The following is a 57,671-nucleotide window of genomic DNA, read 5'->3' on the forward strand; positions in this document are numbered from 1 at the left end:
TTTGTTCATTTTTTGTTAAAAATAATCAATCACTTTATTTACAGCATTTTAAATTTTTACACTTATGCTTCAGTATCAAAAAATAGCCACAAATTTGATAGTGTTTGACCGGTTTTTGATAGTGGTTTGCTTTCTTTTGACCTACCTTTGCCACCGAAAATTAATCGAAAAAAACATACCAATATGATGAGTAGAAAAATAAACAAACGTATTTTACTATCGCTTTTGCTCTGTAACTTTTCGGGTGCTCTTTTTGCCCAAGAGGTAAAAGGAGTGGTAAAAGCAAAAGCCGATAACAGCCCTATGATGGGTGTAACGGTGATGGTGAAAAACAAAACAGTAGGAGCATCTACTGATTTTGACGGGAATTATACCCTTCATCCCGTCGCTGCCACCGATAGTTTGGTCTTTTCATATATTGGCTACAAAACCCAAACTGTAGCTGTGAAAGGACGAAAGAATATAAGTGTGACCTTAGAAGAAGAAGTAACTGCCTTAGAAGGTGTTACCATATCGGTAGGGTATCGCGCTGAACGCAAAACCGACCTTACAGGGGCAGTATCGGTAGTAAAGGTAAACGAAATGATGTCTACCTCCGAAAACAACCCTATGAAAGCCCTACAAGGTCGTGTAGCAGGGATGCAAGTAACCGATAACGGTGGTCCTGCAGGGAAAGCAACCATTCGCATTCGCGGTATCGGTACGCTCAACAACAACGACCCTCTTTATATTATTGACGGAGTACCTACCCAAGGCGGTATGCACGAGCTCAACTCTAACGATATTGAGAGCATACAAGTGTTGCGAGATGCTTCGGCTGCTAGTATCTACGGGTCGCGTGCTGCCAATGGGGTGATTGTTATTACCACTAAAAAAGGTAAGAAAGGTGTGCTAAAAGTGGATTTCGACCATTATACTACCATATCGATGTTTCACTCACGTATGAAAATGCTCAATTCCAACGAGTACGCACAAGTGCTTTGGAAAGCGGCGGTGAATCGAGGCAACAACCCTAACCAAAACCCATTGGGCATTCACTATGATTACACTACCGATGCCAATGGACACGCTACCCTCAACAATTTGTACTACCCACGCGAGTATTTTGATAAAACAGGTAGCCCTATGTTACCTTCTAATACCGATTGGTTCAAAGAAATCACCCGTATGGGGGTAACCGAATCGTACAACCTTTCAGTTACTAATGGTACTGAAAAAGGGAATTACTTCCTCTCTTTGGGCTATTACAACAACGACGGTATGGTAAAGAATACTGATTTCTCTCGTCTTTCAGCTCGTATCAATACTGATTACAAGCTCTTTGGCGATGTGGTAACCATAGGTGAAAATTTCACCGTAAATCGTACCAGTGAGGTAGAACAACCGCACCAAATCACCGAATCGGCAATGATAGCGGTACCTTTTATTCCAGTACGCACTACCGATGGCAAACACTGGGGAGGACCTGTAAACGGATTGCCCGACCGTCAGAACCCTGCACGCCTTGTAGCCGATAATAAGGATAATCGCTACAACTATTGGCGTATGTTTGGGAATGCTTTTGTGAATATCCAGCCTATCAAAGGATTGAATGTGCGTTCTAACTTTGGTATAGACTATGGCAACTTCTACAAACGTGTGCTCAACCGTTCGTATGTTTCAGGATTTATGGAAGAAGGCAAAGAAAAAACTTTCTCTCAACTCGAGCAAGCCCACTGGACAAAATGGAACTGGGCTAATACTGCTACCTACGACTTTGAGCTCGGCAAGAGTCGTTTTGAAACCCTTGCAGGGATGGAGATGTACTCACAGAACGACCTTAATTTTGCTATCAAAGGGAATAACCTCGCGGTAGAAACACCTGAATATATGTGGCCTTCATTGGCAACTGGGGGTGTGAGTGGTAGTGGTTCAACTACGGGCTACAAGTTGCTTTCTTTCTTTGGAAAAATCAACTACGCTTTCGATAATAAATACCTCGCTTCAGTAACCCTCCGCCACGATGGTTCTTCACGTTTTGCCAAAGATAATCGCTGGGGTACTTTCCCTGCGTTCAACTTAGGATGGCGCATCTCTCAAGAGTCCTTTATGGAGAAAATCAACCATACTGTTTCCGACCTCAAATTGCGTTTCGGTTGGGGACAAAACGGTAACCAAGATATCAACAACTACGCTATCTACGACATCTTCGACCCTTACTATGGGGTAACAGGCGACTTTATATGGAATGGTATCTGGAAAACCTCTTATGACCTCGACGGTAAGGGCTCAGGACAATTGGCTTCAGGTTTCCGTCGTACACGTCTTGGTAACAAAAATCTCAAATGGGAAACCACTACCCAAACTAACTTTGGTATCGATTTCGGTTTCTTCGATAATAGCTTGTATGGCTCAGCCGAATACTATATCAAGAAAACTAAAGACATCTTAGTAGAACCTCCTTATGCAGGTATCAAAGGAGAAGGCGCTTACCAATGGGTAAATGGTGCTGCTGTTGAGAATAAAGGTTTAGAAGTATCAGTAGGTTATCGCAATGAAACTAAAGGCGGACTCAAATACGATATCAACGCCAATGTCGCTACTAATAAGAATAAAATCACAGAGCTTCCTACTTCAGTAATCAACTCTTATGGTGGTAATGGTAAATGGGACAATGGTTTAGGTCGCCCTATAGGCTCTAACAACTTCTATGGCTATGTAGCCGATGGCATTTTTAAAACTCAAGAAGAAGTAGATCATCATCCTATACAAAACGGTAAAGGTATCGGTCGTATCCGCTACCGCGATTTGAACAACGATGGCAAAATCGATGAAGACGACCGCACTTGGATAGGCAATCCACAACCCGATTTTATCTATGGTCTTAACCTCAATTTAGAGTATAAAAACTTCGATTTCACTGCTTTCTTCCAAGGCGTACAGAATGTAGATGTGGTGTCTAACGTAAAACGCCACACCGATTTCTGGAGTGTACAAGATACGTATGGTAACAAAGGTCGCCGTTTGCTCGATGCTTTCGACCCCGTTACCAACCCTGATTCTGATATTCCAAGTGTGTCAAGCGTAGACGACAACAACGAAGGACGTATGTCTACTTACTATGTAGAAAATGGTTCATACCTCAAACTTCGCAACGTACAATTGGGCTATACCTTGCCTAAAGAACTATCTGAAAAGATAAAACTCAGCAAGTTGCGCTTGTATGTAAGCGGTCAGAACCTATGGACACTCAAAAGCAAATCGTTCACCGGTAAAGACCCTGAAAATCCTAACTACGGCTATCCTATCCCAATCACCTTTACGATGGGACTCAATGCTAGTTTTTAGCCTACTAAAAATAACAGACAAATGAAAAAGATAATATATACCACCGCGATATGTGCAGCGCTTTTTACAACAAGCTGCAGTTTTTTAGACGATAATCCACAAGGGATTATGAGTGAAAAAGAGGCAATCTCTAAAGCCGATGGACTTGCAACCGCTGCCTATGCTGCTTTAGGTAACGACCACTACGATACACCTTTTAGCCTTTGGATATATGGCAACGTACGCGCCGATGATGCCTATAAAGGCGGTCAGGATGTGAGTGACATTCAGGTATTTCACTTCTACGAGATAGCTCAAAATATCGACCCTACTTATGCGGAAGCTGATAAGTTCTGGTTTATGTGTTACCAAGCTGTTTCGCGTACCAATACCGCATTGAAAGCACTACAACAAGCATCGGATACCGAAGTGCCTAACCGCCAATCACGCATAGGCGAAATGTACTTTTTGCGCGGACACTTCTACTTTATTCTTAAAACCATTTTTGGGCATATACCTTTCGTAGACGAAAACACTCCTGATAGTGCCTACGAAACAACGCCTAACACCTTGCCAAACGATGAACAATGGCAAAAGATAGCTGCCGATTTTAAGAAAGCTTACGACCTATTGCCTGTCACTCAAGCACAAAAAGGTAGAGCAACCAAAGGGGCAGCAGCGGCTTACCTCGCTAAAACTTACTTGTACAAGGCCTATCGCCAAAGTGAAAACAACAGCGTAACTAGTATCAACAGCCAAGATTTACAAGAAGTGCTCACCTATACCAGCGCTGTGTTAGGCTCTACTTACGGTTTGGAAGACGACTTTGCCTTCAACTTCCTTCCTGGGGGCTATGAAAATGGTAAAGAGTCGCTCTTTGCTGTGCAATACTCAGTAGACGATGGTACTCAATACGGAAGTCTCAACTGGGGTGATGTACTCTCTACGCCACAAAAGTTAGGCTGCTGTGACTTCCACAAACCGAGTCAGAATTTGGTAAACGCCTTCAAAACAGTGAATGGATTGCCCGATTTTGATAACTTCAACAATAACGATTACAATGCGGCTAACGATAAAGCCGACCCTCGTTTGTTCCACACCGTTGCCTTACCTGGCTTGCCTTATAAGTACAACACCGAGTTGATTTACAAGAACGACTGGAATCGCAATAGCAATGTGTACGGCTTCTATGCCTCCCTCAAAGAGAATGTAGACCCTTCTTGCTCTTGCTTCCGCAATATCAACCCTTTCCGCGGTAATTCTAAGAACCGTATCGTAATACGTTATGCCGATGTACTCCTAATGCGTGCCGAAGCCCTTATCGAGCTCAACCGTAGCAACGAAGCCTTGCCACTTATCAATCAAGTGCGCCAACGCGCAAAACAAAGTACTTCTATGATTCCTTACGCTACCAATGCTGATATCGCCTTATACCAAGATGGCGTAAATATCACTTGGAATCAAGAAAACGCACGCAAAGCACTCCGTTGGGAACGCCGTTTAGAGTTTGCTATGGAAGGCAGTCGCTTCTTCGACCTTGTACGCTGGGGTATCGCCGACCAAGTGCTTAACGACTATTTTACTAAAGAGAAAACACGTCGCCCAGCAATATTTAGCAGTGCTTATTTCACTAAAAACAAGAATGAGTACATCCCTATTCCACAAAACCAAATAGGGTACGTAAAAGGTATTTACAAACAAAATGCAGGATTCTAATATGAAAACAACAATACACAAACTCGCCCTCGGTATGGCAGCTTTGCTCGGCTTGTTTAGCTGCGACGAGAAACACGAAGGCGAACTTATCAATGATAAAGAGGCTAAAATCAATGCCTTTCAAGCCAATGGTATCGATGGAATCATCGACGAGGAGAAACAAACCATTACTGTTTACGCTCCTTGGTCGGCTACGCTTACCAATATGTCCACCTCCCTTAGCTTGCCCGAGGGAGCTACCTCAGTGCCTAAAGGTGCTACAGGAGTAGATTTGAGTAAAGGTGTCAAGTATCGCATCTTTAATGGTAACCTCTATTGGGATTATACCGTTACCGCTCAGTACCCTAAGATAGAGAACTTTGTAATCGGGAAATACAAAGCTACTATCGACCACAGTACAGGTAAAATAAGTGTGAAATATCCCAAAGGAGAAGCAGTAACTGCGCTAACTCCTACTTTTAGCACTACCCCTAACGCTACCGTAAGCCCTGCTTCGGGAGTTGCCCAAAACTTCACTCAAAGCGTTACTTACACTATGAATTACCGCGGTGAGAGTTTTGCGTATAACGTAGAGATTATACCTACAAACTTTGCGCCTATTGCCTTTGTAGGTACAGCTAAGAGTGCTTCTGCTATCGCCAATGAAGACGAGAAAGCTGCCTACACTTGGCTTGCTGAAAATTACGACACCGCCAAATACATTTCATTTAGTGACATTAAGGACGGCAAAGTTAATCTTACCGACTACAAAGTGATTTGGTGGCATTGGGATAACAACAAAGAGTTGCCTGCTGAAGCCAAAGCAGATGCCGTTGTAAACAAGATGAAACAATTCTATGCTGCTGGAGGCTCGTTCTTATTGTCTTCTTGGGCTGTACAGTACGTAGTCGATTTAGGTATCGCCTTAGACGGCAAAGTGGTAAACAATATGTGGGGAGAAGGCAACAGTCCATTTGCAATTGGTGATGACTGGGGTATTTGCTATAAAGGCAACGAAAGCCATCCACTTTTCAAAGGATTGACTAAGAAAACAGGTACTAACGATGTCGCCTTCTTACTCTCTAGAGGGGTAAAAGCCAAAGCACATAACGCCTTATGGAACTTTGAGTGGGGTGATTATGCCAATAATGTAGCAGGCTGGCAAACTGCCAGTGGTGCTAAGTTATTAGCAAGTTTCCACTGGAATGATGCTATGAACCGAGCAGCGATTTTTGAATATACCAAACGTGGCAATGCAGGTCGCACCATTTGTATAGGCATTGAAGGCTACGACTGGTATAACGAAGATAATTCACCCGCTAATACCTACAAAAGCAATATTGAATTGCTTACTGCCAACGCTTTAGAATATTTAGCAAATTAATAGAAACATAAAATACCTCTTTTCATACGTATATGTGTAACCGTCCTTTCTTCCCCCTTTTTAAGGGGGAATAGGAGGAGGTTAAATAATAAAAATAAATTAATAAACAATGAAAAAGACACTTACATTAGCGCTTTGCGCTACCGCCCTAATAGCTTGTGAAAAAAAAGAATATTGTAGTAACGACCCTAATGCAGCTCCTGATGCCGCTACTTGTTATGCCGTACAAGATTACGGTCGTACTTATAAACATTTCTTCCAGCCCAAAAATGCGTGGGTAGGCGACCCTATGCCGTTCTACGATAATGGTAGATTTCATATTTTCTACCTTTATGACCAACGTCCCGCACCTGCAACCTTCCACCCTTGGTATAGTGCCACCACTACTGATTTAGTGAATTATACCGATAATGGTGAAGCAATTGCTTGTGGTGCTGATGGTTCACACGAAGATGCCCTCGGTACAGGTTCAGTATTCAAAGATGGGAATACCTATTACGCTTTCTACACAGGGCATAACGGCGATTTAGACCCCAAAGAAATCATCTATTGGGCTACTTCTACCGATTTGAAAACGTGGACAAAGGATACACAACACTCCTTCCGAGCTCCTGATAAGTACGATGCCAATGAGTTCCGCGACCCTATTGTATTTAAAGAAGGAAATGCCTATAAGATGCTCGTCAGCACCCGTGCCGATATAGGAAGCGGTGTGTGGAAAGCTGTTGTAGCCCAATTCACCTCTACCGACCTTAAGAACTGGACAAAAGACCCGAATACTCCCTTCTTTTATACTGACCCTTCTGCCTTTATGGTAGAATGCCCCGATGTGTTTACACAAGGAAACTACCAATATTTGATATTCTCTAACATTGAGGAAAGCGTGCGCCGTGTGCAATACAGATACCGCCGTGTAGGAAGCACCGATTGGATTACTCCTGCACAACAAGACTTAGACGACCGCGTGTTCTATGCCGGAAAAACCGCTACCGACGGCACTCACCGCTATATATGGGGGTGGAATCCGTCACGTATCAACTACGAAGATAACGCCGCCTACCACTGGGGAGGTTCATTGGCAGTACACGAGCTCACTCAAAACGCTGACGGTACCCTCAATGTGAAGATGCCTACCGCTTTTGATAGCAAGCAAGCCATATCCGCTTCACTTGGCAATATAGCCTTAGACAACAATAACCGTGTGTTCGACCGCCTTGGAACTGGGTTTAACAAGATAGTTGCCAAAATAAAAGCCAATACAGCCACCGAGTTCGGGGTGATGTTTGGTGCTTGTGGTAACCTTTATGAAACCTACCGTGTAACGATTAATCTCAACAAAGGAGAGTTGCAACTCAACCGCGTGATTAGAGACGGAGGCACTACTACCATCAATAGCATAAAACTCCCCACGAACGCCAACAAGGAATACACTGTGAAAATAGTGCAAGAAGGCTCAGCAGCAGCAATCTATGTGAACGATGTAGTAGCCCTTTCTATCCGTTGCTACAAGATGAACCAAAACCCTTGGGGCATCTTTGCTAACGGAACAGCCAACTTCCAATTCTAAGAATTGAAGAATTCGCAACGTTTTCTAAAATTCGTTGTTAATTTCTTAAGTATTGATTAAGTGGACACTATGTGGTTATTAAGTGGTGCTAAGCAATAGAAAACCCATTGAAAAAAACGCAATATTTTATCTAAAACATTGCGAAAAACGCAAAAAGAATTATTCTTTCATTACTTTATAAATTGTGGTATACATAAACTTTGTCAAAGTCTATGGACTTTGACGAACTATGTTAATATGCAAATTTTTTAGTAACTTTTTTTTCTAAAAAGGAATTTCTTTTAGTTCGCCTACGGCGAAAGTAGTGACTCATATAGCTGTTTGCATTGGTGCAGATAAAGTAGGAATGTGTCCGTCTATGTAAGCAACTCCTGACTTAATAACTGCAAAAGCTTGCCTAATAAGCTTGTTACAGACCGCTATCTGTGCTAATTTCCAAGGTTTTCCTTCCTCTCTAAGCCTTTCAAAAAGAGCCTTACAAGAGGAATTATACTTAGTTGCTGACCACGATGCTATAAACAACTGACCGCGTAAGGTGCTATGTCCATTTCTATTAATATGTCCGTTGTAATTCAACGATTTACCCGACTGTTGGTAGGTAGGACAAATACCTATATAACGAGATAATTGCTTAGGATTTTCAAAGAAAGAAAAACCATTAGTAATAATCACTAAAGTAGTAGCAACTTTTTTGCCTATTCCTTTAATGGAAGTAAGTAGTTGAACTTGTTTTTCAAACTCTTCCTCAGTGATAGAAACAATGTCTTTTTCTAGATTATCGATGAGTTTATCTAAGTTGTCTATGTTGTTTTTGAGCATATCAATAGCTAAATTATCTTTTTTATTGAGTAACTCTAAAGATTTTAGCTGATTTTTACTTGCTGTACGTTGCTTTATTAAGTGAGTAAGTACTGTTTGTTTCTGTTTAAGGAGAATAATCTTATCTGAAGGCATTTTATAAACTTCAGGATTTATTTTTTCTCCATATTCTACTAACAAACGAGCATCTTTATTGTCAGTTTTAGCAGTAGATAGTTTCATTTTTGAAAGGAAATTACTTTGCTTAGGGTTAATTAAACTAACCTTTATTTCTTGTTCACAAAGGTGATAAAGTAGATTAACACCATAGTTACCAGTAGCTTCCATCACACAATGATGTTGCTCTTTATCAAGGGTATTTATAAATTTTTCAATACCTTTGTCGTCGTTTTGATAAGTGATAGTTTTACTTTTAGAAGCAGAAGAGAAAGCTACTACAAAGCTATCCTTGCTAATATCAATACCTACATAACTCATAATGAATAAATTAAAAAGATTAAAAATAACTTTGTTTAAATAACATCTGATAATCTATCGTCGTAAACACAGGCTTAAAACCTAACGAACTATCCAGTTTTACAGATGTGAAAGCACGGGGACTGAACGTCAAAGGCAGTTTTTCACTAACAAAGTCTCGGTCTTTCTCCGTGCTTATTTAAATGTAAAATTACAATTTATTTTTCAAGATGCAAACGTACGACAAAGTCTATACCCCATAAATTTGTAAAAACTAAATAAAATAACTACATTTGTCACACCAAAAAAATAGAATAAACAAAAACCCCATCACCTTTTTAGCTTGCCCCTCTCCTTGGGAGTAGTCTCTGAATACTTGCAAGAGAGTATGTGATGAACGGGGTGAGGATTTAAATAAAAGTATATGAATAACAAACTAATAGCAGGATTAGGAGTCTTAACGCTCACTGCCTGCCAGCAAAACACTGATGACCTCATTATCGAGGACTTCGAGTCGGGCACTTATGCCAATTGGACGGTAGAAGGCGATGCCTTTGGTGCGACTCCCGCCACGGGTAGCTATACCGGTCAGCAGCCCGTAACAGATTTTGAAGGGAAGCACCTTGCCAATAGCTTCAACAATGGCGACGACTCTCGCGGAGCGCTTACCTCTAAAGAGTTCACCATTGAGCGCGATTACATCAATTTCCTCATAGGAGGAGGCACTCACGCCGATACCTATATTGAACTTTTAGTTGAAGGTAAAAGTGTACTACAATCGCGTTCTCTCTACGAATCGGAGACCCTACAATGGCTCACTTGGGACGTAAAACCCTATGAAAACAAGAAAGCCACTATCCGAATTGTCGATAACCAACGTGGCGGATGGGGGCATATCCTCATCGACCAAATCGAACAAGGCAACAAACAAAAAAGCGTTTTTATGACTGATTACACCCGTACCTTTGAAGCTAAAGACAAGTACCTGCTCATTCCTGTGGAAGACCAAGCCGTTGAAAACAGCGTGCAACTATCGGTAGATGGTACTCCTATAGGCGAGCCAATGACCATTCGCATTGCCCAAAACAAAATAGACTACTGGGTGCCTATCGCTATCGAGGCGTACAAAGGCAAAAAAGTAACCCTTACTTTTGCAGTAGCCAAAACTACCAATATAGGCTTAGCCGAAATCAAACAGTCGGCTGAATATAACTTCAACTACAACGAAAAATACCGTCCGCTATACCACTTCACCCCTCAATATGGCTGGATGAACGACCCTAACGGAATGGTATACCTCGACGGAGTATTCCACCTCTTCTACCAATACAACCCTTACGGAGCGCGCTGGGGCAATATGCACTGGGGGCACACCGTTTCCAAAGACTTGGTGAATTGGGAATATAAGCCTTTTGTATTAGCCCCTGATAAGTTAGGAGCAATTTTCTCAGGCAGTGCTGTGATTGACCACGATAACACAGCCGGCTTTGGTAAAGGCGCTATGGTAGCAATTTTCACTTCAGCAGGCGAACGCCAAACACAATCTATCGCTTATAGTCTCGATGGCGGAAAAACCTTCACCAAATACGAAGGCAACCCCGTACTCACCGATGCCAATATTATCGACTTTCGCGACCCGAAAGTATTCTGGCACGCACCCTCTAAACAATGGGTGATGAGCCTTGCTACTACCCAAACGATTACCTTCTATGGCTCTAAGAACCTCAAAGAATGGACACGCCTCAGTGAATTTGGCGAAGGCTTAGGCGGACACGGCGGAGTGTGGGAATGCCCCGATCTCTTCCCGCTTACTTATGAAGGAAAAACCAAATGGGTGCTCTTCGTGAGTATCAACCCAGGCGGACCTAACGGCGGAAGTGCTACTCAGTACTTTATCGGTAATTTCGATGGCAAAACCTTCACCCCCGATACTATGAACTATCCGCTCTGGTTAGACTACGGACGCGATAATTATGCAGGTGTAACGTGGAGTAATATCCCCGCTACCGATGGTCGCCGTCTCTTCATAGGCTGGATGAGCAACTGGGATTACGCCAATGAAACCCCTACTGAAAACTTCCGTAGCGCGATGACCGTTGCCCGCGTTTTGCGTTTGGTGCATAATGGCGAGCATTTGGTAGTAGCCAGTGAGCCCGTAAAAGAGTTGGAGAGTTTGCGTCGTGAAGCGGTACTTTTAGGTGATAAAACACGTACCAACACCTCCGATGCTATAACGTTCGAAAACTTCTTGCCCAATAATCAAGGAGCTTATGAACTCACTTTCACGGTAACCCCTAACGAAACCGATACTTTTTCATTCGCCCTTGAGAATGCCAAAGGTGAAACTATTAAATATCTATTCGACGGAGCTAATAAAACCCTATCGGTAGACCGCAGTAAGAGCAGTGTAGCTTTCAATGCCAACTTCGCCGAAACGCTTATCAAAGCACCAATGGTAGCTAAGAAAAGCTATACCGTACGCTTATTGGTAGATAAAGCCTCAACCGAACTCTTTGTGAACAATGGCGAAGTAGTACAAACCAATGCGGTATTTCCTACCGAAGTGTACAATACTCTCCGCTTCAACACTAGCAAAGGTACCCTCACCCTTAAAAATGTAACTGTCTATAAATTGAAATAATAATCCTCTCCCTTTGCCCTCTCCCAAGGAGAGGGGAGTGTGTGAGACTAATAATACATTCATAGTATGCAACAGAATAACAACTATCTAAAATATTTATTGCCCGTACTCCTATCATTCTTCTGTATGGGCTTCGTAGACCTTGTAGGCGCCGCCTCTAACTTTGTAAAAGACGATTTTGGCTTGACCGAAACCACCGCTAAAGCTCTCCCTGCAATGGTATTCTTTTGGTTTCTACTTTTCTCAGTGCCCACAGGCGTACTGATGAGCAAAATAGGTCGTCGTAAAACCGTACTCCTCAGCTTGGTGATTACCATCTTAGCAATGGTAGTGCCCTTTATCAGCTACAATTATACCACTATGCTGGTAGCTTTCTCCTTGCTTGGTATTGGTAACACACTAATGCAAGTATCGTTAAACCCACTAATGTCAGTCATCGTAAAAGGCGACAAACTCGCGAGTTCACTCACTTTTGGTCAGTTTATCAAGGCAATAGCCTCGTTTTCTGCCCCCTTGCTGATGAGTTTCTGCTTTGATAAATTCAATGATTGGCGACTTTTCTTCCTGCTCTTTGTCGCTATCTCGGTAGTAACTCTCTTGTGGCTGGGTGCTACTCATATTGAAGAAGAAAAAAACGACAGTAAGAACGCCACCTTTACCGAGTGTTTTGCACTGCTTGCCAACCCTTATGTACTCTTGTGCTTCATTGGTATTATGTGCCACGTAGGAATAGACGTAGGAGTTAATGCCTCAGCACCTACAATCTTTATGGAACGTTTAGGGCTTACTACTACCCAAGCCTCTTTTGCCACTAGCTGGTATTTCTTATTCCGTACCATAGGATGTTTGTCAGGAGCTTATATTCTCACCAAAGTATCTCCTAAGAGTTTCTTTACCCTCAGTGTGCTTTGTATGGTAGCCTCAATGGCGATACTTTTCTTTTTCAGTGATAAGACAATGCTCTACACTGCTATTGCTTTGGTAGGATTTGGCAACTCTAATGTATTCTCAATCATCTTCTCGCAAGCCCTCTTGCAGAACCCTACTAAGAAAAACGAAGTATCAGGCTTGATGATTATGGGACTCTTTGGCGGTACTATCTTCCCTTTTGCAATGGGCTTAGCCTCCGATGCAATGAACGGCTCACAGATAGGCGCCCTTATTGTCCTTAGCATAGGAGTATTATATCTGTTGCTAATGAGCACTCGACTCAAAGCAAATGCTAACAATTAGTCGTTAGAGAGTCCTACAAATTGTATAAGTCGGATTAGTCAGAAAGATCTGACGACTGATAGTATTTATTATTAGTAGTAGGAAATCTCAAAAAGAATTTATAACTTTGTACGCTGAAAAAGAATTAACAATAACACTCTCGCCTCCTTCCCCCAAGGGGAAGACAGAGGAGAGGATAACATATAATACGATGAAAAATACAGTAGTAGGATTGGGAGAAATCCTTTGGGATGTCTTCCCTGAAAGAAAAGTGTTAGGCGGTGCGCCCGCTAATTTCGCTTACCACGTGTCGCAATTTGGTTTCAACGGCTATGCTGTGAGTGCCATTGGAGGCGACCTACTCGGTAAAGAAATACTAAAAAGTTTAGAAGAAAAAGAACTCAACTACATCATTGAGAAGACTGATTTTCCCACAGGTACCGTAAAAGTACAGTTAGACGGTCGTGGGGTGCCTACCTATGAGATTAGCGAAAATGTAGCGTGGGACAATATTCCATTCTCTTCGCGAATTGAGAACTTAGCAAAGAACACTAATACCGTGTGCTTCGGGTCATTAGCACAGCGCAGTGAAATATCGCGTGCCACTATCCATAAGTTCTTAGATTTAATGCCTGCCGAGAGTTTAAAAGTATTCGATATCAACCTCCGCTTGAAATATTTCAGCAAAGAGGTAATCGCCGATTCGTTAGACAAGGCAACCGCATTAAAAATCAACGATGAGGAGATAGTGAAAGTGGCTGAAATGTTCAATTTGCAAGGAACTGATGAGGAGGTATGTAAGCGCCTATTGGAGAAATACAATCTCAAATTCCTCATCTTAACGCAAGGTACAAGAGGTAGCTATGTGTTCACGCCTAATGAAAAATCGTTCTTAGGGACACCTAATGTTACCATCGCTGATACGGTAGGAGCTGGCGACTCGTTCACGGCTGCCTTTGTAGCCTCTTACCTCAATGGTCGCAGTATAGCCCAATCGCATCAATTGGCGGTAGAAGTATCGGCTTACGTATGTCAGCAACACGGTGCGATGCCTCGCCTCGCCGATGCTCATTTGGAGTTGTTTAGATAAAATGACTTTTAGGAAGTATCATATACTTTTTTTATATTTCGCTCTCTTTGCTTGCCTTGCTTGCCAAAGGGAGCGAAACCCCCGTTATGTGATAGGGGTGTCGCAGTGCAGTGAAGACCTTTGGCGACAAACGATGAACGAGGAGTTAAAACGCGAAGTAGCCCTTTACCAAGCCAATACTGAGCTACTGATTCGCAGTGTGAAAGACGATACTCCTAAGCAAATTGCCGATATAGAGTGGTTCATAGAACAAAAGGTAGATGTGCTCGTTGTTTCGCCTAACGAGTCGGAAGCGTGTACACCAGTTATTGAAAAGGCTTACCAGCAGGGTATTCCTGTGATTTTGGTAGATAGGAAAATCGCTACTGAGAGTTATACTGCCTATGTGGGAGCTAATAATTACCAAATAGGTAAAGAAGCGGGACACTATGCGATAGGTATTCTCAAAGGCAAAGGCAATATAGCTGAAGTGCGTGGTACCAAAGGCTCAACCTCCGATGCGGAACGCCATAAAGGCTTTGTAGATGCCCTTAAGAATGCTCCTGAGGTGCGAATAGTAGCCGAGACCTGGGGGAACTTCCTCAAAGCAGATGCCAAAGTGCAAATGCAACAACTTTTTCAGCAACACCCCAATATCGACCTTGTGTTTGCGATGAACGACCCAATGGCAGCGGGTACTCACGAAGCAGCGATGCAATTCAACGGTAAAATACCCTTTATCATAGGGGTAGATGCACTACAACAAGAAGGAATTAGCAATATAGAGAACAATGTGCAAGACGCTTCGTTTATCTATCCTACGGGAGGAGAAAAGGTTATTGACCTTGCAATGAAAATACTCCATAAACAACCTTTTGAGCGCGAGAATATTCTCAATACCGCTGTGGTGGACAAGAGCAATGTACGTATTTTACAGTTGCAAACAGAGCAAATTGCTCAGAAACAAGCTAAGATAGAGGATATCAATCAGCAGCTGAGTGAGAGCCTTATTCAGCATACTACTCAGCGCACACTCTTCTACATTTCTATTACTGCCATTGGTTTGATTACTATATTTTTGGCAATAGCTATCAGAGCATATCGCACCAAGAGTCGTGCAAATAATCTGTTAGAAAAACAAAACGAAGAAATCAAACGTCAGGCTACCGAATTGCAACAACAGAAAGAACGCTTAGAGGAAATTTCGACGCAATTAGAAGAGGCTACCCAAGCCAAATTACTCTTCTTTACCAATATTTCTCACGAGTTCAAAACGCCGTTGTCGCTTATCTTAGGTCCTGTGCAGACGCTTTTGGCTCACAATTCACTCCCCAAAGAAGAACAAGACTTGTTATTTCTCATCAAAAAGAACAGCAACCGACTTTTGCATCTCATTTCCGAAGTAATTGAGTTCCGCAGTTATGAGAATGGCAAGATGCAAATGTACTTCACTAAGGGCAACCTGAAACGGTTTCTTACTGAACTCAATTCTTTTTTTAGTGACCGTATCAAACAAAAGAAACTCAACTTTCAGTTTCTTGCCGAAGATACTTCTTTTGAAATGGCTTTCGATAAGGAAAAAGTAGAGAAAATCTACTTCAACCTGCTTTCTAATGCACTGAAATTTACACCTCAAGGAGGAAGTATCACCGTGTCGTTAGAAAAAGAAGACCTTCCCCTAACCCCCTCCAAAGGAGGAGTAGCTGTGCTGCGTGTGTTCAACAGCGGTTCATATATTCCGAAAGACAAACAAAGTGAGGTGTTTGAGCACTTCTACAAAATAAACCCCGATAGCGAAGGTTCGGGTATTGGTTTGGCTTTGGTACAAGCCTTAGTCGCCTCACACAACGGTACCATCAGCGTAGAGAGTACAGAAGGGGAGGGGACAACCTTCGTCATTCGCCTGCCTTTCACTCAAGAACAAGTATCGGTAAAAGCGGTATACGACAGCAATTACATAGAAACCCATCTCGACTTATTGCCTTCGTTGCCCGCACCTACCGAGAAACTCAAACTACCTACGGCTTCTCCAACGGCTTCAGAGAAACCTACTGTACTGATTGTGGAAGACAACGAGGATATGCGTCAGTTTATTCGATATATCCTCAGTGATGACTATAACCTTATCGAAGCTGAAAACGGTGAAGAAGGCTTTGAAGTAGCTAAAAAGCACCTCCCCGATGTAGTAATCAGCGATGTGATGATGCCTAAGACTGATGGCTTCGATTTATGTCAGTTGATAAAAACTAACGTGGCTACTAATCATATTCCCGTGATTTTGCTCACTGCTTATGCGTTAGACGAGCAAAAGCAAGTAGGTTTTGAGAGTGGTGCCGATGCCTATATTGCGAAACCTTTCAACATAAAATTACTGAAAACACGGGTGCGCAAGCTCATAGAAAACCGTAAGAAGATACGTGAGAGTTTTAGTAATTTCCTCTTGAACGAAACTAAACAAGAGACTTTAGGTAAGGTAGAACAGCAGTTTATCACTGATTTTACGCATTACGTAGAGAACTCTATCGCCAATCCTGAACTGAATATAGACGAAATAGCCGATGCCTTAGGTTTGTCGCGCTCTAACCTATATCGCAAAATCAAATCCCTCACCGACTATTCGCCCAACGAACTTATTCGCACCATACGAGTAAAATACGCCAAACAATTGCTCAACAGCAAAGCCAAGAGCATTTCCGAAGTCGCTTATGAAGTAGGTTTTTCCTCACCATCCTATTTTGCCAAATGCTTTAAAGATTTTTACAACGAGAGTCCGACAGAGTACTTGGAACGGATTAGATAATAACTTTTATATTAAATTCGTTTAATCCAAAAAAATGTTTTCTTTACAGAAATTTAAACGCATTTATAAAAATATTTCCCATATTTTCTTGCACTTTTCATTTCTTATTCCTACCTTTGTGCCGATTATTACCAAACTTACTAAACAATGTTAAAGTATCTTCTCTTCTTTTTTGGTACTTTAAGTATCTACGCTCAAAAAGAGTACTGTTTTCAGTACGATAGCGCTGGCAACCAGCGCCGAGCGCTCTTGTGTCTCAATGCAACCGATGAAGCTACTGATGAAGAAATTTTTGATGAACTCCCTGATAATCTCAAATCTTCAAATAGCGATAACTCAAAAGTACAGCTATATGGTGTGCCTAACCCCGCTACCGACCAGATAGGAGTCTATTGGCAACACAGCGAAAATGGAACACTCACGCATTTAGCAATCTTCACCCTCAACGGACAGTTAATGCAACAAATTGATAACCTCCCACCTACAGAACCTTACCATATCAATATCTCCACTTGGTCAGCAGGCTATTACTTTATGGTGGCTACATTCTCGGATGGTAGCAAGAAAATCTTCAAAATTGTAAAAAAATAACAAAACCTATATTACTATGAAACGCTTCCTACTCCTCATATTATTTTTATACTCTCTTAGCCCTACAGCCCAAGAAGTTTATCCTTTACAACCTATTGAGCGTACTTCGTTTTATGCTGAACCTTTAGATGAACCTATTGATACCGAACTACCCTCAGGGAGTATTACGGCACGAGAAAGTGGAGCAAATACGATTGGTTTGACTACAGGTGAATTGAGTGTATCGGGTAGTGGTGCAGCAGTCTATACAGTACCTATTGCCGTACCTAAAGGTATTGGAGGAGTAGCACCTACCTTAGCACTTACCTATAATAGCCAAAGTGGTAATGGGATAGCAGGCTATGGCTGGCATCTCGCAGGCTTATCAGTAATAAGTCGTGTAGGTAGTACAATGTACCACAACGGCAAGATTACTGAGGTAAACCTTACTAATACCGACCAGTTTGCGTTGGACGGACAGCGATTGATGCTTAAAGAAGGTATCCACGGTGAGAGTGGAGCGGTCTACGAAACAGAGACTTTTTCACAATTGCGTATCAAAGCGGTAGGTAGAAGCAAAAATCCAGCTTTTGGACCTGATTACTTCGAGGTGCTCTATCCCGATGGCTCTAAAGCTTATTATGGCAAAGATAACAACAGCCAGTCGCCTATGGAATATGCCATAAGCTACTGGGAGAATGCGCAAGGAGTGAGCATACGATATTTTTATACTATAGAAAATAATCACCTTCGCATTGAACATATTGAATATGGCTACAATACAAAAATTGAGTTTAAATATGATAATCGTACACGTCCTGAAGTTGCCTACATAGGAGGTATGGAATTTACAAATGGGAAAATACTATCACAGATTAATGTAATAGATAATAATCTTCCTTATAGAAACTATAAACTTAGTTATAATACTAATAGTTTGGAGTATAACCGATTAACTTCAATACAAGAAAAAGTAGGAGAAGAAGAATACTCCCCCATAGAGTTTAAATATTGGGATACAAAAGGCTCTGATCCTAACAAGAAAATCTTAAATCGTATTTCTACCATAGAAACTTCTTTTGGAAAAGTAAATGCTCTAAATACAGCTACTATTCCTATAGATCTCAATGCAGATAACTTCACTGATTTTATTTTATATCCTACTATAAAAGAAAAAAATAGAAAAGAACTTATTTTCTTTGATAACTTTAGGCAAGATACTATAAGTACTATAGCACAAACGACTACAGTTCCTAAATTTGATAATATTTTTCCAGTAAAAATGCTTACCAAAGATGGACATTTGTATAAAGCACAAGGGTTTGTAATGGCCACTCAAGATTTTAAAAAAATTATCCTAAAAGTTTGTAAACGAGGAGCTAATTCTATTATTGTTGAAGATACTAAAGAGTGGAATTTGCCTACTTATTGGGATGAAAGAGCTTATTATCAAGGAATATTAGACAATAGAGAGGCTTCATTACCTAATCCTCCTGAAAAACAATACAGAGAAAATCCGAACTATCAATTATTCTCAGGAGATTTTGATGGTGATGGTCTTACTGAATTGTTAGGAGTTGAGTTTGCTTTTGCTTATGAGAAATGCCATATAATGAAACGTGAATGTTTATGCGAATTACAGGAAAAAGGGAAAGGTATTTATCTCATAGATTTAGATAGGCGTAAAGAGAAAAACTACATTTATGGTATTGGTTATATAGGAGATCTTTTGAGAACTGATTTACTTTGGACGATGGATGTGAACGGCAATGGTAAAACAGACCTTGTACGTGTTACCAAAGGAGCTATTTACATTTATGAAATGAATGATAATAAAGAATTGAAACTTATCAACGAACATCGTAGCTCCAATATTTATATAGATGAAATGCATCCTATAGCAGGAGACTTCAACGGTGATGGTAAAATAGATTTTTTACTTCCTACCGAAAATAAAAGTAATAAGTTTGAAGTATTGCTTAATGCTGGTATTCGTTTTTTATCTATTGACCAACATTTTACATTTAACTTTAAAAAACAAAATGAAGAAATGATTCCTATTAGGGGAAAATTTCCGATTCTCTATCAGAAAGTTATCAATAATTATAGTTTTATTCCTATAGATTTCAACAATGATGGAAAAACAGATATTGTACAATTTAACTCTGTAATAGCGAAAAATAAATACGATATTACCAATGGTGTAGAGAATAGTCGTAAGATAGTAGTATTTACTAATATCCAAAAAGGTAGGGAGATAACCTTTAGTGAAGGCGAGGTGAAAATTTTAGAAGAAGGAAATACCCCTCATATTATATTTTCATCTCCTGATGAGCGGGATAGAGTAACTGATATTTCTCTATTTTCAGGAGATAAAATACAAACACTTTCTTTACGAGAAAACAATAGGGAAGATGTATTGGTTAGAAATGTAATCAATGGTGGTGTTAGGCAGACTATTGCTTATAAAAATATGGCAACTTTGCTGAACTTAGATAGAGAAAAGGGAACTTACTATTGGGTTTCTACTTATCCTGATGAGTTATATCCATACACTACACTTCCTAATATGCAATCTGTGCGGCTGGTTTCTCAGTTAGAACGTGAAGGCATAGGAGTACCTAAGGCAATCCAGCGTTATGTTTATTACAATGCTATCACTCATACACAAGGATTAGGCTTTCTTGGATTTAAAGCGATAGGAAAAACCAATTGGTTTGAACTTAATAAGGAGTATGACCAAGTACTTTTTTCTTTTAAAGAAATGAACCCTCTACTTAGAGGAGCTTTAATCAATGAGTATATTGTAGATAAACAATGGTTTCTACCTACCTATATCATTCGTAATATACCTTTCCAAAAAACCTCCTACCAATACACCCATACCCTCAGTCCCAATAAAGTCTTTAAACTACAGCTTGCTCAACAAACCTCCGAAGATAAACTTTCAGGACTGACGACTACCAATAATTTTACTTATGATAGTGACGGTAACCTTACCGAACAACGTACCCAAACCGACGGTTATAGCCAAAGTACGCGCATAAGTTATTTGCCTAAAAGCGAAGCTCCATATTTTATAGGCTTACCTCAGCAGAAAGAGACCACCACCACTTTGTCAGGCGATAGTTTTAGCACTGCCGAAACTTTTGCTTATGACAAAGGCTTGCTCACTACCCATAAAACCCAAGGCAATGGTACAGCTTGGCGTACCACTGCCTACCGCTATGACCAGTACGGCAACATAACCGAGCAAACCGCCACCGCTGAAGACGGTGAGCAACGCACCGAACGCTATACCTATGACCCTACCCATCGATTGGTTACCTCCCATACCGACCACGAAGGACAAGTAACTAAGTTCGCTTATAACAACAGAGGTCTCTTAGAACGCGAAACCTCTTCATTAGTGCAAACTACTCTATATACCTACGATTCTTCAGGTAGACCTATCCAAACAACAGATTTCTTAGGTAAGAAAACTACAACACATTATGAATTTAACGGAAGTATTTTTAAAACCATTACCGAAAACGAAGAAGGTGCTTATAGTGCAGAGAGCTATAACACTTTAGGCTGGTTGTTAGAAAAAGAAAGCAACGATGCTTTCAACAATCGCTATGCAATTAGCTACGAGTACAACGGCATAGGGCAACAAGTAGCTGTAAGCACACCTCACCTTGCAGGAGGTGCTTCTCAAAAGGTGAAGAAGACAGAATACGATGTGTATGGGCGACCTACCACTATCACGAGTCCCGAAGGTAAAGTAACCCGCTTTACCTACGACAAGCTCAAAACCACTGCCGATGACGGTCAGCAACAAATTGTAAGCACTCGCGATGCCCAAGGTAACATCGTAGAACACCAAGATACAGGTGGTACTGTGCGCTATACCTACTTTGCCAATGGTAGCTTAAAAACAGCCGACTATGGAGGAGCCATACAAAAGATAACCCAAGACGGCTGGGGTCGCAAAACGAGCCTCACCGACCCTTCAGCAGGGCGCTACACCTATCAATACGATGCTTGGGGCAACCTCACTGAAGAAACTACCCCTAAAGGAAAAACTACCTTCAACTATGCACAAGGTACCGATCGCCTGAGTGAAAAACATATCACAGGCGATTATACCGATATGCGCATACGCTACACCTATAACGCCGACAAACTGCTCACCCAAATAGACAACCAAAACAAAGACGGCAATAACGACAGTTACCGATATGAGTATAACGGATTCAAACAATTGGTTCAAACTACCGAAACCAACCCGCAAGCAGTATTCACTAAAAACTATACTTATGATGCCTTTGGACGTGTGCAACAAGAAACCACTACCGCCCAAACTGCAGGCAAACGCGCGAGTGCTGTGGTGCAATACCGCTACCAAAATGGCGAACTTGTGGAGATGAAGGACGATAAGGGGATAACTCTTTGGAAACTGACTGCAAGTAATGAATACGGACAGCCATTGAGCCTCTACAAAGGCAAAACCAAAGAACTTTTAGACTACAACAGTCATTTCCCTAAAACACAAACCGTACAAAGGGAAGATACCCCACTAAACGTATTGCAATACGATTTCAACCCACAACGAGGACTACTCAATCATCGTACTTATAGTTTTTTTAACCAAAAAGAAGAATTTGCGTATGATACCACCGACCGCCTCACCCGCTGGGGTAATACCACCCACCAATACGACGAACGGGGTCGCATTACCGAAAACAGTGCCATTGGTACCTATGAATACACACGTAATGGCTACCAACAACAAAAGCTCACCACCAACGAAGCAGGCGAAACCTATTTAGAAAAATACCCACTACCCACTGTAAGGTATAACGCTTTCAAAGTTCCTGAGCAGATATATGTAAAGGATAAAGAGCGAATAAGCTATGAATACAATGCCTTTGGCGAGCGTTCACATTGCTATTACGGCAATGCCGAAGTAGAAAAAGCCAAACGCCCAATGCTAAAACACTACAGCCACGATGGTAGTGTAGAAGTAGTATGTAACAAAACCGATAACAGCAACAAGTTTATACTTTACTTAGGCGGTGACGCCTATAGTGCCCCTGCGATACTCATTTCGGACGGTGAAGCGCAAAAATTCTATTACTTACATAGAGATTACTTAGGTTCTATAGTAATGCTCACCGATGAAAACGGTAATATAGCTGAGCGCAGGCACTTTGACCCTTGGGGACAACCCATAAAAGTAGAAGATGGAGCGGGAAAAGTGTTACAAGGTTTAACATTATTAGATAGAGGTTTTACAGGACACGAACACTTGCAAACTGTAGGCTTAATACATATGAACGGACGGTTGTACGACCCAGCGCTACATCGTTTCTTACAACCTGACAACTACGTACAAGACCCTTTTAACACCCAAAACTTTAATAGATATGGCTATTGCTTGAATAACCCGCTGGTGTATGTGGATGAGAATGGAGAGTTTATAGAGCTTATCTTTGGATTAGGTAACTTAATTGCACGATCCAAGAGAGGTAGTATAAATAACTTTTGGGATGGTGTAGGAGCTTTCTTTCAAGGATTTTTAGCAGGAGCTGTAGCAGGACCTAGTGTAATAACATCTATAACTTCGTTTAATCAGTTAGGTGTTGTGGTAGGAACGCTTGGGGGAATTTTCTATAATGATTGGACGATATTTAATAATTCTTCTAAAATAACTTTAGGAAGTTTTTATATAGATGAAAACAGAACCTTTATGGGAGGACTTTGGCAGGGAATTAGTAGATATACTTGGGAACATCCACAGACTGTTTTAGGCAATGATTTTTCTCAACTTAGAAATATTTTTGGACAAGTAGATAGAGTAGAATATCTTGGTGGAGCTACTTTTTCTATTAATGAAAAAAGTAAAAAAGAAGATGGTATTTCTATAGGAAACTTTATAAATATAAACATTAATGGTAAAATAGAAGGTGATTTTACCGAATATGTATTAACTCACCCTCTTTTTATGCACGAATATGGGCACTATATTGATAGCCAAACATTTGGATTGACATATATGCTTAATATAGCAATACCAAGTTTTTTTAGTGCAATGAGTGATGAAAAAGAAGATGGAATTTATAAGCATAACTATAGATGGTATGAGATGAATGCTAATAAAAATGCTAATAAATATTTCAATAAACATTATGGAAATAGAGTAAATTGGAGTTTATATGAACCTCCTTTTGATAAATATCCAACTAAAAAACCTAAAAAGAAAAAAATATGAGAACAGTATATATTATATTTATATTTTTGTTACTCTTTAGTTGTGAGTGGCCTTATATGGATAGAATAGATCCTTTGTATATCAAAAATCAAAGTAATTGTGCAATAAGTATTTATCCAGCAAGAAGAGGTTTTGATTTTGTATATCCAGATACATCAATTACTTTATTGAAAAATCATAGAGTATTAAAATTTAACCAGTCAACTAATTTTGCTTCTGCTGATTGGAAAGAAGAAATAGAGTTTCTCCCTAAAGATACTTTATCAATTTTTATATTTAGTACTGATACTTTGAACAAGTATAGCTGGGAAGAGGTACGGAGAGATTATAAAATACTAAAGCGTTATGACTTAAGTTATGAAGATTGTAAACTTTTGAAGTTTCGTGTCCCCTATCCTCCTACTCCTGCAATGTCACGAATGAAAATGTACCCTAAATATGGAAGGTAAAAGTGATACTCATTTCGGATGGTGAAGCGCAAAAACTCTATTACCTACACCGCGACTATCTCGGAAGCATTGTAATGCTCACCGATGAAGACGGCAATATAGCTGAAAGACGCCATTTTGACCCTTGGGGACAACCCATAAAAGTAGAAGACGGCGCAGGTAACACCTTAGACAAACTTACCCTATTAGACCGTGGTTTTACAGGACACGAACACTTGCAAACGGTAGGACTTATCAATATGAATGCTCGTTTGTACGACCCAGCCTTACACCGTTTCTTACAACCCGACAACTACGTACAAGACCCTTTTAACACCCAAAACTTTAATAGATATGGGTATTGTATGAATAACCCGCTGGTATATGTGGATGAGAATGGAGAATTTATTATAACAGCTATTATAGTAGGTGCTATAGTAGGCGCTGTAGTAGGTGCTTATATAGGAGGTTCTCAAGCCAATGGTACATACAATCCTTTTAGGTGGGATTATAGTAGCGGAAATACTTGGCTTGGTATAGGTGGAGGAGCTCTGATAGGCGGAGTCTCAGGAGCAGCTGCTACTTATGTAGGAGGATTAGCGGCAACAGGATTAGCTACTTATGGAATTACTGGTGGAATAGTAGGAGGAGCAGCTGTAGGAGCAGCTAGTGGAATAGTAGGAGGAGCAATAAGTGGTGGTTTTATGTCTTTATTACCTGGAGGAAATGGTAAGTTTTGGAGTAGTGCTGGTTGGGGAGCTTTGTCTGGTTTTGTAGGAGGAGCTATATTAGGAGGAGCTACGGGAGCTCTTACCACCCCTAAAGGGCATAATATTTGGACAGGACGAGAAATTCCTCAACCTGTTCAAACTTTAGAAACAACACCAATGGGTGTTCATTTAGATGTAGAAAATAACATAACAGGTAATTTAGAACTAAAAGCTCCAACTTCAGTATCTTTAGAAATACAACAACCTAAGTTAATTCCTATAAGACCTCTTGATGAAAATCTTAAACTTTTAACTCCTGGACTTAAATTAGCTGATAATAAATTGGCTCAACACGCTTATCAATGGGGAATTGGAGAGAAAGGGATAGCCTTAACAAAGACTCAATTAGGTGCAATGAGAAAAATAGCTAATTATATTTATAAAAATGCAAGTACAATACGTCAGGGAACTTGGGGTAATCCTGATTCTGGAGGTTTTTATAATGCATTATTTTATTCTAATGGACGACATGTTATTGTTACAAGGTCAGATGGGACAATGATCACAATATTAAAAAATGCTACTGGTAATAAACATTTTAATAACGCTACAACTATATGGCAACGATAGAACAAATAAAAGACTATAAAATATGCAATATAATAGAAGTAACTTTAGAAGGAATACTTTTAGAATTGCATTTAAACCTCAAACACTTGGACTGTGAAAAATCTATTAGTATCTTGGCTTCTGATGTGGGAGAAACATTGCTTTTTTCAATAGGGAATTATTGGAAAGATAAGAACAATATTAAATATGAAGCATATACTATACAAAGAATAGGTAGTAATTCCTCTTTATCCAAATTAATAGGAGATAAAATTACAAATATTGAGTTTGGCATAGGAAAAACTCTTTATACAGAAGAGCAAGTAATCTATTACATTATGTTGCAAACAAACGATAGTAAATGTCTATTCTTTAATAATGGTGATGAATGCGCCTATTCATTAGATAAAATAAATAAAATTTTAGCCGATGATATCTATGGTTACAAATGGGAAGAGATTCCTCCTTATTTAATTTAAAAGAGAATTTTTACTATGGTTTTTATTTGAACTGAAAAGAATGTGGTAGCTATGAGATGTACGCTTTCAGCACAAGGAGATATTATTCACGTAAAATCAAAATTATGATGACAGACAGGAAACAGTTACTTTTAGACTTAATTCTTTTAAGAGGTAAGCCCCAAGATATAAAAAAAAGAACTTTCTAAATATTCTTGGGATAGTGTGTCTCCTATTGTCAAAATAGATACCCCAGCTGGCGCGAGCTTGTAGCTCGTGCCTACTATAAATAGAGCTTGTAGCTCATACGATTACGATCCCCGATGGGGTAATGCCATCCACCAATACGACGAACGCGGTCGCATTACCGAAAACAGTGCCATAGGTACCTACGAATACACACGTAATGGCTACCAACAACAAAAGCTCACTACCAACGAAGCAGGCGAGATGTATTTAGAAAAATACCCACTACCTACTGTAAGGTATAACGTCTTTAAAGCTCCGGAGCAGATATATGTAAAGGATAAAGAGCGAATAAGCTATGAATACAACGCCTTTGGCGAACGTTCGCACTGCTATTACGGCAATGCCGAAGTAGAAAAAGCCAAACGCCCAATGCTTAAACACTACAGCCACGACGGTAGTGTAGAGATAGTATGTAACAAAACCGATAACAGCATCAAGTTTATACTTTACTTAGGCGGTGATGCCTATAGTGCCCCTGCGATACTCATTTCGGACGGTGAAGCTTCTAAGTTATACTATTTACACCGCGACTATCTTGGAAGTATTGTAATGCTCACCGATGAGAACGGTAATATAGCCGAACGCAGACACTTTGACCCTTGGGGACAAGTGGTAAAAGTGGAAGATGGATCGGGAAAAGTGTTACAAGGTTTAACATTATTAGATAGAGGTTTTACAGGACACGAACACCTCCAAACGGTAGGTCTCATTCATATGAACGGGCGTTTATATGACCCTGCGCTACACCGCTTCTTACAACCCGATAACTTTGTACAAGACCCTTTTTACACTCAAAACTTTAATAGATATGGCTATTGTTTGAATAACCCATTACTTTATACTGACCCTACAGGAGAATGGTTTGTAATAGATGATGCTATTGCGATGTTAGTAGGAGGGGTTGTAAACCTAACTATAAATGCTATACAAGGAAATGTAACTTCTTTCTGGAGTGGTCTTGGTTACTTTGCGGTAGGAGTAGGAGCTGGAGCTGCTAGTTTATATGGAGGACCATTGGCGGCTGGAGCTGTATTAGGTTTAGGAAATAATATTACCTCACAAGTTTCGCAGAATGGATGGAGTAATATCAGTTTAACAAGTGCTATAATAGACACAGGAATAGGAATGGGAAGTGCTTATTTAGGAGGGCAAATATCATCAAAATTTTCAGGAGTATTTTCAAAAGTTTTTAACTCTATCTCAAGTCCAATTCTTAAAAATGTATTGATAAATAGTACTAGTAATGCAGCTTCTGGTTTTCTTCTTTCAGCAGGAATTTCTTTTGCATATACTAAAGATTTTGATCAAGCTTTAAAAGATGGTGTTAAAGGAGCTGGCTATGGTTTGGCATTAGGTTCGGCTTTAGGGGTTGTGCAAGGATTTCAGTATGCAAGAGGATATGATCTAAATCCTTGGACAGGAAAAAGGAATGATTTTTTTAAGGGGACTTGGTATTCAGATAGAGTATTAGGAAATATGTTTAATACATCTGATGCTTTTCATAGCTTTCCTGAGAATGTTAAAGCTTTTCAAATGGATGGGGTTGTAACTCCTCTAAAAGGGAAAGATGGTGTTATAGTTCCAATATTAAAAATACCAGGAAGTTACAGAGGAAAAGAAGGATATTTTGAATTTATAAAAGAACGTGATGGAATGATTAATCATAGATTTTTTCGTCCTAATAGTAAATAACATGGAATTAACAGATAAATTAATAGCACTACTAAAAAAAGGAGCTCCTGTATATGGGACAATACAAAAATCTTTTTCAAAAAATGATGCCTTAGAGATTTTAGAAGAGTGTCTAAAGAGTAGAATTGCTGTTTTGGGAGGAGATGTAGTCAATATTAATAATAATGGTTATTTTGAATATAATTATGACAATTGGAGTTATAATAGAAAAAAAGGAGAAAGCGAGGTAGATTATGTATTAAGAAGTATAGAAAAAGCCATTAAATATATATCTAATTATAAACTAAATAATGTTTATTTTTGTATTTCATTTGACATAAAAGACAGTAATACAAATAAATATTTCTTTTTTAAGGATATAACTTTATAATGAGACATTCAAAAGAAATTGTAAATCAAATAAAGATAATAGACGAAGTGCTCTATTCTCTGAACTTACCTTCACACCAAAGCCTATACATACGACCTTTTTCGGTCGGGTACAAAAGGAAATGACCACCGCAGAGGCAGCAGGCAAACGCGCGAGTGCAATGGTGCAATACCGCTATCAAAATGGTGAACTCGTGGAAATGAAGGACGACAAGGGTGTAACTCTTTGGAAACTCAGTAGTGAAAACCCTTATGGACAACCCCTCATAAGTCATAAAGGCAATGTAAAAGAGACGTATACCTACGACAAAGGTTTCCCTGTAAGTCAGCTGCTACAAAATGAGGACAAGGCTATAGGCGCACTTACGTGGCAGTTTAACCCTCAAAAAGGACTATTAGACAGCCGTCAATACAGCTTTTGGGGTAAACAAGAGGATTTTAGTTATGATAATTTAGATCGCCTTACGGCTTGGGGCGATGCCAATACTCCGCCGCAAACCCATAGCTACGACGAACGCGGTCGCATTACCGAAAACAGTGTCATAGGTACCTATGAATACACGCGTAATGGCTACCAACAGCAAAAGCTCACCACCAACGAAGCAGGTGAAACCCATTTAGAAAAATACCCTTTACCTATTGTAAGGTATAACGCTTTTAAAGCCCCTGATCAGATATATGTAAAAGACAAAGAACGCATTAGCTTTGAATATGATGCTTTTGAGAGCAGAGCCGCGATGTACTACGGCAATACAGACCCTGAAAAACAAAAACGCCGTTATGTTAAACATTATAATCACGATGGTACTTTTGAAATCAAGCACGACCGTACTACAGGGCTAACACAATTCTATATTTACTTAGGTGGTGATGCCTATACTGCACCTGCAGTGCTCTCAGTTACTGATGATAGTGAAAAATACCTATACTTGCATCGCGACTATTTGGGTAGTATCACCCTTATCACCGATAATGCAGGTAATGCAGTAGAGAGACGGCACTTTGATGCTTGGGGTAATATCACAAGTTATTGGAATGCTGAAGGGAAAACCACTGTCCCTGCGGAAGGTATATTGTTAGACCGAGGCTATACAGGGCACGAACATTTATTGAGTGTAGGACTTATCAATATGAATGCTCGCTTATACGACCCAGCCTTACACCGTTTCTTACAACCCGATAACTTTGTACAAGACCCTTTTAACACCCAGAATTTTAATAGGTATGGGTATTGCTTGAATAATCCGCTGGTGTATGTAGATCAGGATGGGGAATTCTTTTGGATTCCTGTAATTATAGGAGCTGCAGTAGGTGCTTATATGGGATCTGTCCAGGCAAATAATGGGGAATTTAACCCATTTAAATGGGATTATAGTAGAGCTACTTGGATCGGTCTTGGTGGAGGGGCTCTCATTGGAGGACTTTCAGGAGGTGTTGGTGCTGCTCTTGGTGGAGCTGTTGCAGGAGGAACATCATTAGTTTCCTCAATGATAGGTGGTGCAGCAAGCGGTTTAATCTCAGGAGCTGGATTCTCTATTTTACCTGGTGGAGGAGGCAAGGTATTGCAAGGAATGGGAGTAGGTCTACTATCAGGTGCCATAGGAGGCTTAGTAGGAGGTGCTATTGGAAAAGTTTCTAATGTAGTATTAGGTAATTACAACATAACAAATCCTTTGCTTAAATCAGCTGTACTTGGTTTTGCTTCTGGAGCTGCAGGTGGATTTGCAGGAGGATTTATTGGTGGTTTTGTGCAAACAGGAAATTTAGAAGCTGCTTGGAAAAGTGCACTTTCAGGAAGTGGTACAGGAGCTGCTGTAGGGGCAATTTCCGCAATGGCTGGAAATTATATAGTAAACAGAAAACTACTAAAAGATGGTATAAGATTGAATAGAGAGTTAAATGCATTAGAATTTAATTCTGACTACGATTTTACGCCAGACCCTATGGGCGATAATGTAACGCTGTATAGAGGTACTACAGGTAGTGAAGGTAAAGGAAGTCCTTTGTTTATGACTGATAATGCTGAATATGCCCGTTCTTATATCAAAAATGGAGGAAGTCTTGTAAAGGTTACGATATCAAGATTTACTTTAAAGCAAATGATAGAGGGAGGAAATATAATAAAATATAATGGAGAACATGGCACAGTGAATGGTTACGAATACCAAATACAACCTAAATACGTTCCTACTTTTATAAAATTGTTTAATAAATAAAATATTTATAAGTTATGTTTAATTTCTTCAAAACAAGATTAAAAAAGAAAAAAGAGAAAGAATTTTGTTGTGATTTATTTAAAAATTATTATTCTCTTAGAGATCAACAAGCTCCTAAGATTAGAATTGTAAAATTTGCTGAAAGATATTCGAAAAAAGAAATTGAATATTTTCCCATCAAAAAAGAAGAAAGACTAAAGAAGATTATACAAATTAACAAACGAAGACGTTTTTTTATCTTTATAGATATATATGAGGTTTTCGATTTTTCAGAAGTAGTTTCAATACAAATTCATTTCTGTCCTTTTTGCGGCACTAATTTACATTCATTTTATAATGATGATATATATGTAAATGAATATGTAGATTGAAAAATATTTTGTACCTCTGCATCGTGACTTAAGTACATTGAAATATTATAGACACTAACTAAGCAAGGCACTTTGATGCCTGGGGCAAAGTGTTAAGCATCACTGACGGCAACGGCAATAAGTTAGAAAACTTACTACTTGACCGCGATTATACAGGGCACGAGCATTTGGCAAGCGTAGGTTTAATTCATATGAACGGGCGTTTGTATGCCCCTGCGCTACACCGTTTCTTACAACCCGATAACTTTGTACAAGACCCTTTTAACACCCAAAACTTTAATAGGTATGGATATTGTTTGAATAACCCGCTGGTGTATGTGGATGAGAATGGGGAATTTTTATGGTGGGTAGTTGGAGCGGCAGCTTTGATAGGAGCTTATACTGGAGGAACAATAGCTAATAATGGGGAAGCTAATCCTATAAAATGGAATTATTCTGATAATTGGGGCTATATATTAGGAGGTGCAGCTATAGGTGCTTTAAGTGCGTTCTGTAGCTTCTGCTATAGGACTAGGATCTTTATCTTCTAATGGTGCATTATTAGGTGCTTCAATAGGAGGAGCTGTAGGAGGTGGTATTTCAGGAGCTGGATTTTCAGCAATGGGAGGAAATAATGTCTTTAAAGGATTTTTAAATGGAATGATAAGTGGATTTGTTGGAGGAGCAATAGGATCTTATATTGGAGGGTTTGGAGGAGCCTTTGCTGGAGGTATGAGTGGTAGCTTTACAAACTCAATTCTATATGGAGAAAGTTTTGAAAATGCTTTTTACTCAGGAATTATAGGAGGGGTAATTTCTTATGGTTTATATAATCTCCAGATGAAAAATTCTTATAATCAATATAAAAAGGAAGGAGGAGAATGGAGTTATAAACAATATAGAAAAATCAGTACGGCTTCTCAACGATCTTTTGCAAGGGAAAAGGAATTTGGTGGTTGGATTACTAATGATGATGTTTTAATAGATCCTTCATCAGGAAGAGGAAAAGATTTTCATGCTCCATCAACTAAGCCTAATACTGCAATAGGAAGATTTCACACTCATCCAAATAGTGTAAAAGCTGGTTATTTAGAATCTCATAGTTTAAGTGATATTGTAACAGCTGGTTTTGTACAAAAAGTAGATTCCTATGTGATAGGAAGAGAGAATATCTTTAGATATGATGTATGGAAATACCGTATTGGAGCACATGATTCTACTAATATGAGACTCCCTATGTTCAGATATCCATTTTACAATCCTTTTTGGTTATCAAGTAGTAAATGAAAAAAATGAGGATTTTATTTTTAATATTACTTTCTTTTTTCTATCTTTGTGTAGGTGCGCAAAGTAAAGACACAATTTATACTCAAAATGCAGGAAAAATTGCTGTCTTAGGTAAAAGTGTTGCTTATGTTTACAAAGAGGAACAGATCTCTGAATACAAAGTTAAAGAACTAAGACAGAGAGAAACATTTTTCTACCCTTTACGTTTCATATTGATAGCAACTAATCTCGAAAGGCGTAAAAAGTATGATTATGTTTTCTATGTATACAATACGCATCAAGAAATTATACCTGATATTATACTAAAAAATAAAAATAAAGAAAAAATATTAAGAAAAATAGAATAGAAAAATTAGTATTTCATAAAGGGGTAAAAGATAAAAAATGTATTACAACTTTAAGTATATAACTTTATGATGAGATATTCAAAAGAAATTGTAAATCAAATAGAGATAATAGATGAAGTACTTTATTCTCTGAACTTACCTTCAATTTTGAAGAATAAATATTTCGTAACAGACACTATAAGCTGTGAAAATTATTTAAAGTTACATTATAATAAACCTAATAACATTTTCTTTTCAATAATATTAAATTCCTTTGAAATACAAATAGATATTGATGAAGCAAAAGAAATATTAGATTTATCACTTTCCTCTCCAAAAGAAGAAAAATACTTTAAAGAATTTGTGAAAATTCTTTTTACATCTTTTATTAGAATAAAAAAATACGGTAAATATTACATTAAGATTAGTTTTTTCAATCAGAAAAGAGAATGCGTTAAAACGATAAGATACATTAAAATTAATTCTTTTTCTTTAAATTTTAAAGCTACTTTAAAAGAATATGCTCCTTTGTATTTATCTTGGTAAGATAAGACTATAATAAAAGTTCTGGTTTAAAATTTCGTACGTTTACTTTTAAAAGGATAATTTCAAAAGTATCAAAGAAATTATAAAGGCGCTGTCCAAAAAGTCTCAAAATCACTTTTGCGTCGCTACACTTTGCCAAAGTTTTAATTGCTCGTCGTGCTACGACCTTTGGCAAAGTTGATTACTCTGATTATCAATAGCTTTTGTAGTATGTTATGTAAGGGTGTTTTGCAAACGCCCACATAAATAAAACTTTTCGGACACCCTCATAGTAGTATGAAAATAGACAGAGAACTTAAACAAGAAATTAACAAAGAATGGCAAAGTGCTTTCCCTCAATTAACATAAGTTCGAATATAACAGAACATTGATTTACAGCTTTGTAACATAATATATTTACAAAATAATTCACCGTCAGGTGAAAATTCGTGAGATAATAAAAAATAAAGACTTTTATACACTCCCAATTTCGTGAAAATTCGTGAAATTAGTGGGAGATTTAAAATATTTTGCTGCTTTTTAAACAACTACTTATCGAACTCTCATTATTTTATTAAGAGTTAAGAAAAAAAGCCTCTTTTGAGAAGTCTGCAAGAGTGGAGTATGTGAGGAATTGGGGTGCGTTTTTTAAAAACGAATACCGCAAAAAATCGTCATTCGTAACTCGTCATTCGTAATTATTTATTATCTTTGCCCCAATTAAATTAATTATTATTACAATGAAGTTAAAACATATCACCCTTTTAGCAGCAGCATCTTTAGTGTTAGCTGCCTGCAACAATCCTCAAACCCCTGTACAAAAAGAGGCACAAACCCCTCAGAAACCGTTGATTAGCTATGTAGACCCATTCATCGGTACTGGCGGACACGGACATACTTACCCTGGGGCAACTACGCCTTTCGGTATGATACAAGTCAGCCCAGTGAATGGGCTCAGCAACTGGGATTGGTGCTCTGGTTACCACTATTCCGATAGCCTTATGGTAGGTTTCGGACATTTGAGCCTTAGTGGTACGGGGATAGGCGACTTAAACGACATCTTGCTAATGCCTACTACTAAAGAGTATGATCTCAGCGTACTGAAATATGGTCGCAAAGAGCAATATCCCGTGAATGCCCAAGAGTTTCGCGATATGGTGCCTTACAAATCGAAGTACAGCCATAAGAACGAAAAAGCAGAACCTGGTTATTACCAAGTGTATTTAGAAGACCCTAAAGTGAATGTAGAACTCACTGCGGCACAACGTTATGCCGTACATCGTTATACTTTTGAAAAAGGAGCAGAACAGTCTGTAATTTTGAATTTAGGATTTGCTATCAACTGGGATAGCCCTACCAAAACTTTTTTTAGCCAATCACGTAAGAAGTTAGACGCTAATAATAACGGCAATATTATTACAGGTTATCGTTATAGTACTGGCTGGGCTGAAAACCAAAAAGTGTTCTTCGCAATTCAGTTTTCTAAGCCTATAAAAAATATTACCTATCAAAAACATAAAGATGATGTTACCTCAGGGCAAATCTTCTTTGATAATACTGATGAGAAGTTAGAGGTAAAAGTAGCTCTTTCGTCAGTAAGTGAAGAAAATGCTTTAGATAACTTGGAGTTATATAACGATCCTAATTTTGATAAAACCAAATCATTAGCACAACAGCAATGGGAAAAGACCCTTAGCAGTATAGTAGTAGAAACCCCTATTGATTCTCTCAAAACCATCTTCTATACTGCCCTCTATCACGCGCAAGTAGCGCCTGTAACTTTTTCTGACAAGAATGGATGGTTTAGATTGCAAAACGATGAAATTGTAAAAACCGAAGGTACTGCTTATTCTACCCTTTCTCTGTGGGATACTTTCCGCGCCGAGCATCCACTGCTTACCCTTTTGCAACCCAAAGTAACTGCCGATATTATCAACTCGATGCTGGCCTACTATCAGGTGCATAAAGTATTACCTGTTTGGACGCTCTACGGCAATGAAACCAATACAATGACGGGTTATCACTCGGTAGCAGTGATTGCCGAAGCCTACCTTAAAGGGGTACGTGGTTTTGATGCTGAAAAGGCTTATGAAGCAATGAAAACTACAATGATGCAAGATGGTCGCGGACTCAAAGCGTACAAAAAATATGGTTACATTCCTTATAACGCAGGGGTAGACGAGTCGGTTACCATTACCCTTGAATACGCTTACGACGACTGGTGTGTGGCGCAAATGGCTAAAGCCTTAGGTAAAAACGAAGATGCCGACTTCTTTACCAAACGCTCTGAAGCCTATGCTCACCTATTTGATAAAGAAACGGGCTTTATGCGTGGTAAAAGTACCGACGGTAAATGGCGCACACCTTTTGATCCTAAACGCTCCGACCACCGCGAAAACACCGACTATACTGAAGGCAATGCTTGGCAACACAGTTGGTTTGTGCCTCACAACGTACAAGGACTTATCAACCTATTTGGAGGCAATGAACCTTTTATAGCGCACTTAGAAAAACTCTTTACCGAAAGTTCTGAAATCACCGGTGATAACATCTCTGCTGATATTTCAGGACTTATAGGTCAGTATGCACACGGCAATGAACCTAGCCACCATATTGCTTATATGTTCAACGTAGCAGGACAACCTAAGAAAACTCAATATTGGATAGATCGCATTTTGCAAACTCAGTACAACACTACCCCTAACGGACTTAGTGGTAATGAGGATTGCGGACAAATGTCGGCTTGGTACATTTGGAGTGCTATGGGCTTATACCCTATGAATCCAGCTTCAACCGAGTATCAATTTGGTCGTCCACTATTTGATAAAGTAACCATACATTTACCTAACGGAAAGACTTTTACAATCATTGCTAAAAATGTGTCTAAAGACAATAAGTATATCCAATCTGTAAAACTCAACGGCAAGGAATACTCTCAATGGCATATTTCTCACCAAGACCTTCTAAAAGGTGGTGAATTAGTTTTTGAAATGACAAACAAATAATACCTAATACTATGGAAGCAACCCTTTTAGAAACTCCTGAAATAATGGAATCACAAAACACAGAAAAAGTAGTTCACGAAAAGAAAAAATCTCTTTGGGACTATATGATGGAGAGTACTCCAAAATACACTATAAACAAAGAAGATGAAGATTTAATTTTTGGTTCTAATATGTGGGTCAAATTAATGCAAGAAGAAGTTTTAGACGAAGAATGAATTACTTTTTAGATACCAATATTATTCTGATACTATATTTGAAGAAGTATAAAGAAATAGAATCCTTTATACAAAGTATCCTTACCAATAGTCAAAATTCTTTTTATGCGAGTACAATTTCTTTGTTAGAAATTGTTCAACTCTATCGAAAAAAGAAAATTATTGAGCTTGATTATGAAGTTTTTGATATAGGAGACAAATTGATAGATAGTATATCAAATAACCTGCCTACTATAGAAATACTTCCTTTTGAATATAGAGAAGCTCGTATCGCAAGTAGATTAACGTTCGTGCCTAATCACAAAGATCCTAACGACCTTGCAATCATAGCACACGCTATAAGTGAACAAATGCCTATCATTAGTTGTGATGATAAATTTCCTGAATATGAACCTCAGGGAATTACTGTAATCCACAACCATCGTAGTACTAAATAAACAAATGAAAAGAAATATCTTAATCACAGGAGGAGCTGGCTTTATCGGCTCTCACGTCGTGAGGCTATTTGTAAACAAATACCCCGACTATCACATTTTTAACTTAGACAAACTTACTTATGCAGGTAACTTAGAAAACGTTGCCGATGTAGCCAATGCCCCTAACTATACCTTTATACAAGCGGATATTTGCGACTACGAGCGTATGAAAGCCCTCTTCGCTGAAAATCATATCGATGGAATCATTCACCTTGCTGCCGAAAGTCACGTGGATAGAAGTATTGAAGACCCTTTTATCTTCGCAAAAACAAACGTAATGGGTACTTTGAGCCTCTTGCAAGCAGCTCGTGAAGTGTGGAAAGATAATATGCAAGGCAAACGCTTTTATCACGTCTCTACCGATGAGGTATATGGAGCTTTAGAAATGGGTGATACGCTCTTTACAGAACAAACCCCTTACGACCCTCAATCTCCTTATTCGGCATCTAAAGCTTCCTCAGACCATTTTGTGAGAGCTTACCATAACACTTACAAATTGCCTGTGGTGATTTCAAACTGTTCTAACAACTATGGTTCTCACCAATACCCTGAAAAGTTAATTCCAGTGTGTATCTATAATATTGTAGATAATAAACCTCTACCTATCTATGGCAAAGGTGAAAATATCCGCGATTGGCTTTTTGTGGAAGATCACGCTCGTGCGATTGATACCATTTTCCACCAAGGAAAAGACGGCGATACCTACAACATTGGAGGCTTTAACGAATGGCGTAACATCGATTTGGTGAAGGTTATCATCAAAGAAGTAGATAAGCAGTTAGGTCGCCCTGAAGGCACTTCCGAAAAGCTTATCACTTTCGTAACCGACCGTGCTGGTCACGACCTCCGTTACGCTATTGATGCTACTAAATTGAAAAATGAACTCGGTTGGGAACCTTCCTTGCAGTTTGAAGAAGGTATCCAAAAAACCGTTAAATGGTACCTTTCTAATAGATAAGAGGTAAGAAGTAAGAGATAAAAAAAAACAGAGGCTACACATTAGTAACCTCTGTTTTTTTCTATTCTATAATTTGCTAATCATCTCATTTGCTAATTTGCCAATTATCTCATCTTTTACACACCACTTGGTTCATATATTTTAGATTTACGATGCTGTATTCGTTCAGTTTGTTTGTTTTTTCTAACTGTTTATAGAAAGCTTTGAGATTTGCTTTCTTGAGCGCTTCGTCTTCAAACTTGCCAAAAACAACTTTAAAAGTAGGTACACGCATCAAAAATTCGTATTCGCCATTAGGTTTTACCAATACTTCTGTGATGTTCTCAGCCATCCATTGGTCGTTTTGTATAAACTGCATCAGTGCGTAGGAGGATTGCCAATACTGTTCGGTATTACCTCTGAGTACAGGTACTCGCGCCGAGTAAGAACTCGAGAGTGGCATCTTCTTCCCTTGGGTATCCATATAGTACACCCCTGCTCCGTCATACACACGAGCGATAGGCTCTCGCTGTTTAATTTTGGCATTTAGGGTGCCATCAATCGTGCAAAACACTTCCGATTTCTCAATCATCACATTGTTGTCTAAGAGCTTTTCGATTTCATTTAGCCGAAGGAGTCCCATCGGTTGTTGTGCTTGAGGATCTTTGAAGATAGTGCGGCGTATAGTCTCATCGGTAACGTACATATTCTCGTCCTGATGGTCTACCACCACCTCTTTCACAATACGCATCTTGTTGCGCCCCGATGCAAATATTTGTATGCAAAAGGGCAAAAAGATGATTACAAGTATTTTTAGTATCTTTTTTATCATAATAGATTTGCTAATTTGCTAATTTCTCAATTTGCTAATTAGTATCGTAGCCAAAACGCCTTAATTGTCGCGCATTGCTACGCCAGTCTTTATTTACTTTCACAAAAAGTTCCAAGTGTATTTGTTTGCCAAAAAACTTCTCTAAATCAGTGCGAGCTTCCACGCCTACTCGTTTTAAGGCTTCTCCTTTATGACCTATGATAATCCCCTTTTGGCTTTCGCGCTCTACCATTATCACTGAGCGAATGTGAATAATCGTCTCGCTATCCGCAAAACTTTCAGTTTCTACTTCTACCGAATAGGGGATTTCCTTCTTGTAGTGCAATAGTATTTTTTCGCGTATAATTTCATTTACGAAAAAGCGCTCTGGTTTGTCGGTGAGTTGGTCTTTAGGGAAGAAAGCAGGTGATTCTGGCAAAAGCTCTATAATGCGGTTGAACACTACCTCTGTCTGGAAGTTGCGCAAAGCTGAAATAGGAAAAATTTCGGCACGAGGCACTTTTTCTTTCCAATAAGCTACTTGTTCTTCCAATGTACTTTGGTCGGAAGTATCCACTTTGTTGATGAGCAACAACACAGGTACGTCCAATTTATTGATGCGATTAAAAAAAACTTCGTCTTTCAGTTCTTTTTCGCCTATTTCTACCATATAGATAAGAATATCAGCATCTTCAAAAGCACTTTTCACAAAGTCCATCATCGAGGCTTGTAAGGCGTATGAGGGTTTGATAATCCCAGGGGTGTCCGAAAAAACCACCTGAAAATCATCACCACTTACGATACCAAAAATGCGGTGTCGTGTGGTTTGTGCTTTAGAGGTGATAATAGAAAGTTTTTCGCCTACAAAGGCGTTCATAAGGGTAGATTTCCCTACATTAGGGTTCCCAATGATATTTACAAATCCAGCTTTATGCATCTGTTAATTGTCAATTGTTAATTGATTGTATCATTCCTTTCCCCCAGTGTGGGTGATTAGGCGTTTTAGGAGTGAAATGGTTAAATTTTTCTAAGGCTATTTTAACTATAGGTTCTGCTTTTTCCTTGCCACCACCTAATATTTTAGGTTTATAGTAAATGCCGATAGCACGAATCACATAAGGACGTGGGTTTTCAGCATTTGCCTTGATAGCTTTTTCAATGTATGCTTTACATATTTTTCCGTATTTAGCTCCGCGAAACATCGGGTTTACTTTCACTTTAGCACTGTTCAGATAGGCGTATAAGGCATTGATTTCCGATACATCGGCATCAGGTTGTTTTTCAGCTATCTTCAAATATTTCTCCGCCTGATTGCAATAACTATCAATCATATCTCCCTGCGACATATCAGCGAGACGTATGTTCACATAAGCCGCATAGTAATTCGCGAGCCAATGCGAAGCCGCTGAGGTAGCAAGAGACTCAAAATCTTTAGCTAAAGTCTGTAATTCTTTAGTAGTATAGCTTTTGTCAAGGAGTTTCACTTTTTCAGTAAGTGTTGCCTCCACATCCTGCCCCAAAACTACAGAACAAACTAATAGCAGAAAAAAAGTAATATATCTATTCATTCGTAATTCGTAATTCGTCACACGTCATTATCTCCTTCCTTTCGGTTTTTTGGCAGGTGCCGATGGAGTAGGAGAGGAGGTGGTTTTTGGAGTTTCTACCTCTTCTTTCTTTTTCTCCTTTTTGTAAAGAGGAATCAGGTAGCTGAGCGTGTAGTTGAACCCTACGCCAAATCTGCTTCCTTCGTACACTCTGCCGAAAGCAGGAATATAGTAGTTAGGAAAACCACTGTTGTTCGTTTGTGCTACCAATAGCCCTACGCGCACACTTGCCCCCGCATAGAGGTTGCGCAAGAGTTCCGCTTTGATGCCTACAACTAATTCCAACCAATGTGCTGTACGTCCGTCGTATTTTTTTAGGAAAGAAGGATCAGAGCCTATGATATTTTCAGTCCAATATTGGTTGTCCTTGTGGATTGTATAGGAAGTGAGGTCTTGAGAGAAGAGCGAAATGCCATAGCGAGCCCCTACGTAAATCATATTTTCCATACCATACCAATTGCCGTAGGTATTATAATCAAAACCCGCACGCAAAAACTGGCCTTGGGTAGTATAAGTATAAAAATCCTCGTTTTTACTTCTCTTTTCGTGTCCTAATTCTGCCGCGAAATAGTGGTTGGTTGTCAAGCGGTAATCGCCTACCAACTCAAGTCCGTAGTAATCTTTATCAAAAAAAGGACGTACCAACTTACTCAAGTCGGCACCCACGCGCAAGCCATACCGTTGTTTGTACACAGGGGCTTGTTGTTTTTCGGGTAAGGCGATGGTAGTTTGTGAAGTCGTACGGGTAGCCGTTTGTGCCTTTAAGCCTGCAACCCATAACATACTAATGATACAAATGTATATGAGCTCTTTTTTCATTATCTACGGTAGTGTTCTTGATGTTCAGACCTTTCAGCCAAGAGTTACTTGCATCTTGAATAGTAGCCGAAAGAGTGTTGTAAGTAATTTTTACCCCGCAAGCCTTGCTTACGAACGATTGTTTGGGAGTATAAGTGAGGGTAAGAGTTGCTGTACTGGTAGTTGTGCCCGAAACCACCGTTTGAAACAGATAAGTGGTAGGTGATTCCAAGCGCAAGGGCAAAGCAAGTGAATCTAAAGTAGTGTTGCTCACCAAAGGAGTCGTGTTACCCTCGCCATAAACCGTAAGATTTGCTACGCTAAAAGGCGTGCGAGTGTTGTTTGGGTTATAAAAACGCACCACTAAGCGAGGGGTATTTACGTTGTGGTCGCAAAGATCATCCGACTCACAGCTTATCAACGCTGAAAGTGAGAGAATTAGAAAAGATATGAAGATATTTTTTTTCATTAGAAAATATAAAGTTGGCGCAAAGATACAAAACAATTGATAATTAACAATTGCTTATAAACAATTATTTACTATCTTTGTCCTTTAAACTTTTTACTTTTCACTATACAGATGGCAAAGAAAAAGAAAACCCTCCCCGCTAACTTCTACGAACTATTAGAAGCTAAAGATTTAGACGCACTTAAAGCGGTCTTCAACGAATGTGAATTAAACGCTTATGACCGTCGTTCATTTAAGACCCCTGCGCTTTCTTTTTATAAGATTCCGCTGGAACTAATGGACTGGCTCATCGCCCAAGGGGCAGATATCAATGCGAGAGATGAATACGACCGCACGCCGTTACACTATCACGCCCAAGTAAATAAAGTAGAAAAAGTAGCCCTATTATTAGAAAAAGGTGCTGATATAGAGGCGCAGGACAGATACAAGAATACCCCCCTGCTCTTTGCTGAATACCACGCTGAAGTAGCTGAGTTACTGATTGAAAAAGGTGCTAATATCAATGTAAAAGACGATAAGGGGCATAATGTGATAGAGCGTACACTCATAAGCGCAAGAGGAGGCTATCTGCCCAAAGCCCTCAAAGCTATTAAAATATATTTGAATGCTGGATTGAAGCCTACCAAATATGCTAAAGAACGACTGACTATCATAGGAGAAGACTTTGAATTTCGCCGTGCTGATACGGATGCTGAATGGTTAGAAGAAGCAGATGCTGCCCTCCAAGAACTATATAAACTCTTCAATGTGCCTCCTATACCTCGCCGTATACAACACGATGGCAAATCCGCTATTATACTGGCAGGTCATACGTGGGAAGAGCATTACGAGCAGGCGTGGACACTTTTGGTGCCCGGTAGTGGTAGCGCAACTACGGTACAAGGTGAGGTAGTACGTATTGCAGGTAGAGTGAATGATGAACTTTTGCGCAATGCTATGGGCAACTGGGATAAGGAATACCGCAAGATGCTCACCGCTATTAACAGTTACCTGCAACAAGGTAATCCTCTCTCGGAGAGTGAACTCGCCGAAGTAGCCGATATTCAAAAACACATCTTGGAAGACGACGGCACTGGCTCCCAACGCCTATGCGAATTGGCGACCGCTTGGGTAGTACAGAACCCAGAGCCTATTGCCTTAGGTAAAGTGAATTATAAGTATTAGGGGTCAGGTGTCAGGTATCAGGTGTCAGGCGTCAGGCATCTGATTTGTCTGCCCCGTCTGCCCCGTCTGATGTCTATTATTAACAATATCATACAAACTTATAAATGAATAACAATACACCATCTCTTTGGCAGAAGATACAACAATCATTACTTGCTATTGCGCCTTCAATAGGCAAAAGTTTTCAAAAACCTGCTGAGGAGGCTCAAATTAAAGCGCTAGAAGATGCTATAGCGCAACCCCTCCCTGAGAGTTTCAAAGAGTATTTGCGTACTTTCAACGGACAAGAACAAAGCGATAGACCCCACTATTTTATGGGGTATAACTTATTGCTTCCTATAGATGAAATTATTGAGACCTACCAAATGCAGGTGGAGGACTTTGAAGGGGAATTTATTGCTGATGACATCAATCCTAATAAAATTCAACCCGTATTATGGGATAAAGGTTGGGTTCCGTTTACAGATTTTGAGGCGACAACTCGTATTTGCATAGATCTCAACCCCGCTACCAATGGGGTGAAAGGGCAAGTGATTATGCTATACCCTGGAATTGATTACCAAAGTGATGAGGTGGTATTAGCCAATTCTTTTGAAGAGTTCACTCAGAAAATATGGAATATATTAGACGCAAAGGACTATTCTTTTGAAGAGGGGATTATAGAACAAGATTTTTTAATTTAAAAAACACCATACAATGACCTTAGTAGAACAATACCTTGAAGGCTTGAAACAAGCCTATATCGATAATGGCGGAGAAGAAGCGTGGCAAAACCTTATGGATACAGCCCACGGCGCTACTGAAGCCGATTTGCAACTTCTCCGCAATCGTTACCCACAAGTGCCAGAGAGTTTGCTGGACTTACTCCGCCGTATTGACGGCACTTATTGGCGTGAATATGAAAAAGGCACAGTGAGCGACCTTATTTTAGGCGCTGATGAGGATATGGGAGATTATCCTTATTATCTGCTTTCGGCTCACCAGATTGTAGAAACTCAAAATGAAGCCTTTGATTTTTATGCTGATTATATCAATCGAGAGTATGAAGAGGTAGAGATAGACAATCGCATTACAAGTGATGCTTCACAACTTCATAATTGGTTGCATTTTTCCGATTGTATGAACAATGGCGGCACCTCACAGCTTTTTATAGACTTTTCGCCTTCTGCTATAGGCAAAGTAGGGCAAGTAGTGCGATTCCTTCACGACCCCGATGAAATAGTAGTCATTGCCGACAGCTTTGATGATTACCTAAAAATGCTTATGAAAAATGGCTATTGCTTTGTAGATGAAATGAATTTTGAGGAATAAATAAAAAAAATTATGCCCTATGAACAATAATGTTATCACTGCGCAAGAGCGCAAAAACAAGAGTATCGCAATACTTGTGTCGCAAGGAGTACCTTATATAGAACATTTGCCCTTTCGTTATGAAACAGAGGAAGTAACCCCTCGTGATAAAAAAGAAGTCATAGAGCGGGCGGTATGCTCATTTGCTTCTATAATGTGTGCTTTATCTATCAGTAAAGGTGAATATTCCCAAGAGGATAGAGTATATGCGGAAGATTTTCTTTCGGAAAAATACAATGTCCTTGAGTTGCTAACCCCTGTGGAACAGCAGGTGATTGCAGGTACTATAAGTGAGGCAGGAGCTATGAATGCCACTTGGAAATACGAGTCATTATGGGTATTACTATGGGCTCTGGGCATCGTAGAAGAACTATCATTCCCCAATGAGATTTGCGATTGCGATTTGATAATGGATACAATGGGCGAGTTTGAGGGGCTTGATGACTTTATGGCACATACCACCCTGCGCCCCATAGAAGAAATCTTACAAGCCTTAGACTTGCACTATCGCTACCACTGGACAACAGTAAATGCTCGTATATACGGTTCAGACTTAGTAGGTTTAGACGAAGATATCGTAATGGAACGCCGTGCAGGTTTAGAATGGTTGTGTTGCAAAGGAGAAGAGAACGACAACCTTACTGATACTTACAACGCTTGGGATTATCCCGAACTAGGCACTTAATAAGTTAGAGAATAGGAAATAGAGAATAGGAATTAGCACCTCGCTGGCGCGAGCTTATAGCTCGTGCCTTGTTAACAATTCAAAATGAAAATCATCTCTAAATTCAAAGATTACTACGACTATAAAGTCGCTGAGTATGGCATAGACGAAAACCTCGTCTATGACCGCCGTTTGCCACCAGAGGTAGGGATGAGCCTCCCTCAGAGAAGTTGGCTCGCCTTTGATGACCCTACCAACGATGAGGCACTGCACTCGGCACTCTATGTGGGCACTGCGCTTGTGCACCTCTTTGCTACACGCTCTAAAATATACACCCATTGGGATTTTGCCGACCCTAACGATTGGCATTACAGCATATATGATTTGTGGTATGGCGACCGCTATGTGCTGATGAATGACGGGAAAGAAATTAGGATAACCTCCTACTTATCGGCTACTTGTGATACCCTGCTGGAACAGATGGAAGCCCCACGCGATCGGAATATCTTTCAGCTGGAAGACCGACCGCCGTGGCTGGTGTTAAAAAGTCCGTTGTTGCTCATTTACAACAAAGACCACAGAGGAGATAATAGAGCAACCTATTATGTAAATTTGCAGGAACTCGGCATCTATATCGATCCCGATTTTGTATGGCAGCACATCGTGCAATACCTTTCCGACCTCAAAACCCAAGCCGAGCAATCGCCTGAATTGCCCAACGACCTAAAAATAGACAGCAAAGGTTTTGACAAAAAACGCTCTTTCCGCCCCAAAATGAAGTAATATTAAAAAGTGAAATTCGTCTGACTTGTCTGTCCCGTCCGACTCGTCAGCCCCAAACCCCTAAAACAAATGAAAGAACAACTCCACCGCATTCAGCAAAAGCTCTCCCAAGCCAAAGCCGCCGATAAGAATTTAGAAGTATTTGGTGCCGATGCTCACCAGTACCACCTCAACCCGCCCGTAAGCGAGGCGGAAGTCCTTGCTTTTGAAAAGAAATACGGCGTGCAACTGCCCGAATGCTATCGTGCCTTTATGCTTACTGTAGGCGATGCTAAAGCTAAAAAATCAGACTTTATAGCAGGACCTTATTTCGGCTTGTACGCCTTTGGAACTTCTGTAGATAGCCTACTCTACGAAAAAATAGAAACCTACCTCAAAGCGCCTTGTAATCTTTCTCCTGATATGACTCAAGAAGAATGGGAAAAGCTCTCTGATCCGCTATTGTTCTCTGAAGAAGACGAAGAAGAAGATGATGATAAGTATTTTGCCGAACGAGCAAAAGTATTTGGCGGACTCTTGCCTCTCGGGAGTCAGGGGTGTACCTATGAACACGCCTTGGTGCTGAACGACAAATATGCCGGTCGCGTAGTGAATGTAGATTTAGACCTCGCGCAACCTAAATTTGCTTTCGAAGCCAACTTCTTAGATTGGTACGAACGCTACCTCGACGAGGTGATCTCTGGGCAACTTTTAGACGACCGCCCTACTTGGTTTGGCTACCATCGTGGCGAACCCGCTGAGGTGCTCCTCAATGAATATGAGCACACTACCGACCGCAAAACGCAAACCGACTGCCTCGAGGGGGTATATCATAAAAAACCGCCTTTAGAACCTGCACTATTAGACAAGATAGAAAAGCTCATCGCCTTAAACAACGAAGATAGAGATTTTTTAATTGAAATTCTTAGCCAATCGTGTTATGAGCGAGCCAAACCTTATCTGCAGACTTTGGTAACCAAAGATCCTAAAAAGGTATTTCAGTTCGTATGGTGGTATGCAAAAGACCATTGCGCCGACTGGGTGTCTGTTGTAAAAGAGCTGTTGCCTACCATTACCGACGAAAGAACCTTTGATTTTGCTACCTACCTCCTTACGGAAGGAGATGATAATTTCGAAGAAGTGATCCTGCCTTTCACCGATAATGAGAATCCCCAAATACGTAGCACTGCCTACTATACACTCGGCGAAAGTGAGAAAAGAGAACAGTACCTCGATACTTTTATCAAAGGGCTACAAGAGACCGATACCGGTGTCCTTTGCACAGTTATGCAAGCCCTTTCTGAGATAGATGACGAGCGCTTATTACCTTATTACAAAGCCATAGCCAAACGCTTCCCCGAAGAGAAAGACTATATCCTTTCCAACTTAGAACGCCGCTTAGCTTCTTTTGGTCTCACTATTGAAGAAGCAAGAAAATAAGAAGATGGAACTAAAAAAGACTATAGAGAAGCTTTGGATTACTAAACTCCTCGTTGAAGGACTTAACAAAGCCTTTGCCTATAACGAGTACTTGGGTTGCTTTTTGATGATAACTATTTTCTGTATTATCTATGTGCTAATATTTCCTATAATGTTAGTGGTATTGCCAATTCTTGGGGTAGTCAAATTGTTTAAGAAATAAAGAGTGAAAAATGAACCTAAATAGAATAATACATTCAAGGCTGTTGAACACTACCATTGATAAAGTAATCAAAGTCAATGCCTATAACCCTTTGTTAGGTTTAGTTGTAATAACAATAGCTATTTTTGTTTTCTTTATACTCGTAATCCTTTCAATAATAGTAGGATTACCTATACTTGGCTTAGTGAATTTGTTTAAAAAATTGATAAAATAAAATATGGAATTACAACATTTGTTGGGCAGACTTATTCATTCTCCCGAAATAAAAGAATTTTTAAGTCACTACCATTTGCCTCAAAACCCTAATCCTGAATATGATGCTTACGGCAACTTGTTTTGGGTACGAGTTAATAATGAAGAAAAGACCATTCGCTGCCTTTTTACTGGGTATGTGAGATATGCTCCCGCTTATGGAGAGCCTATGGGTAATTATAACAAGGAAAAAGACCAACTCATTTTGCACGAAATCACCATTTATCCACCAGTAACCCCCAATGGTAAAATTCCTGAAATAGCATTGCCTTTTGGTTTAAACATTGGTGATGATAAAAAGACTATCGAACAGAAGATAGGCAAGAAACTCACCGGTAAAAGTTTAGCTAATGATGGAGGTTCTTTTTACGAGCCTTTCTTTGATGAATTTCGCTTATTATTAGCTTTGGACTCTAAGGAACAATTGTGCTGGCTAACGCTATTCAAATTAGAACTATATGAAAAGGAACGCATCCACCTTAAAGCCCTCCTCAAATCACAAAACAAGAATATAGACCCCAATCGCATTCCCGAAATGCAAGCTTTCCTTTCCGAAACACCTATCACTCAGTGGCGCAAGCGTATGGCTCAGGGTGATGATATGTTTTCAGAAGAAAGCATTACCGCTGTAGAAACAGCCCTTACGGAATATGTACAAACACTTTGTGAGGCGGTACAAAAGAAAAATGCGACTACCGTTTATAATTCTATGGGTAAATTGGTAAAGAAAATCAATAAAATTAATGACAAATACGGACTTATAGAAACAATGGAGCGCGAGGAACTTTGCGAGTGGCTCAATACACTCATACGCAAAACAGGATTGGAATTAGCCGATAATGTAGATATCACCGATGAATACCGCGAGTGGTAAAAAATACAGAAACAATGAAAAAATCATTAGAAAAACTTTAATAATTAATTAGCAAATTAGAGAATTAGCGAATTAGTAAATTGATGTATTATGGCAATTGACGGCGTAAAAATCATAGATAGCGATAGTGCCTACGACATTTATAACAATATTACTGAACGTTATAAAGACGGTGAGGATATAGAAAAAATCAGACAGGATTGGCTTAATGAGGAAGCTAATTTTTGTATTGATGAACTTTTTGCAGAAATCTATTGGACGGCTTTTGCATACGCTCTCTGGAAAATAGGTTACCCCCACGATGAGGTGCGCACCAAAGCTTTGCAACTCATAGAACAAGGGGCAACACCGCTCTGGAATGAGATAGATAGCAAAGCCCAAAAACAACGACAGAAAGCACTTGATAAGCTCAAACTACAATTGCAAGAGGACAACCCCAAGCCTCTTATGAAACCTGCTCCAAAGAAACCTAAAACACCTTATTTTCAAGTAGGAGATGTGTTGGTGGTAACTATTGATAAACGTTATGGCATCTGCTTTGTGTCGGTCGTAGAGGTTACTCCCCGAAAGATAGAGTACCACCTTGCCTGCACGCGCTATATAAGCGAGCAATACCCCACAATGACCGACTTTTTGCAAAGCGAACTCGCCTGCGGGAAAAACAATCAAGATTTCGCCCTCAAAACCGATTGCTGGTTCAATCATAAAGAATTAGGAGCGATACTGCCTTTTCTCCAGAAGATAGGTACCGTACAATTGAAACCTTATATTTTATGGTTTTTGTCACCTGCAGATAATGTTGAAGATATTTATAAAGAAATCACAATGGATAAAAAACACTTTGGAGGAAAACTCAAGAAAGTAGAGGAGTTGATAGACACTATTAAAGAGCAATTATAAAACCTTAAAAAGAAGTTATTATGAACTTATATCCTTCTATATCTTCAGAATTGGAACTGGCAGGGAAACTTATAATTCCTTTGTTAGTTTTTCACTTAATCGCTTTTGCAGCAAAAAAAGGAGAGAATAAATCTATCTCCTCTCTAATTGAAATCTTATTAGCATTGGGTATAATGGTCTATAATATAGCTGTAGGAATCTTTTTATTCCGGTGTGTGCGACCAATAATTTACTATTGGGAGTTAGATCTTATAGAATTGTATCCTGTACCTCTATTTTTTGCGTTTTTCATTTTAGTATTTAACATCCTTTTCTTGCTCAGGTATAGAAATAAACTCTATGAAAATGTATTGTTTGTGATGAGTTTAGGATTGCTGTTATTTACGCTCTATGAGTTTGTGGTTACTAAACCTTTTAAGCAGCAAGAAGGAGCCGAATTTGTATTAGATAAAACTCTTTTAGAACACGCCCCTCTACTAAATTTTATAATTAATATAGCAGTAAGTTTGAGTCTTATACTATTTATTGGACATAAAAGAAAATCGAAATTATGAAAAACACCCTTTGGCTTTATAAAAATCCTTATCAGATAGAGATTATAGATGAAACCAATCTCGATGATAATCAAAAAGCCCTTACTCGTTACCAAGAACGCCAACCTTACAACCGAAAAGTAGGCGAATATGACCAACTAATAGGCATTCGGATCTATGAAAATGAAGAACCTATGGGTAAAGTATTGCTTGTAGCTGATACTTATAATGTGCTCAATGAGAAAGGTATTCTTTTGGATAATGATAGACTGCTCATAGTTTGCGGCAATGAGGTATTTTGTATCCTCTTGCCTACATTAGAACTCCTTTGGCATACGCAGGTAGATATGGCTACTTGCTTTGAAATAGTCCCCTATCAAGAGGATTACATTACCCACGGCGAGGTGGAGATAGTACGCCTTAACAAGCAGGGCGAAATCCTCTGGCAGTTCAGAGGGAAGGATATTTTTGTCTCGCCTATAGAGCGTATCCCCGCTTTTAAGATGGCCCCACAAGGTATTGACTTAGTAGATTTTAATTATGAGGAATACCACATTGATTATGACGGAAAATTAATAAAGTAATTCTCTTATTCATAACCCAGCAGTTTTTGCAGGTTTACTCACATACCCAGCTGTGAGCCTTCGCTGGCTTTACCTCTTACCTCTTATCTCTTACCTAAACTTGTATCACTCCTAAGTTAAACGCTCTTTCAATGGGGGCATTGTTAGCAGCTTCTATACCCATTGCTATCCATTGGCGGGTTTCTAATGGGTCGATGATGGCATCCGTCCAGAGGCGAGCAGCGGCATAGTAAGGTGATATTTGCTCGTCGTATTGCTCTTTGATATGTGCAAAAAGGGCAGCTTCTTTTTCAGGGGTAAGTTCTTCACCTTTTTTCTTTAGGTTAGCGGTTTCTATCTGCAAGAGCACCTTAGCAGCTTGTGCGCCCCCCATTACCGAAATGTTTCCACTGTGCCACGATACGATAAGACGCGGGTCGTAAGCCTTACCACACATAGCGTAGTTGCCTGCGCCGTACGAATTGCCTATCACAACTGTAAATTTAGGCACAACTGAGTTCGCAACAGCATTCACGAGTTTAGCCCCATCTTTGATAATCCCTCCGTGTTCTGATTTAGAGCCTACCATAAAACCGGTAACATCTTGCAAGAAGAGCAAAGGAATTTTCTTTTGGTTGCAATTGGCTATAAAGCGGGTCGCCTTGTCGGCACTATCCGAGTAGATTACACCTCCAAACTGCATTTCCCCTTTCTTAGTTTTCACCACTTTGCGCTGGTTGGCAACAATGCCTACCGCCCAACCCTCAATACGCGCATATCCCGTGAGGATGGTTTGTCCGTAACCTTCTTTATATTCGTCAAATTCTGAATTGTCCACCAATCTAAGGATGATGTCTTTCATATCATAAGGCTCTGAGCGCAATTTAGGCAAGATACCGTAAATTTCATTAGGGTCTTTCAGTGGTTTATGCGTTTCAATGCGGTTAAAGCCTGCTTTTTCGGCATCGGCGAGTTTAGCCATTGTACGGCGCACACGGTCGAGGGCATCTTTATCATCGGTTGCCTTATAGTCGGTCACACCACTGATTTCACAATGAGTAGTGGCGCCGCCTAAGGTTTCATTGTCGATATTTTCGCCTATAGCAGCTTTTACTAAATAGCTGCCCGCCAAGAAGATACTACCCGTTTTATCTACTATTAGAGCCTCATCGCTCATTATAGGCAGATAAGCCCCGCCTGCTACACAACTGCCCATTACCACTGCTATTTGGGTGATGCCCATACTGCTCATCAGGGCGTTGTTGCGAAAGATGCGACCAAAGTGTTCCTTATCGGGGAAAATCTCGTCCTGCAAAGGCAAGTACACCCCCGCACTATCTACTAAATAGATGATAGGCAAGCGATTTTCCATTGCAATTTCTTGAGCGCGTAGGTTCTTTTTAGCTGTAATAGGAAACCACGCACCTGCCTTTACGGTAGCGTCATTGGCTACTACTACACATTGTTTGCCAGCAACATAGCCTATCACTACCACTACACCTGCCGAGGGACAGCCGCCGTGTGCTTCGTACATTCCCTCACCAGCAAAAGCGCCTATTTCTATCTGGGGTTTATCTTTGTCTAAGAGATACTCTATGCGTTCACGAGCCGATAGTTTGCCTTGGCTGTGTAATTTTTCGAGGTTCTTTTTGCCCCCGCCTTCTTTTACTTTTTTCAAGCGTTTACGCAACTCGCTAAGGGCTAATTTATTGTAATCTTCGTTTGTATTGAATTGAATGTCCATATTTGATTAATATTGTACATTTTACATTTTGCCATCGTCGGCAGTTACTCGAAAATTTCGAGCAACTGAAGTTTCTTCTAATTCTTTCATTGTTACTTCAGTTTTAAGTATTTACCTGTGTAGCTTTGTTTGTTTTTAACGATTTCTTCGGGCGTGCCTGTCGCTACGAGATTGCCTCCTTTGGCACCGCCTTCTAAACCTAAATCTATTACATAGTCGGCTGATTTGATCATCTCGGTATTGTGTTCGATAATGATAACCGAATGCCCTTTTTTTATAAGGGCTTGCAATGAGTCTAAGAGTTTGCGAATGTCGTGAAAGTGCAAACCGGTGGTAGGCTCATCAAAAATGAACAACACTTTTTCTTTGCTGTCCGATTTCGATAGAAACGACGCTAATTTTATCCGTTGGGCTTCCCCACCCGATAGGGTAGAGGAGGACTGCCCCAGTGTTACATACCCCAAACCTACATCTTGTAAAGGTTTGAGTTTTTCGGCTATTTTGGTTTGTTTGTGCTTTTGAAAGAAGGCTACTGCATCATCGATAGTAGTGTTTAGCAGGTCATCAATGTTTTTGCCTTCGTACATCACTTCAAGCACTTCTTTTTTGAAGCGTTTGCCTCCACAAGCCTCACAAGTGAGGTGCACATCAGCCATAAATTGCATTTCTATGGTTACTTCTCCTTCACCTTTGCACACTTCACAACGTCCCCCATCAACGTTGAACGAGAAATGTTTAGATTGGAAATTACGCATCTTTGCCAACTTCTGATTTGCAAAGAGGGCGCGGATATCGTCGTAAGCCTTGATATAGGTAATAGGATTTGAACGGGACGATTTACCAATAGGATTTTGGTCTACAAACTCCACACTTTGCAAGTGCTTGTATTTGCCTTCTATTTTGGTAAACTGACCGATTTTCTCTCCGCCTAAATCCAATTCTTTTTGAATGGCAGGATAGAGCAGTTTTTTCACCAAAGTCGATTTTCCACTACCCGATACCCCTGTAACTACCGTGAGCATATCCAAAGGGAAGGTAACATCTATATTTTTAAGGTTGTTCTCGCGACAACCTACCAAAGTGATGTAGTGAGGCGAAGTGCGTCGCTTTTTAGGTACTTCAATTGTTAAGCGCCCACTGAGGTATTTCCCCGTAAGGGTATCGGCTTTTAGAAGTTCCTCATAAGTGCCTGCCGCTACCACTTCACCGCCGTGCGTTCCGGCTTCAGGTCCTATGTCGATAATATAGTCGGCAGCTTTCATAATATCCTCGTCGTGCTCCACCACAATCACCGTGTTGCCTAAGTCGCGTAAGGATTTTAGTACGCTTATCAGTCGTTCGGTATCGCGCGGGTGCAAACCAATACTGGGCTCATCGAGTATGTACATAGAGCCTACCAAACTACTGCCCAACGAGGTCGCTAAGTTAATGCGCTGGCTTTCCCCCCCTGAGAGCGTGTTTGATTTTCGGTTGAGGGTTAAGTAACCTAAGCCTACATCGGCAAGGAATTGCAAGCGGTTATTAATTTCTAAAAGCAATCGTTTGGCTACCTCTTGCTCATAATCGTTGAGTTGGAGTCCTTTGAAAAAAACTTGAAGTTCTTCAATAGGCAATTCTACCAAGTCCGAAATGCTTTTGCCTGCTATTTTCACGTAGTTAGCCTCTTTGCGCAAACGCTTGCCGTGGCATTCGTGACAACGCGTTTTTCCGCGATAGCGCGCCAAGAGTACTCGGTTTTGTATTTTGTAACTTTTGTCTTCTAACTCTTTGAAAAAATCGGTGAGTCCTGTGAAATACTTGTTGCCATCCCAAACCAATTGTTTCTGTTTATCAGTGAGTTCAAACCAAGGCTTGTGTATCGGGAAATCGAACTTATAGGCGTTATTCACCAATTGGTCACGAAACCAACTCATCGTCTCGCCACGCCAAGGATAGATAGCATTTTCGTAGACCGAAAGACCTGTGTTAGGTACGATAAGGTCTTCATCAAGTCCGATAGTATCACCATAACCATCGCATTTTGGGCAAGCCCCATAAGGGTTGTTGAAGCTGAACAAATGTACGTTAGGCTCTAAAAAAGTAATACCGTCCAACTCAAACCGATTGCTGAAATGCGTTTGTACCACTCCGTCCATTTCTTGAATGTAGCATTCACCCTTCCCTTCAAAGAAAGCCGTGTCTACGGCATCGGCAAGGCGGTGCTGAAAGTCTTCGTCGTGACGCACAATCACTCTATCTACTACCAATTGGAAATTGTCGAGATTCTTAGGCAAATTGTCTTCCTCAAGACGGATGATTTCTTCTTTGTATAGAATACGCGCATAGCCCTGTTGTAATAAGAGTTTGAGCACTTGCTCTACGGTACGGTCTTTGGGGATACTCACAGGGGCTAAAAGCAACAGTTTTGTGCCTTCTGGATAGCGCATCACTGCATCTACCACATCGGTAACGGTATGTTTTTTTACTTCTTGTCCCGAAATAGGTGAATACGTCTTCCCGATACGAGCAAAAAGCAGTTTCAAGTAGTCGTACACCTCGGTAGAAGTGCCCACAGTAGAACGTGGGTTCGAGGTGTTTACTTTCTGCTGAATTGCAATCGCAGGGGCAATCCCTACGATATTGTCTACTTTTGGTTTGTCTAACTTACCCAAAAACTGACGCGCGTACGACGACAGGCTCTCTACATAGCGGCGCTGTCCTTCGGCGTAAAGTGTATCAAAAGCCAATGATGATTTACCTGAACCTGAAAGCCCTGTAATCACTACCAACTTGTTGCGGGGAATCCCCACGGTAATATTTTTAAGATTGTGCAGTTTAGCACCCTTTATAAGAATTTCTTCGGTTTTCATTTTTAACTATCAAGGGGGCAAAGGTACGACTAATTTGCTAATTAGCCAATACTTACGTGATATAAAAAAGAACTACCCAAAAAGTATTCTTTTTTAGGTAGTTCGTGTCTATTTAGGTTTTTGTGTTATTTTTTATTCGTTTTGTACTATTAATGAGTTTGCTTCTATTTCGTCTTGTGGTATTTGGTATACCCAACGTTTATCGCCAGCGGGTACTGTTATCATAAAGGTATGGTTGCTGCCAGCCTCATTTCGGTTTACCCCTAAATGCCAACGTTTGAAATCGAAGAAGCTAGTACCTTCACCCCATAACTCTATGCGGCGCTGTGTACGTACTTCGTCTCGCATAGCCGCTTGAGTTGTAGCAGTGAGGGTGTAAGAAGGGTCGCGGTAACTGCGCATAAAGTCCTCTAAGGTAGTCTTAGCAGTAGTCAAATCGTTTTGCTCTACCAAAGCCTCTACATACAAAAAGAAAGGGTCTTCTATACGTATGAAGCAATAATCGCTCAAAAATTGCTGGTCGGTAGCGTATTTCACATTGGCGTAATCGGGTAAGTTATACCTATCGGCAATGGTGGGGAAAAGAGTATTATTGATATATATTTTCTTACGCACATCGGTATCGGCTATCTTAGCATAGAGGTTGCTGTACATATTTTTATAAGCTCCTGAACCCCCAGCATAGCCTTGTGTTATGGTATTATCGATATGCGAATAGAAAGACCCAAAGGAACTTGTAGTCTGCTGGGTGATATCATACCCCCAAAGCCAAGAGGTATTACTGATATCCCATTTAGCTCCTTGCACTTCAGCCATAGAAGTATAATTGAAATCGCTTGCGTTGAGCACGATTTGGGCGTATTGGGCTACCTTTGCCCACTCCTCTTTATGAGCGTATACTTTGGCGAAATAAGCAGCGGCGACAGCTTTATCTACATCTTCTTTGCTTTCGGTGATGGTAAATCGGGCATCATCTACCACTGATAGGTCTTCTTCCATTTGACGGTATACTTCAGCTACTGTGGCACGCGGCAGTTTGCTATCGGTAGGTTTGAGCATTAGTGGAACACCTAATTTTGTTTCGTTACCCTTGTATGATTGTTGATATAAATTTACCAAATAGAAATAGTAAATCGCGCGTAACGATTTGAGTTCGGCGTATTTTTGGTAAAGCACTTGCTCGGTAGGTGTTTCAGTAAAATAATCGGCTAACACTTTGTTAATTGCACTGATTTGTCGGTAGAGAAAAGACCACATAAAACTGGTACGCGTATAGGTAGCGTTGCGCATATTGAAATAATAGTCATGGCCGAACCAATGATACGAAGCTTGCACCATATCAAGCCCTGTAAGGTCTGATGACAGATGGATAGACTTCAGCCCAAACGAATCGTGATCGCCACTCTGTAGTGCTACATTATTGTTGTAAATACCGTTGAGTTCTACTTGTAGGAGGTTGGCTTTGGTTTGTACATCGGCTTTGAGTTCCTCTTTGCGTTGGTCGGTGAGGTACTCGTTTACCTTGGGGTCGAAATCACTCTTAGAACAAGCAGTTATAAGTAGTGATACAAGAGTGACGGAAAGTATATGTTTTTTCATAGCTTTTACGATTTTAAAAATTGAGTGTTAATCCCATTGAAACAGTGCGAATAGGGCTGTATACTGCATCGTAGTTATCACCTGCCAAGCTGGTGCGAGGGTCTAACCCTTGTCGTTTGCTCCACAAGTACACGTTATCGGCAGTGAGATAGTAGCGCAACTTAGTGAGTCCTAATTTTTCTACAATTCCTTGTTTGAAAGTGTAGCCTAAACTTACATTGCGCAGTGATAAATAGTCTGATGATACTATAAAACGATCGGAAAGACTAAGCACCTTTTGGTTTGCAAACTCCAATCGAGGAATGTCGGAGGTAGTATTCTCAGGAGTCCAACGATTGCGAATATCAGTATGCCAGGTTCTACCCAAGTCGCCAGAGTGCATTAGGTTAGCGTACTGAGAGTCGTAGAATTTACCGCCGAATTGATAAGAGAACTGTATGGCAAGGTCGAAGTTATAGGCGCTGAGCGTTGTGCCAAAGCCTCCTTGCAAATCGGGGATAGAAGTGCCTACATATTGCTTGCTATTGGTGCTGTCATAATCGGCACTACCTTTTAGCTTGTATTCGCCTGTGGTAGTGTTTTTGATGTAGAACTGCGCGTCGCCATTAACAGGATTTACGCCTCCCCATTTTACCATATAGAAATCGTAGATACTACCGCCTTCTCTTAATATTTGGTAGCCGCGAGTGAGTCCTTTTTCGCGTAGTTCCTCAGGCAGGCGGGTTATTTCGTTTTTGTAGTGCAATCCGTTTAGAGAGATTGTCCACTCCACTTTGTCGGTGCGTATTGGGGTTACACCTAATGAAAATTCAAATCCTTTGTTTACCATATCGGCAACGTTACGTGGTTCTGAAGAAAAACCAGTAGAAGCAGGTAGAGGCATATCAAACAACAAGTTATTTGTTTTCTTTATAAAATAATCAGCCTCTAAAGTGAGTCGGTTGTTAAATAGCGCTAATTCTATTCCTGCATTGAGGTTGCCACTCTCTTCCCAAGTGATATTGCGATTACCTTTATAGCTGGCTACGAGTCCAGGGGTATTGCCATTGGTGCTCACACTATAGAGTGTCATATAAGGTACATACGAACGTGAGTAGCTACCAGGTAAGTAAAGTTCGTCATTCCCTTGCACCCCATAGCTGAGTTTCAGTTTTATCAAATCGATGAATTTTGCTTTTTCTAAGAATTTTTCCTCACTAAGCAACCACGATGCTCCTACCGACCAAAAAGTACCCCAGCGATTTTCGGGTGCAAATACCGATGAACCATCACGGCGCAAACTTGCCGATAGGTAATACTTCTGCTGATAATTAGCGTTTATCTGACCAAAATAACCTTCAACAAAATAACGGCGAGTGTACGAGGTGAGCGAGCTGAGCACAGCCGCATTATTGAACTCACTATTGTAAGGGTCTACAAAGTTTTTCTTGCCCCCCTCTATTGTACCAAAGCGTTTTTTATAG

The 57,671-nt window shown here is 40.0% G+C and carries 46 protein-coding genes (1 of these 46 only partly in view); 36 read left to right on the top strand and 10 right to left on the bottom strand.

The features are described from left to right. The first annotated feature begins 183 nt into the window (after positions 1-183). The 4 genes from CBG49_RS06775 (at position 184) to CBG49_RS06790 (ending at position 7,952) form a co-directional block, all read left to right on the top strand. The gene (locus CBG49_RS06775; RefSeq protein ID WP_088593898.1) at positions 184-3,327 is read left to right on the top strand and encodes a SusC/RagA family TonB-linked outer membrane protein; all 3,144 of its coding nucleotides are present in this window, start codon (positions 184-186) and stop codon (positions 3,325-3,327) included. Between the two features lie 21 nt (positions 3,328-3,348). Next, on the top strand, positions 3,349-5,022 hold the full coding sequence (locus CBG49_RS06780; protein ID WP_088593899.1) for a RagB/SusD family nutrient uptake outer membrane protein: 1,674 nt from the start codon (positions 3,349-3,351) through the stop codon (positions 5,020-5,022). Beyond that, positions 5,009-6,385 carry a DUF4960 domain-containing protein gene (locus CBG49_RS06785; protein WP_088593900.1) on the top strand — a complete coding sequence of 459 codons (1,377 nt, stop codon included), beginning with the start codon at positions 5,009-5,011 and terminating at the stop codon, positions 6,383-6,385. The genes CBG49_RS06780 and CBG49_RS06785 overlap by 14 nt, the downstream gene beginning before the upstream one ends. A 109-nt stretch (positions 6,386-6,494) precedes the next feature. After that, positions 6,495-7,952 carry a glycoside hydrolase family 32 protein gene (locus CBG49_RS06790; RefSeq protein ID WP_088593901.1) on the top strand — a complete coding sequence of 486 codons (1,458 nt, stop codon included), beginning with the start codon at positions 6,495-6,497 and terminating at the stop codon, positions 7,950-7,952. A 309-nt stretch (positions 7,953-8,261) separates the two neighbouring features. On the opposite strand, the gene CBG49_RS06795 is transcribed toward CBG49_RS06790, so the two are convergent. Then, entirely contained in the window at positions 8,262-9,248 is a 987-nt protein-coding gene (locus tag CBG49_RS06795; protein WP_088593902.1) for an IS110 family RNA-guided transposase, read from the bottom strand. Between the two features lie 403 nt (positions 9,249-9,651). Between CBG49_RS06795 and CBG49_RS06800 the strand changes: the two genes are divergently transcribed. From CBG49_RS06800 to rfbB, 21 genes are all read left to right on the top strand, one after another. Beyond that, a complete protein-coding gene (locus tag CBG49_RS06800; RefSeq protein WP_088593903.1) occupies positions 9,652-11,868 on the top strand; it encodes a glycoside hydrolase family 32 protein in 2,217 nt (738 codons plus the stop codon). A gap of 66 nt (positions 11,869-11,934) precedes the next feature. Next, the gene (locus CBG49_RS06805; protein WP_167372071.1) at positions 11,935-13,101 is read left to right on the top strand and encodes an MFS transporter; all 1,167 of its coding nucleotides are present in this window, start codon (positions 11,935-11,937) and stop codon (positions 13,099-13,101) included. 190 nt (positions 13,102-13,291) lie between these two features. After that, positions 13,292-14,170 (top strand): carbohydrate kinase family protein, encoded by an 879-nt coding sequence (locus CBG49_RS06810; RefSeq protein ID WP_088593905.1) that lies wholly within the window; start codon positions 13,292-13,294, stop codon positions 14,168-14,170. Then, positions 14,145-16,949, top strand: coding sequence for a hybrid sensor histidine kinase/response regulator transcription factor (locus CBG49_RS06815; protein WP_088593906.1), 2,805 nt, complete (start codon positions 14,145-14,147; stop codon positions 16,947-16,949). The genes CBG49_RS06810 and CBG49_RS06815 overlap by 26 nt, the downstream gene beginning before the upstream one ends. Before the next feature lie 147 nt (positions 16,950-17,096). Continuing rightward, positions 17,097-17,540: a T9SS type A sorting domain-containing protein gene (locus tag CBG49_RS06820; protein ID WP_088593907.1), complete on the top strand. Its 444-nt coding sequence runs from the start codon at positions 17,097-17,099 to the stop codon at positions 17,538-17,540. Positions 17,541-17,556: 16 nt separating this feature from the next. Beyond that, on the top strand, positions 17,557-23,775 hold the full coding sequence (locus tag CBG49_RS06825) for an FG-GAP-like repeat-containing protein (RefSeq protein ID WP_227002987.1): 6,219 nt from the start codon (positions 17,557-17,559) through the stop codon (positions 23,773-23,775). Then, entirely contained in the window at positions 23,772-24,224 is a 453-nt protein-coding gene (locus CBG49_RS06835; RefSeq protein WP_088593908.1) for a hypothetical protein, read from the top strand. Before CBG49_RS06825 ends, CBG49_RS06835 begins: the two co-directional genes overlap by 4 nt. A 2-nt stretch (positions 24,225-24,226) precedes the next feature. Beyond that, positions 24,227-25,543 (top strand): RHS repeat domain-containing protein, encoded by a 1,317-nt coding sequence (locus CBG49_RS16080; RefSeq protein WP_227002988.1) that lies wholly within the window; start codon positions 24,227-24,229, stop codon positions 25,541-25,543. After that, on the top strand, positions 25,531-26,001 hold the full coding sequence (locus tag CBG49_RS06845; protein WP_088593909.1) for a hypothetical protein: 471 nt from the start codon (positions 25,531-25,533) through the stop codon (positions 25,999-26,001). The genes CBG49_RS16080 and CBG49_RS06845 overlap by 13 nt, the downstream gene beginning before the upstream one ends. Positions 26,002-26,256: 255 nt before the next feature. Beyond that, complete coding sequence (locus CBG49_RS06850; RefSeq protein WP_227002989.1) at positions 26,257-27,921, top strand: RHS repeat domain-containing protein; 1,665 nt, start codon at positions 26,257-26,259, stop codon at positions 27,919-27,921. Position 27,922: 1 nt separating this feature from the next. Then, on the top strand, positions 27,923-28,291 hold the full coding sequence (gene imm40, locus CBG49_RS06855; protein WP_009750675.1) for an Imm40 family immunity protein: 369 nt from the start codon (positions 27,923-27,925) through the stop codon (positions 28,289-28,291). A gap of 121 nt (positions 28,292-28,412) precedes the next feature. Beyond that, on the top strand, positions 28,413-30,506 hold the full coding sequence (locus tag CBG49_RS06860) for an RHS repeat domain-containing protein (protein ID WP_157668373.1): 2,094 nt from the start codon (positions 28,413-28,415) through the stop codon (positions 30,504-30,506). A gap of 14 nt (positions 30,507-30,520) precedes the next feature. Next, positions 30,521-30,877, top strand: coding sequence for a hypothetical protein (locus CBG49_RS06865; protein ID WP_088593910.1), 357 nt, complete (start codon positions 30,521-30,523; stop codon positions 30,875-30,877). An 89-nt stretch (positions 30,878-30,966) separates the two neighbouring features. After that, entirely contained in the window at positions 30,967-31,407 is a 441-nt protein-coding gene (locus CBG49_RS06870) for an RHS repeat-associated core domain-containing protein (RefSeq protein ID WP_088593911.1), read from the top strand. After that, positions 31,361-32,143: a hypothetical protein gene (locus CBG49_RS06875; RefSeq protein ID WP_088593912.1), complete on the top strand. Its 783-nt coding sequence runs from the start codon at positions 31,361-31,363 to the stop codon at positions 32,141-32,143. Before CBG49_RS06870 ends, CBG49_RS06875 begins: the two co-directional genes overlap by 47 nt. A gap of 5 nt (positions 32,144-32,148) precedes the next feature. After that, positions 32,149-32,490, top strand: coding sequence for a hypothetical protein (locus CBG49_RS06880; protein WP_157668374.1), 342 nt, complete (start codon positions 32,149-32,151; stop codon positions 32,488-32,490). Positions 32,491-32,556: 66 nt separating this feature from the next. Next, positions 32,557-33,015 (top strand): hypothetical protein, encoded by a 459-nt coding sequence (locus CBG49_RS06885; protein ID WP_088593914.1) that lies wholly within the window; start codon positions 32,557-32,559, stop codon positions 33,013-33,015. Positions 33,016-33,734: 719 nt separating this feature from the next. Then, positions 33,735-35,999 carry a GH92 family glycosyl hydrolase gene (locus CBG49_RS06890; protein WP_088593915.1) on the top strand — a complete coding sequence of 755 codons (2,265 nt, stop codon included), beginning with the start codon at positions 33,735-33,737 and terminating at the stop codon, positions 35,997-35,999. A gap of 11 nt (positions 36,000-36,010) precedes the next feature. Beyond that, the gene (locus CBG49_RS06895; RefSeq protein WP_088593916.1) at positions 36,011-36,214 is read left to right on the top strand and encodes a hypothetical protein; all 204 of its coding nucleotides are present in this window, start codon (positions 36,011-36,013) and stop codon (positions 36,212-36,214) included. Next, positions 36,211-36,651 (top strand): type II toxin-antitoxin system VapC family toxin, encoded by a 441-nt coding sequence (locus tag CBG49_RS06900; RefSeq protein ID WP_088593917.1) that lies wholly within the window; start codon positions 36,211-36,213, stop codon positions 36,649-36,651. Before CBG49_RS06895 ends, CBG49_RS06900 begins: the two co-directional genes overlap by 4 nt. A gap of 4 nt (positions 36,652-36,655) precedes the next feature. Further along, positions 36,656-37,648, top strand: coding sequence for a dTDP-glucose 4,6-dehydratase (gene rfbB / locus CBG49_RS06905; RefSeq protein WP_088593918.1), 993 nt, complete (start codon positions 36,656-36,658; stop codon positions 37,646-37,648). A 109-nt stretch (positions 37,649-37,757) separates the two neighbouring features. On the opposite strand, the gene CBG49_RS06910 is transcribed toward rfbB, so the two are convergent. From CBG49_RS06910 to CBG49_RS06930, 5 genes are read right to left on the bottom strand one after another with little or no spacing between them, the layout of a single operon-like run. Further along, a complete protein-coding gene (locus tag CBG49_RS06910) occupies positions 37,758-38,462 on the bottom strand; it encodes a cell division protein FtsQ/DivIB (protein ID WP_193433094.1) in 705 nt (234 codons plus the stop codon). A 31-nt stretch (positions 38,463-38,493) separates the two neighbouring features. Continuing rightward, the gene (gene era, locus CBG49_RS06915) at positions 38,494-39,375 is read right to left on the bottom strand and encodes a GTPase Era (protein WP_088593920.1); all 882 of its coding nucleotides are present in this window, start codon (positions 39,373-39,375) and stop codon (positions 38,494-38,496) included. Between the two features lie 10 nt (positions 39,376-39,385). Beyond that, positions 39,386-40,006 carry a hypothetical protein gene (locus CBG49_RS06920; protein WP_088593921.1) on the bottom strand — a complete coding sequence of 207 codons (621 nt, stop codon included), beginning with the start codon at positions 40,004-40,006 and terminating at the stop codon, positions 39,386-39,388. A gap of 27 nt (positions 40,007-40,033) precedes the next feature. After that, positions 40,034-40,864 carry a DUF6048 family protein gene (locus CBG49_RS06925; RefSeq protein WP_088593922.1) on the bottom strand — a complete coding sequence of 277 codons (831 nt, stop codon included), beginning with the start codon at positions 40,862-40,864 and terminating at the stop codon, positions 40,034-40,036. Further along, positions 40,830-41,312, bottom strand: coding sequence for a DUF6452 family protein (locus tag CBG49_RS06930; protein WP_009750664.1), 483 nt, complete (start codon positions 41,310-41,312; stop codon positions 40,830-40,832). The genes CBG49_RS06925 and CBG49_RS06930 overlap by 35 nt, the downstream gene beginning before the upstream one ends. A 111-nt stretch (positions 41,313-41,423) precedes the next feature. Here CBG49_RS06930 and CBG49_RS06935 point away from each other — a divergent pair, with 111 nt between their 5' ends. The 11 genes from CBG49_RS06935 to CBG49_RS06990 all read left to right on the top strand — a co-directional run bounded on the left by CBG49_RS06935 (position 41,424) and on the right by CBG49_RS06990 (position 50,037). After that, a complete protein-coding gene (locus CBG49_RS06935) occupies positions 41,424-42,476 on the top strand; it encodes an ankyrin repeat domain-containing protein (protein WP_088593923.1) in 1,053 nt (350 codons plus the stop codon). Between the two features lie 104 nt (positions 42,477-42,580). Continuing rightward, on the top strand, positions 42,581-43,159 hold the full coding sequence (locus tag CBG49_RS06940; RefSeq protein WP_088593924.1) for an SMI1/KNR4 family protein: 579 nt from the start codon (positions 42,581-42,583) through the stop codon (positions 43,157-43,159). Positions 43,160-43,172: 13 nt separating this feature from the next. Beyond that, a complete protein-coding gene (locus CBG49_RS06945; RefSeq protein WP_088593925.1) occupies positions 43,173-43,787 on the top strand; it encodes an SMI1/KNR4 family protein in 615 nt (204 codons plus the stop codon). Positions 43,788-43,806: 19 nt separating this feature from the next. Then, positions 43,807-44,511 (top strand): DUF4272 domain-containing protein, encoded by a 705-nt coding sequence (locus tag CBG49_RS06950; protein ID WP_088593926.1) that lies wholly within the window; start codon positions 43,807-43,809, stop codon positions 44,509-44,511. Positions 44,512-44,595: 84 nt separating this feature from the next. Then, a complete protein-coding gene (locus CBG49_RS06955) occupies positions 44,596-45,273 on the top strand; it encodes a hypothetical protein (protein ID WP_088593927.1) in 678 nt (225 codons plus the stop codon). Between the two features lie 69 nt (positions 45,274-45,342). Next, positions 45,343-46,692 carry an SMI1/KNR4 family protein gene (locus CBG49_RS06960; protein WP_088593928.1) on the top strand — a complete coding sequence of 450 codons (1,350 nt, stop codon included), beginning with the start codon at positions 45,343-45,345 and terminating at the stop codon, positions 46,690-46,692. A gap of 4 nt (positions 46,693-46,696) precedes the next feature. Next, positions 46,697-46,894 (top strand): hypothetical protein, encoded by a 198-nt coding sequence (locus tag CBG49_RS06965; RefSeq protein WP_088595282.1) that lies wholly within the window; start codon positions 46,697-46,699, stop codon positions 46,892-46,894. A 217-nt stretch (positions 46,895-47,111) separates the two neighbouring features. Then, on the top strand, positions 47,112-48,020 hold the full coding sequence (locus CBG49_RS06975) for a hypothetical protein (protein WP_088593930.1): 909 nt from the start codon (positions 47,112-47,114) through the stop codon (positions 48,018-48,020). Between the two features lie 90 nt (positions 48,021-48,110). Next, positions 48,111-48,920 (top strand): hypothetical protein, encoded by an 810-nt coding sequence (locus tag CBG49_RS06980; RefSeq protein ID WP_088593931.1) that lies wholly within the window; start codon positions 48,111-48,113, stop codon positions 48,918-48,920. A 20-nt stretch (positions 48,921-48,940) separates the two neighbouring features. Next, on the top strand, positions 48,941-49,474 hold the full coding sequence (locus CBG49_RS06985) for a hypothetical protein (protein ID WP_088593932.1): 534 nt from the start codon (positions 48,941-48,943) through the stop codon (positions 49,472-49,474). Further along, entirely contained in the window at positions 49,471-50,037 is a 567-nt protein-coding gene (locus CBG49_RS06990; protein WP_088593933.1) for a hypothetical protein, read from the top strand. The genes CBG49_RS06985 and CBG49_RS06990 overlap by 4 nt, the downstream gene beginning before the upstream one ends. A gap of 94 nt (positions 50,038-50,131) precedes the next feature. On the opposite strand, the gene CBG49_RS06995 is transcribed toward CBG49_RS06990, so the two are convergent. From CBG49_RS06995 to CBG49_RS07010, 4 genes are all read right to left on the bottom strand, one after another. Beyond that, positions 50,132-51,760 carry an acyl-CoA carboxylase subunit beta gene (locus CBG49_RS06995; RefSeq protein ID WP_088593934.1) on the bottom strand — a complete coding sequence of 543 codons (1,629 nt, stop codon included), beginning with the start codon at positions 51,758-51,760 and terminating at the stop codon, positions 50,132-50,134. 92 nt (positions 51,761-51,852) lie between these two features. Further along, positions 51,853-54,609: an excinuclease ABC subunit UvrA gene (gene uvrA / locus CBG49_RS07000; RefSeq protein ID WP_088593935.1), complete on the bottom strand. Its 2,757-nt coding sequence runs from the start codon at positions 54,607-54,609 to the stop codon at positions 51,853-51,855. A 132-nt stretch (positions 54,610-54,741) separates the two neighbouring features. After that, entirely contained in the window at positions 54,742-56,208 is a 1,467-nt protein-coding gene (locus CBG49_RS07005) for a RagB/SusD family nutrient uptake outer membrane protein (RefSeq protein ID WP_009412022.1), read from the bottom strand. A 13-nt stretch (positions 56,209-56,221) separates the two neighbouring features. Further along, positions 56,222-57,671: the 3' portion of a SusC/RagA family TonB-linked outer membrane protein gene (locus CBG49_RS07010; RefSeq protein WP_088593936.1), read on the bottom strand. 1,682 nt of this gene lie beyond the right edge of the window; only the last 1,450 of its 3,132 coding nucleotides appear in the window; its start codon lies off the right edge, out of view — the gene reads right to left on this strand; the stop codon is at positions 56,222-56,224.

This window comes from Capnocytophaga endodontalis (assembly GCF_002209445.1).
Lineage (GTDB): Bacteria > Bacteroidota > Bacteroidia > Flavobacteriales > Flavobacteriaceae > Capnocytophaga > Capnocytophaga periodontitidis.

Bases quoted from the DNA above. Each gene is read 5' to 3' on its own strand.
- CBG49_RS06775 (WP_088593898.1), top strand. From the start codon at position 184: ATGATGAGTAGAAAAATAAACAAACGTATTTTACTATCGCTTTTGCTC.
- CBG49_RS06780 (WP_088593899.1), top strand. From the start codon at position 3,349: ATGAAAAAGATAATATATACCACCGCGATATGTGCAGCGCTTTTTACA.
- CBG49_RS06785 (WP_088593900.1), top strand. From the start codon at position 5,009: ATGCAGGATTCTAATATGAAAACAACAATACACAAACTCGCCCTCGGT.
- CBG49_RS06790 (WP_088593901.1), top strand. From the start codon at position 6,495: ATGAAAAAGACACTTACATTAGCGCTTTGCGCTACCGCCCTAATAGCT.
- CBG49_RS06795 (WP_088593902.1), bottom strand. From the start codon at position 9,248: ATGAGTTATGTAGGTATTGATATTAGCAAGGATAGCTTTGTAGTAGCT.
- CBG49_RS06800 (WP_088593903.1), top strand. From the start codon at position 9,652: ATGAATAACAAACTAATAGCAGGATTAGGAGTCTTAACGCTCACTGCC.
- CBG49_RS06805 (WP_167372071.1), top strand. From the start codon at position 11,935: ATGCAACAGAATAACAACTATCTAAAATATTTATTGCCCGTACTCCTA.
- CBG49_RS06810 (WP_088593905.1), top strand. From the start codon at position 13,292: ATGAAAAATACAGTAGTAGGATTGGGAGAAATCCTTTGGGATGTCTTC.
- CBG49_RS06815 (WP_088593906.1), top strand. From the start codon at position 14,145: ATGCTCATTTGGAGTTGTTTAGATAAAATGACTTTTAGGAAGTATCAT.
- CBG49_RS06820 (WP_088593907.1), top strand. From the start codon at position 17,097: ATGTTAAAGTATCTTCTCTTCTTTTTTGGTACTTTAAGTATCTACGCT.
- CBG49_RS06825 (WP_227002987.1), top strand. From the start codon at position 17,557: ATGAAACGCTTCCTACTCCTCATATTATTTTTATACTCTCTTAGCCCT.
- CBG49_RS06835 (WP_088593908.1), top strand. From the start codon at position 23,772: ATGAGAACAGTATATATTATATTTATATTTTTGTTACTCTTTAGTTGT.
- CBG49_RS06845 (WP_088593909.1), top strand. From the start codon at position 25,531: ATGGCAACGATAGAACAAATAAAAGACTATAAAATATGCAATATAATA.
- imm40 (WP_009750675.1), top strand. From the start codon at position 27,923: ATGGAATTAACAGATAAATTAATAGCACTACTAAAAAAAGGAGCTCCT.
- CBG49_RS06860 (WP_157668373.1), top strand. From the start codon at position 28,413: ATGACCACCGCAGAGGCAGCAGGCAAACGCGCGAGTGCAATGGTGCAA.
- CBG49_RS06865 (WP_088593910.1), top strand. From the start codon at position 30,521: ATGTTTAATTTCTTCAAAACAAGATTAAAAAAGAAAAAAGAGAAAGAA.
- CBG49_RS06880 (WP_157668374.1), top strand. From the start codon at position 32,149: ATGAGGATTTTATTTTTAATATTACTTTCTTTTTTCTATCTTTGTGTA.
- CBG49_RS06885 (WP_088593914.1), top strand. From the start codon at position 32,557: ATGATGAGATATTCAAAAGAAATTGTAAATCAAATAGAGATAATAGAT.
- CBG49_RS06890 (WP_088593915.1), top strand. From the start codon at position 33,735: ATGAAGTTAAAACATATCACCCTTTTAGCAGCAGCATCTTTAGTGTTA.
- CBG49_RS06895 (WP_088593916.1), top strand. From the start codon at position 36,011: ATGGAAGCAACCCTTTTAGAAACTCCTGAAATAATGGAATCACAAAAC.
- CBG49_RS06900 (WP_088593917.1), top strand. From the start codon at position 36,211: ATGAATTACTTTTTAGATACCAATATTATTCTGATACTATATTTGAAG.
- rfbB (WP_088593918.1), top strand. From the start codon at position 36,656: ATGAAAAGAAATATCTTAATCACAGGAGGAGCTGGCTTTATCGGCTCT.
- era (WP_088593920.1), bottom strand. From the start codon at position 39,375: ATGCATAAAGCTGGATTTGTAAATATCATTGGGAACCCTAATGTAGGG.
- CBG49_RS06920 (WP_088593921.1), bottom strand. From the start codon at position 40,006: ATGAATAGATATATTACTTTTTTTCTGCTATTAGTTTGTTCTGTAGTT.
- CBG49_RS06925 (WP_088593922.1), bottom strand. From the start codon at position 40,864: ATGAAAAAAGAGCTCATATACATTTGTATCATTAGTATGTTATGGGTT.
- CBG49_RS06930 (WP_009750664.1), bottom strand. From the start codon at position 41,312: ATGAAAAAAAATATCTTCATATCTTTTCTAATTCTCTCACTTTCAGCG.
- CBG49_RS06935 (WP_088593923.1), top strand. From the start codon at position 41,424: ATGGCAAAGAAAAAGAAAACCCTCCCCGCTAACTTCTACGAACTATTA.
- CBG49_RS06940 (WP_088593924.1), top strand. From the start codon at position 42,581: ATGAATAACAATACACCATCTCTTTGGCAGAAGATACAACAATCATTA.
- CBG49_RS06945 (WP_088593925.1), top strand. From the start codon at position 43,173: ATGACCTTAGTAGAACAATACCTTGAAGGCTTGAAACAAGCCTATATC.
- CBG49_RS06950 (WP_088593926.1), top strand. From the start codon at position 43,807: ATGAACAATAATGTTATCACTGCGCAAGAGCGCAAAAACAAGAGTATC.
- CBG49_RS06955 (WP_088593927.1), top strand. From the start codon at position 44,596: ATGAAAATCATCTCTAAATTCAAAGATTACTACGACTATAAAGTCGCT.
- CBG49_RS06960 (WP_088593928.1), top strand. From the start codon at position 45,343: ATGAAAGAACAACTCCACCGCATTCAGCAAAAGCTCTCCCAAGCCAAA.
- CBG49_RS06965 (WP_088595282.1), top strand. From the start codon at position 46,697: ATGGAACTAAAAAAGACTATAGAGAAGCTTTGGATTACTAAACTCCTC.
- CBG49_RS06975 (WP_088593930.1), top strand. From the start codon at position 47,112: ATGGAATTACAACATTTGTTGGGCAGACTTATTCATTCTCCCGAAATA.
- CBG49_RS06980 (WP_088593931.1), top strand. From the start codon at position 48,111: ATGGCAATTGACGGCGTAAAAATCATAGATAGCGATAGTGCCTACGAC.
- CBG49_RS06985 (WP_088593932.1), top strand. From the start codon at position 48,941: ATGAACTTATATCCTTCTATATCTTCAGAATTGGAACTGGCAGGGAAA.
- CBG49_RS06990 (WP_088593933.1), top strand. From the start codon at position 49,471: ATGAAAAACACCCTTTGGCTTTATAAAAATCCTTATCAGATAGAGATT.
- CBG49_RS06995 (WP_088593934.1), bottom strand. From the start codon at position 51,760: ATGGACATTCAATTCAATACAAACGAAGATTACAATAAATTAGCCCTT.
- uvrA (WP_088593935.1), bottom strand. From the start codon at position 54,609: ATGAAAACCGAAGAAATTCTTATAAAGGGTGCTAAACTGCACAATCTT.
- CBG49_RS07005 (WP_009412022.1), bottom strand. From the start codon at position 56,208: ATGAAAAAACATATACTTTCCGTCACTCTTGTATCACTACTTATAACT.